Origin of the sequence: Undibacterium hunanense (genome assembly GCF_014284335.1) — a bacterium.
GTDB classification, from domain to species: Bacteria; Pseudomonadota; Gammaproteobacteria; order Burkholderiales; family Burkholderiaceae_D; genus Undibacterium; species Undibacterium hunanense.
Window position 1 is genome coordinate 461372 of record NZ_JACOGF010000001.1, and the last position, 57671, is coordinate 519042.

Annotated in this window: 54 protein-coding genes (2 of these 54 running past the window's edge); 23 read left to right on the forward strand and 31 right to left on the reverse strand. The window is 50.5% G+C overall.

Annotated elements, in window-relative coordinates:
- The 7 genes from H8L32_RS02020 to H8L32_RS02050 form a co-directional block, all read left to right on the forward strand.
- A protein-coding gene (locus H8L32_RS02020) for a protein phosphatase CheZ (RefSeq protein ID WP_186945484.1) crosses the window boundary here: on the forward strand, nucleotides 1-275 show its 3' end. The gene continues 490 nt to the left of window position 1, outside the view; the window shows 275 of its 765 coding nt (coding positions 491-765); the start codon falls outside the window, past its left edge; the stop codon is at nucleotides 273-275.
- Complete coding sequence (locus H8L32_RS02025) at nucleotides 275-2125, forward strand: chemotaxis protein CheA (RefSeq protein WP_186945485.1); 1851 nt, start codon at nucleotides 275-277, stop codon at nucleotides 2123-2125. The genes H8L32_RS02020 and H8L32_RS02025 overlap by 1 nt, the downstream gene beginning before the upstream one ends.
- A 152-nt stretch (nucleotides 2126-2277) precedes the next feature.
- Nucleotides 2278-3762 (forward strand): protein adenylyltransferase SelO, encoded by a 1485-nt coding sequence (locus H8L32_RS02030; RefSeq protein WP_186945486.1) that lies wholly within the window; start codon nucleotides 2278-2280, stop codon nucleotides 3760-3762.
- 12 nt (nucleotides 3763-3774) lie between these two features.
- A complete protein-coding gene (gene msrB / locus H8L32_RS02035) occupies nucleotides 3775-4173 on the forward strand; it encodes a peptide-methionine (R)-S-oxide reductase MsrB (protein ID WP_186945732.1) in 399 nt (132 codons plus the stop codon).
- An 11-nt stretch (nucleotides 4174-4184) separates the two neighbouring features.
- Nucleotides 4185-4808, forward strand: a complete 624-nt coding sequence (locus tag H8L32_RS02040) for a septation protein A (protein WP_186945487.1) — start codon at nucleotides 4185-4187, stop codon at nucleotides 4806-4808.
- Nucleotides 4805-5077 carry a BolA family protein gene (locus H8L32_RS02045; RefSeq protein WP_186945488.1) on the forward strand — a complete coding sequence of 91 codons (273 nt, stop codon included), beginning with the start codon at nucleotides 4805-4807 and terminating at the stop codon, nucleotides 5075-5077. The genes H8L32_RS02040 and H8L32_RS02045 overlap by 4 nt, the downstream gene beginning before the upstream one ends.
- Before the next feature lie 51 nt (nucleotides 5078-5128).
- Nucleotides 5129-5902: a peptidylprolyl isomerase gene (locus H8L32_RS02050; protein WP_186945489.1), complete on the forward strand. Its 774-nt coding sequence runs from the start codon at nucleotides 5129-5131 to the stop codon at nucleotides 5900-5902.
- Between the two features lie 119 nt (nucleotides 5903-6021).
- Here the strand turns inward: H8L32_RS02050 and H8L32_RS02055 are convergent, their stop codons facing one another.
- The 22 genes from H8L32_RS02055 to H8L32_RS02160 form a co-directional block, all read right to left on the reverse strand.
- Nucleotides 6022-6762, reverse strand: coding sequence for a substrate-binding periplasmic protein (locus tag H8L32_RS02055; RefSeq protein ID WP_186945490.1), 741 nt, complete (start codon nucleotides 6760-6762; stop codon nucleotides 6022-6024).
- A gap of 269 nt (nucleotides 6763-7031) precedes the next feature.
- Nucleotides 7032-11027 carry a phosphoribosylformylglycinamidine synthase gene (purL, locus tag H8L32_RS02060; protein ID WP_186945491.1) on the reverse strand — a complete coding sequence of 1332 codons (3996 nt, stop codon included), beginning with the start codon at nucleotides 11025-11027 and terminating at the stop codon, nucleotides 7032-7034.
- A 161-nt stretch (nucleotides 11028-11188) separates the two neighbouring features.
- Complete coding sequence (locus tag H8L32_RS02065) at nucleotides 11189-12874, reverse strand: ArnT family glycosyltransferase (protein ID WP_186945492.1); 1686 nt, start codon at nucleotides 12872-12874, stop codon at nucleotides 11189-11191.
- A gap of 149 nt (nucleotides 12875-13023) precedes the next feature.
- The gene (locus tag H8L32_RS02070) at nucleotides 13024-14241 is read right to left on the reverse strand and encodes an EAL and HDOD domain-containing protein (protein WP_186945493.1); all 1218 of its coding nucleotides are present in this window, start codon (nucleotides 14239-14241) and stop codon (nucleotides 13024-13026) included.
- Nucleotides 14242-14281: 40 nt separating this feature from the next.
- A complete protein-coding gene (cheZ, locus tag H8L32_RS02075) occupies nucleotides 14282-14914 on the reverse strand; it encodes a protein phosphatase CheZ (protein ID WP_186945494.1) in 633 nt (210 codons plus the stop codon).
- Between the two features lie 30 nt (nucleotides 14915-14944).
- Complete coding sequence (gene cheY / locus H8L32_RS02080) at nucleotides 14945-15334, reverse strand: chemotaxis response regulator CheY (RefSeq protein ID WP_110253727.1); 390 nt, start codon at nucleotides 15332-15334, stop codon at nucleotides 14945-14947.
- A gap of 105 nt (nucleotides 15335-15439) precedes the next feature.
- Nucleotides 15440-16516 carry a protein-glutamate methylesterase/protein-glutamine glutaminase gene (locus tag H8L32_RS02085; protein WP_186945495.1) on the reverse strand — a complete coding sequence of 359 codons (1077 nt, stop codon included), beginning with the start codon at nucleotides 16514-16516 and terminating at the stop codon, nucleotides 15440-15442.
- 59 nt (nucleotides 16517-16575) lie between these two features.
- Nucleotides 16576-17181 carry a chemoreceptor glutamine deamidase CheD gene (gene cheD, locus H8L32_RS02090; RefSeq protein WP_186945496.1) on the reverse strand — a complete coding sequence of 202 codons (606 nt, stop codon included), beginning with the start codon at nucleotides 17179-17181 and terminating at the stop codon, nucleotides 16576-16578.
- Nucleotides 17178-18077, reverse strand: coding sequence for a CheR family methyltransferase (locus tag H8L32_RS02095; protein ID WP_186945497.1), 900 nt, complete (start codon nucleotides 18075-18077; stop codon nucleotides 17178-17180). The genes cheD and H8L32_RS02095 overlap by 4 nt, the downstream gene beginning before the upstream one ends.
- A 220-nt stretch (nucleotides 18078-18297) precedes the next feature.
- Entirely contained in the window at nucleotides 18298-20046 is a 1749-nt protein-coding gene (locus H8L32_RS02100; protein ID WP_186945498.1) for a methyl-accepting chemotaxis protein, read from the reverse strand.
- An 82-nt stretch (nucleotides 20047-20128) separates the two neighbouring features.
- Nucleotides 20129-20647 carry a chemotaxis protein CheW gene (locus tag H8L32_RS02105; protein WP_186945499.1) on the reverse strand — a complete coding sequence of 173 codons (519 nt, stop codon included), beginning with the start codon at nucleotides 20645-20647 and terminating at the stop codon, nucleotides 20129-20131.
- Nucleotides 20648-20682: 35 nt separating this feature from the next.
- Nucleotides 20683-22737 carry a chemotaxis protein CheA gene (cheA, locus tag H8L32_RS02110; RefSeq protein WP_186945500.1) on the reverse strand — a complete coding sequence of 685 codons (2055 nt, stop codon included), beginning with the start codon at nucleotides 22735-22737 and terminating at the stop codon, nucleotides 20683-20685.
- 51 nt (nucleotides 22738-22788) lie between these two features.
- A complete protein-coding gene (locus H8L32_RS02115; protein ID WP_186945501.1) occupies nucleotides 22789-23154 on the reverse strand; it encodes a response regulator in 366 nt (121 codons plus the stop codon).
- Between the two features lie 51 nt (nucleotides 23155-23205).
- Nucleotides 23206-23754 (reverse strand): chemotaxis protein, encoded by a 549-nt coding sequence (locus H8L32_RS02120; RefSeq protein ID WP_186945502.1) that lies wholly within the window; start codon nucleotides 23752-23754, stop codon nucleotides 23206-23208.
- 54 nt (nucleotides 23755-23808) lie between these two features.
- Entirely contained in the window at nucleotides 23809-24732 is a 924-nt protein-coding gene (gene motB, locus H8L32_RS02125) for a flagellar motor protein MotB (protein WP_186945503.1), read from the reverse strand.
- A 17-nt stretch (nucleotides 24733-24749) separates the two neighbouring features.
- Nucleotides 24750-25610 (reverse strand): flagellar motor stator protein MotA, encoded by an 861-nt coding sequence (gene motA, locus H8L32_RS02130; protein ID WP_186945504.1) that lies wholly within the window; start codon nucleotides 25608-25610, stop codon nucleotides 24750-24752.
- A gap of 117 nt (nucleotides 25611-25727) precedes the next feature.
- On the reverse strand, nucleotides 25728-26534 hold the full coding sequence (locus tag H8L32_RS02135; protein WP_186945505.1) for a class I SAM-dependent methyltransferase: 807 nt from the start codon (nucleotides 26532-26534) through the stop codon (nucleotides 25728-25730).
- 15 nt (nucleotides 26535-26549) lie between these two features.
- Nucleotides 26550-27104, reverse strand: coding sequence for a flagellar transcriptional regulator FlhC (gene flhC / locus H8L32_RS02140; protein ID WP_186945506.1), 555 nt, complete (start codon nucleotides 27102-27104; stop codon nucleotides 26550-26552).
- Nucleotides 27105-27142: 38 nt separating this feature from the next.
- Nucleotides 27143-27460 carry a flagellar transcriptional regulator FlhD gene (gene flhD / locus H8L32_RS02145; protein ID WP_186945507.1) on the reverse strand — a complete coding sequence of 106 codons (318 nt, stop codon included), beginning with the start codon at nucleotides 27458-27460 and terminating at the stop codon, nucleotides 27143-27145.
- Between the two features lie 546 nt (nucleotides 27461-28006).
- A complete protein-coding gene (dnaQ, locus tag H8L32_RS02150; protein WP_186945508.1) occupies nucleotides 28007-28714 on the reverse strand; it encodes a DNA polymerase III subunit epsilon in 708 nt (235 codons plus the stop codon).
- 26 nt (nucleotides 28715-28740) lie between these two features.
- Nucleotides 28741-30141: a tRNA lysidine(34) synthetase TilS gene (tilS, locus tag H8L32_RS02155; RefSeq protein WP_186945509.1), complete on the reverse strand. Its 1401-nt coding sequence runs from the start codon at nucleotides 30139-30141 to the stop codon at nucleotides 28741-28743.
- On the reverse strand, nucleotides 30138-31112 hold the full coding sequence (locus H8L32_RS02160; protein ID WP_186945510.1) for an acetyl-CoA carboxylase carboxyltransferase subunit alpha: 975 nt from the start codon (nucleotides 31110-31112) through the stop codon (nucleotides 30138-30140). Before H8L32_RS02160 ends, tilS begins: the two co-directional genes overlap by 4 nt.
- Nucleotides 31113-31673: 561 nt before the next feature.
- Between H8L32_RS02160 and H8L32_RS02165 the strand changes: the two genes are divergently transcribed.
- The 5 genes from H8L32_RS02165 to H8L32_RS02185 all read left to right on the forward strand — a co-directional run bounded on the left by H8L32_RS02165 (nucleotide 31674) and on the right by H8L32_RS02185 (nucleotide 36091).
- Nucleotides 31674-32687 (forward strand): nuclear transport factor 2 family protein, encoded by a 1014-nt coding sequence (locus H8L32_RS02165; protein WP_186945511.1) that lies wholly within the window; start codon nucleotides 31674-31676, stop codon nucleotides 32685-32687.
- A gap of 59 nt (nucleotides 32688-32746) precedes the next feature.
- Nucleotides 32747-33955: a L,D-transpeptidase family protein gene (locus tag H8L32_RS02170; RefSeq protein ID WP_230412023.1), complete on the forward strand. Its 1209-nt coding sequence runs from the start codon at nucleotides 32747-32749 to the stop codon at nucleotides 33953-33955.
- A 95-nt stretch (nucleotides 33956-34050) separates the two neighbouring features.
- A complete protein-coding gene (locus tag H8L32_RS02175) occupies nucleotides 34051-34713 on the forward strand; it encodes a peptidylprolyl isomerase (protein ID WP_329605148.1) in 663 nt (220 codons plus the stop codon).
- 55 nt (nucleotides 34714-34768) lie between these two features.
- Nucleotides 34769-35257 carry a peptidylprolyl isomerase gene (locus H8L32_RS02180; RefSeq protein ID WP_186945513.1) on the forward strand — a complete coding sequence of 163 codons (489 nt, stop codon included), beginning with the start codon at nucleotides 34769-34771 and terminating at the stop codon, nucleotides 35255-35257.
- A gap of 27 nt (nucleotides 35258-35284) precedes the next feature.
- The gene (locus tag H8L32_RS02185) at nucleotides 35285-36091 is read left to right on the forward strand and encodes a UDP-2,3-diacylglucosamine diphosphatase (RefSeq protein ID WP_186945514.1); all 807 of its coding nucleotides are present in this window, start codon (nucleotides 35285-35287) and stop codon (nucleotides 36089-36091) included.
- On the opposite strand, the gene H8L32_RS02190 is transcribed toward H8L32_RS02185, so the two are convergent.
- Nucleotides 36081-36773: an ABC transporter ATP-binding protein gene (locus tag H8L32_RS02190; protein ID WP_186945515.1), complete on the reverse strand. Its 693-nt coding sequence runs from the start codon at nucleotides 36771-36773 to the stop codon at nucleotides 36081-36083. The two genes, H8L32_RS02185 and H8L32_RS02190, sit on opposite strands and share 11 nt — an antisense overlap.
- Nucleotides 36774-36787: 14 nt before the next feature.
- Here H8L32_RS02190 and H8L32_RS02195 point away from each other — a divergent pair, with 14 nt between their 5' ends.
- Nucleotides 36788-37441, forward strand: a complete 654-nt coding sequence (locus H8L32_RS02195) for an arylesterase (protein ID WP_186945516.1) — start codon at nucleotides 36788-36790, stop codon at nucleotides 37439-37441.
- A 3-nt stretch (nucleotides 37442-37444) separates the two neighbouring features.
- Nucleotides 37445-38509, forward strand: a complete 1065-nt coding sequence (gene mnmH / locus H8L32_RS02200) for a tRNA 2-selenouridine(34) synthase MnmH (protein ID WP_186945517.1) — start codon at nucleotides 37445-37447, stop codon at nucleotides 38507-38509.
- Between the two features lie 28 nt (nucleotides 38510-38537).
- Here the strand turns inward: mnmH and ccoS are convergent, their stop codons facing one another.
- The 7 genes from ccoS to H8L32_RS02235 all read right to left on the reverse strand — a co-directional run bounded on the left by ccoS (nucleotide 38538) and on the right by H8L32_RS02235 (nucleotide 44869).
- Nucleotides 38538-38681, reverse strand: coding sequence for a cbb3-type cytochrome oxidase assembly protein CcoS (ccoS, locus tag H8L32_RS02205; protein WP_186945518.1), 144 nt, complete (start codon nucleotides 38679-38681; stop codon nucleotides 38538-38540).
- Between the two features lie 3 nt (nucleotides 38682-38684).
- The gene (locus H8L32_RS02210) at nucleotides 38685-40979 is read right to left on the reverse strand and encodes a heavy metal translocating P-type ATPase (RefSeq protein ID WP_186945519.1); all 2295 of its coding nucleotides are present in this window, start codon (nucleotides 40977-40979) and stop codon (nucleotides 38685-38687) included.
- A gap of 5 nt (nucleotides 40980-40984) precedes the next feature.
- Entirely contained in the window at nucleotides 40985-41227 is a 243-nt protein-coding gene (locus tag H8L32_RS02215) for a heavy metal translocating P-type ATPase metal-binding domain-containing protein (protein WP_186945520.1), read from the reverse strand.
- A gap of 500 nt (nucleotides 41228-41727) precedes the next feature.
- Entirely contained in the window at nucleotides 41728-42711 is a 984-nt protein-coding gene (locus tag H8L32_RS02220) for a S49 family peptidase (protein ID WP_186945521.1), read from the reverse strand.
- 14 nt (nucleotides 42712-42725) lie between these two features.
- Nucleotides 42726-43091 (reverse strand): Rieske (2Fe-2S) protein, encoded by a 366-nt coding sequence (locus H8L32_RS02225; protein WP_186945522.1) that lies wholly within the window; start codon nucleotides 43089-43091, stop codon nucleotides 42726-42728.
- Between the two features lie 16 nt (nucleotides 43092-43107).
- Nucleotides 43108-43767, reverse strand: a complete 660-nt coding sequence (locus H8L32_RS02230; RefSeq protein WP_186945523.1) for an HAD-IA family hydrolase — start codon at nucleotides 43765-43767, stop codon at nucleotides 43108-43110.
- Between the two features lie 88 nt (nucleotides 43768-43855).
- Nucleotides 43856-44869, reverse strand: coding sequence for an RluA family pseudouridine synthase (locus tag H8L32_RS02235; RefSeq protein WP_186945524.1), 1014 nt, complete (start codon nucleotides 44867-44869; stop codon nucleotides 43856-43858).
- A 628-nt stretch (nucleotides 44870-45497) separates the two neighbouring features.
- Here H8L32_RS02235 and H8L32_RS02240 point away from each other — a divergent pair.
- The 9 genes from H8L32_RS02240 to H8L32_RS02280 all read left to right on the forward strand — a co-directional run bounded on the left by H8L32_RS02240 (nucleotide 45498) and on the right by H8L32_RS02280 (nucleotide 56940).
- The gene (locus tag H8L32_RS02240; protein WP_186945525.1) at nucleotides 45498-48602 is read left to right on the forward strand and encodes an Rne/Rng family ribonuclease; all 3105 of its coding nucleotides are present in this window, start codon (nucleotides 45498-45500) and stop codon (nucleotides 48600-48602) included.
- A gap of 206 nt (nucleotides 48603-48808) precedes the next feature.
- Entirely contained in the window at nucleotides 48809-49957 is a 1149-nt protein-coding gene (gene moaA / locus H8L32_RS02245; RefSeq protein ID WP_186945526.1) for a GTP 3',8-cyclase MoaA, read from the forward strand.
- Nucleotides 49958-50089: 132 nt separating this feature from the next.
- Complete coding sequence (gene mobA, locus H8L32_RS02250) at nucleotides 50090-50701, forward strand: molybdenum cofactor guanylyltransferase MobA (protein WP_186945734.1); 612 nt, start codon at nucleotides 50090-50092, stop codon at nucleotides 50699-50701.
- A gap of 1 nt (nucleotide 50702) precedes the next feature.
- A complete protein-coding gene (moeA, locus tag H8L32_RS02255; protein ID WP_186945527.1) occupies nucleotides 50703-52004 on the forward strand; it encodes a molybdopterin molybdotransferase MoeA in 1302 nt (433 codons plus the stop codon).
- A 157-nt stretch (nucleotides 52005-52161) separates the two neighbouring features.
- Complete coding sequence (locus H8L32_RS28470; RefSeq protein WP_230412025.1) at nucleotides 52162-53031, forward strand: peptidylprolyl isomerase; 870 nt, start codon at nucleotides 52162-52164, stop codon at nucleotides 53029-53031.
- Nucleotides 53032-53121: 90 nt separating this feature from the next.
- A complete protein-coding gene (locus H8L32_RS02265) occupies nucleotides 53122-53472 on the forward strand; it encodes a ComEA family DNA-binding protein (protein WP_186945528.1) in 351 nt (116 codons plus the stop codon).
- 122 nt (nucleotides 53473-53594) lie between these two features.
- Nucleotides 53595-54842 (forward strand): hypothetical protein, encoded by a 1248-nt coding sequence (locus H8L32_RS02270; RefSeq protein WP_186945529.1) that lies wholly within the window; start codon nucleotides 53595-53597, stop codon nucleotides 54840-54842.
- A gap of 9 nt (nucleotides 54843-54851) precedes the next feature.
- The gene (locus H8L32_RS02275) at nucleotides 54852-55286 is read left to right on the forward strand and encodes a type 2 periplasmic-binding domain-containing protein (RefSeq protein WP_186945530.1); all 435 of its coding nucleotides are present in this window, start codon (nucleotides 54852-54854) and stop codon (nucleotides 55284-55286) included.
- 7 nt (nucleotides 55287-55293) lie between these two features.
- Nucleotides 55294-56940, forward strand: a complete 1647-nt coding sequence (locus tag H8L32_RS02280) for a sensor domain-containing diguanylate cyclase (RefSeq protein WP_186945531.1) — start codon at nucleotides 55294-55296, stop codon at nucleotides 56938-56940.
- Here H8L32_RS02280 and H8L32_RS02285 read toward each other — a convergent pair.
- Nucleotides 56933-57671: the 3' portion of a questin oxidase family protein gene (locus H8L32_RS02285; protein ID WP_186945532.1), read on the reverse strand. It continues 329 nt past the right edge of the window; only the last 739 of its 1068 coding nucleotides appear in the window; its start codon lies off the right edge, out of view; its stop codon occupies nucleotides 56933-56935. The two genes, H8L32_RS02280 and H8L32_RS02285, sit on opposite strands and share 8 nt — an antisense overlap.

Here is a 57671-nt window from a genome sequence, read left to right on the forward strand (position 1 = left end):
TTGCCAATGCCGTGCTGACGGCAACCGATGCTGAAAAAGCACGTTTGCTCGACATCATGATGGCGCAGGACTTCCAGGATCTGACCGGTCAGTTGATTAAAAAAGTGGTTGCAATCAACAAGACAGTGGAACATGAACTGGCGCAGATATTGCTGGACAATGCGCCTTCTGACCTGAAAGAAAAGGCTGTGGTATTGATGGAAGGCCCATCTGTCCCGAACGCAGCACTGGAACAGGACGATGTAGATAATCTACTTGATAGTCTGGGTTTCTAATGGATGACATGCTCAAAGAATTTGTCGTCGAAGCGCTCGATCTGGCGACAAATGTAGAAGAACACCTGCTCTCGCTCGAGCGCAATCCAGGTGACATGAACACGCTGAATGCAGTGTTCAGGTCTTTCCATACGATTAAAGGTGGCGCCGGCTTCATGAATTTGAGCGCCATGGTATCGGCCTGCCATCTGACAGAAAACCTGTTCGATGCGCTGCGTACGGGCCAGGTACCGGTCACACCGGAAGCCATCGAGGCAGCACTGGAAGCCAGCGGCTTTGTGGCAGATCAGTTGACTGCACTGAACAATGGTACCGAGCCAGACAGTCTTTCGACGATGCCGAAGTCGCTCGAAAAGATGCTGACAGACGCCATCGAAATGAAGGGCGCGAGTAAAAAAGCCCCTGCTGCTGCCAAACCCAAGGCGGAAGCTGCACCCAAGCCTGTCGAGAAAAAAGTCGAAGCCGTCAGCAAGGTAAGCAATGGCGAACTTGACTGGGAAGCTTATTTCCGCGCAGTGACGCCACCCGGTACTTTGCCGGAAGCCGCTGAAACAGTTGCAGTGGCAGAAGCGGAAGAAGTCGAAGACAAAGCCGGCACGCAAAAAGAAGAACACGAAGCAGTCAAATCCTCACTGTCGAATGCAGAAATCAAGCAAAACGCGCCAGCCAAGGAAGAAAGCATCCGTATCGATGCGGTCAAGCTGAATGTTTTGCTGGAAGTTGCCGGCGAATCCGTGCAGGCTGCCAATCAGGCTGCTGTTTTGTTGGAAAAATTATCGCAATTCAAATTTGATGGCCAGGCAGCACCGCTGATGTCGGCACTGACCGAAACCCTGACGCGGGCGTCGCGTTACTCTACCGAATTGCAGCGCGCCACCCTGGCCACCCGCATGCAGCCAGTTGGCCGCCTGTTCCAGAAATTCCCTCGTCTGGTTCGTGAACTGGCGCGCGATCTGGGCAAGGAAGTGGATCTGAACATTGCCGGCGCCGAAACCGAAGTCGATCGTGTTGTCGTCGACAGCCTGTATGACCCGCTGGTCCACATGCTGCGCAATGCGCTCGATCACGGCATAGAAACGTCCGAAGAACGCATCAACGCCAACAAGTCGCCACGTTCCACCATTTCCCTCAAAGCCTGGCAAGAAGCCAGCAGCGTCATGATAGAAGTGACCGATGACGGCAAGGGCATGGATGCGCAAAGACTGCGTGACAAGGCAATTTCCAAAGGCCTCATCAATGCACATGATGCCCGCACCGACGATGAAGCATTCCAGCTGGTTTTCCTGCCGGGCTTCTCTACCAAGGAAGTCGCATCCAGCGTTTCCGGGCGTGGTGTCGGTATGGACGTGGTGAAAACTGCAGTTGAACGTCATCGTGGCGCCATACGCATTGCTTCCCAGTTGGGTACAGGTACGACCTTCCTGATTCGTCTGCCGATTGAATTGTCCATTGTGCCAACAATGTTGGTACGTACGGATGGTGCTTCACTGGCCCTGCCAATGGCAACCGTACAACGCGTGGTTGAATTGCCCGAAACCTTTGAAAGTGTCGGTGGCCAGCCTGTATTGCGCGACCTGGGTCGCCCATTACCGGTAAAATCACTGGGCAAGATACTGGGCTATACCCCGGCATCAGAGCGTGTTGGTATTGTGATTGCAGCCCCAAGCCCTTATATCCTGTCTGTGGATGCAGTGGATGGCACAGCTGATCTGGTGATCAAACCACTGACCTGCATCAGCACACCAGGCATTACGGGTACGGCCCGCTCGGCGGAAGGTGAACTGGTACTGGTGATCAGTCTGTCTTTCCTGATTGATGGCTGCAAAACACGGGAACGTATTACTGCCTGAAATTCGGCACAATAACTGTTGATCTCTGTCGACTCCTGGCCAGATGTTGAATCTGGCCAGATTTCAGATACCTGCCTGCCCTACCCCGATAAACGCATTTTGACCAAATCTGTCAAAATGCGTTTATTCTTTTTACAGCCATCTGGCACCCCATGACATCTGCCACCGCACCTTTCACGCTACAAGATCTGGCGCTGGAAAATCAGTTTGCAAACCTGCCTGCGCATTTCTTTACCCATCTGTCTGCCAGCCCCATTAGCCAGCCGTATCTGGTCGCTGCCAGCAAGACGGCAGCAGACTACCTGCATCTGGATCAGGCTTGCCTGAACACGCCGGAATTTGTTTCCTATTTTTCAGGCAACCAGGGCATTCCTGGCAGCAAACCACTTGCCGCGGTCTATTCTGGCCATCAATTTGGTGTCTGGGCCGGGCAACTCGGCGATGGCCGGGCCCTGCTGCTGGGCGGATTAAGCCATGCAGGCCAGCATCTGGAAATCCAGCTCAAAGGTTCCGGCATGACGCCCTATTCCCGCATGGGTGATGGACGCGCCGTATTGCGCTCGTCGATACGGGAATTTTTATGTTCTGAAGCCATGGCCGGCCTTGGCATACCGACTTCACGTGCTCTATGCGTCATCGGCTCGGACCAGATGGTATTTCGCGAAACACCGGAAACCAGCGCCGTGGTAGCACGTATCGCCCCCAGCTTCGTGCGCTTTGGCTCATTTGAACACTGGTACTACAATGACAGGATGGATGACCTGCGACTGCTGGCCGATTTTGTCATTGAGCAATCCTTCCCTGAGCTACTGGATCACGCCAATAAATACCAGACCTTGCTGGCAGAAGTTACCAGACGTACTGCTGAACTGATGGCGCATTGGCAAGCAGTGGGCTTCATGCATGGCGTCATGAATACGGACAATATGTCGATACTCGGCCTTACACTCGATTATGGCCCGTTTGGCTTCATGGAAGCCTATGATGAAAAACACATCTGCAACCACACCGACCAGCAGGGGCGTTACTCATATCGCATGCAGCCAGCCATCGGCAACTGGAATTGCCAGGCCCTGGCACAGGCACTGTCTCCCCTGATCGGCAGCGTGGAAGACACCAATGCTGCATTGGCTTGTTACCCGACAAGCTACCGCAACAAATGGAGCGAGTTGATGCACAGAAAATTTGGGCTAAATACGGTGCAGGACAATGATCTGGATCTGTTTGCCGATTTTTTCAAACTGTTACAAAGTAATCAGGCCGACTTTACCCTGAGTTTCCGCAATTTAAGTAAGCTTTCGAACCAGATTTCGACCAAAGACGAAGCCCTGCGCGATTTATTTCTCGACAGACAAGGCCTGGATGACTGGCTGGTTCACTACCGGGCGCGGCTGGCCATGGAAGGCAGTAATGAAGCAGGACGCCACACCAGTATGCTGGCCAGTAATCCCAAGTACATACTAAGGAATTATCTGGCGCAAGTGGCGATAGAAAAGGCGCAAAACAAGGATTTTTCAGAGGTGGAGAAACTGCTGCAGATTCTGGAAAACCCGTATGACGAACAAGAGGAAAACGAAGACTACGCTGCCCTGCCACCTGATTGGGCCAGGCATATAGAAGTCAGTTGTTCTTCCTGAAAAAATGAGGAAATCATGAAAAAAGTTGTCAAATCCAATGCCGAATGGAGAGCTCAATTAGACTCCATGGAATATGAAGTCACGCGACATGCCGCCACCGAACGTGCGTTCACTGGCAAATTCTGGGATCACCATGAGGCTGGCACCTATACCTGCGTCTGCTGCAACACGCCCTTGTTTACGTCTGATGCCAAGTTTGATTCCGGCTGCGGCTGGCCCAGCTATTTCAAGGCACTGGACCCGGCCAACGTACGTGAAATAATTGATACATCTCATGGCATGACGCGAACCGAGATATTGTGTAATATCTGCGACGCTCACCTGGGACACGTATTTCCTGATGGGCCGCCACCTACCAGGTTGCGTTATTGCATCAATTCCGCATCCTTGAAATTTGAACCAGAAACTTAAGCTGTCCGCACATGAAATTTCTTTTTGATTTATTCCCGGTTCTATTGTTTTTTGGCGCTTTCAAATGGGGTGAAGGAAACGCAGAGAAGGCACAGTCACTGGTCACGGAATACCTTTCGGGCATCATCTCGGGTGGCACTACCACTACCGAACTGGCCCCGATCATGCTGGCAACAGCAGTTGCCCTGATAGCGTCCATTATCCAGATCGGCTATTTGCTGGTGCGCAGGAAAAAAGTGGATGCGATGCTGCTGATTTCCTTCATCATCATCATGATTTTTGGCGGCGCAACCATGTACTTCCAGAGCGAAGCCTTCATTAAATGGAAGCCTACGGTTCTGTATTGGTGTTATGGCGGCGCATTTGCCTTGGGGCAATTCGTCTTCAAATCCAACCTGATCCAGGTAGCCATGGGCTCGCAAATCAAATTGCCGGATACGGTCTGGGCACGTCTGAGTGTGGCGTGGATACTGTATTTCACGTTGATGGGCATCATCAATCTCTACGTTGCCTATAATTTTTCCACAGATACCTGGGCAAATTTCAAGTTAATTGCAGTTGTTGCAATAATGCCTGCATTTGTCGTGGTACAAAGCCTGTTTTTGGCAAAATACTTGGAAGAACCAGCGCAATGACACGCGACGAGAAAATATTGCAGCGACTTTCGGAAACCTTGCAGCCTTCCGATTGTCAATTGACAGACGATTCGGCAGCACATCGGGGGCATGCTGGCGCAGCTGGTGGTGCTGGTCATTACCGTGTAAGAATAGTTTGTCAGCAATTTGAGGGCTTAAACCGTATTACTCGCCATCGACTGGTGTATGATGCCGTTGGCGATATGATGCAAACGGAAATTCATGCACTGAATATAGTGGCATTAAGTCCGTCAGAGATACCGACCTAGGCAGTTTACTTATAATCCGTTTTATTTAATTTTGTTATTTAGGAACAGACAATGACTTTTAAACCTGCTCATTTGCTGGTAGTACTTCTTGCAACTGCCCTGCCTGCTCTGGCACAGAACCTGGCTGTTGTTAACGGCAAAGCCATCCCATCCAGCCGTGTTGAGGCAATGGTCAAGCAATTGACTGCACAAGGACAGCAAGACAGCCCGCAATTGCGCGCGATGGTAAAGCAAGAACTGATCAATCGTGAAGTATTGATGCAGGAAGCTGAGAAATCCGGAGTAGCCGCAAACCCAGAGGTCAAGAACCAGCTGGAAATAGCACGCCAATCTTTGTTGATTCGCGCCCTGATGATTGAACATGTCAAGAAAAACCCTGTTACTGATGCAGAAATACAGGCTGAGTACGACAAGGCAAAAGCACAGGCAGGCGACAAGGAATACCATGCTTACCATATCCTGGTTGACAAGGAAGATGAAGCCAAAGCCATCATCTCAAAACTGAAGGCCGGTGCCAAGTTTGAAGAACTGGCAAAACAGTCTAAAGATGCCGGCTCTGCTTCCAAAGGCGGCGATCTGGACTGGGCATCTCCTGCAGCCTGGGATCCAGCTTTCTCTCAAGCCATGACTGCCCTGCAAAAAGGCCAGTTCACAGAAACACCGGTGAAGACACAATTTGGCTTCCACATCATCAAACTGGATGATGTACGTGCAGCAAAATTCCCTACACTGGAAGAAGTGAAACCACAAATTGTTGATGGTCTGCAGCAACAACGTGTACAGGCTTATCAGCAAACGCTGGTTAAAAAGGCAAAAGTTCAGTAATTTTGTCTGAATCAGATCCAAACCAAGTCTGAATAAGAAAAGAGGTGCACTGCACCTCTTTTTTTTCGTCCGCATTTTGGCTTGCAGGCCACGCTTTCCAGCATCCTGCCATTCGAGATCTACTGATACTTGCTGATGATGCCAGCCAGTCTGCCACTACGCTGCAATTCGGCCAACCCTTTGTCCAGTTGATCGATCAACAGCAAAGCCTGCGGATGTGACCTGCTGACACCAAAATGCAGCGCATACTTTTCTGTCTGCGGCAAATTCACTATCCTGTAGGCATTCATATCCAGCGGCAGCAAACCCAGCCTGGCAAAACCCCACAATACTTCCTGCATATCGACCACGATATCGCAATGACCGCGCTCTATCTTGCGCAACAGGCTGACATAGCTGGTGGCCCCACTTTCAATCGCCGACGCCGGCAATTTTGTATAAAACGTGGACGAACCATGCAGGGAACAAATCTTGAACTTTTCGAGGTCACTCAACAACTGTAGTGGTGGCGTCTGAAAACGTGTGGCAGCGTATAGATAGGAAGGCGTCAGACTGTGATAACTGCGTGAGAACAGGAAGATTTTTTCGCGTTCAGGCGTCCTGAACACGGACATGACGATATCGAAGCCCTCACGCGCCTGCACTTCCAGCAAACAACGCGCCCAGGGGCGCAGTTCAATCTTGGGATCGTTCAAAATGGAACGCAAGACATCTGCAGACAAACCCTCAACCATGGCACCTGGTGTTTTTACATACGACATCGGTGGCCAATTACTCTCACCACCACAGGCACGCACACGCTCAGCAGCACCAGCCGCACTCAGCACAAAAACCAGAACAAGAAAAAGTAAGAGTCGCATCAATTGAAAGAAGCAGGCAAGGACGTTTCATTATAAGGAAACCCCTGTCTGGCACAACATGAATCGTGCCATCAACTGTTGCAACTTGTGTCTGACGGCAAGATTCAAATACCAATACGGCTTGATTTGCCATACTGGTGATGATTTTGACCACGCCAGCCCGATACGTCACCCAGAATGACATCCGTTCCGCGACTACAGCCCCATCTTGAGTCTGACGACTCAGGACAGGGCCGGTCCAGGAGAGTATGGGTTGATCAGACTTGCTATCAACCCACCCAGACACGCGCATTGCGGAACATGCGCATCCATGGAGAATCTTCACCCCAAGCATCTGGATGCCACGAATGCAGGACTGAGCGGAATACGCGCTCAGCATGCGGCATCAATACCGTAAAGCGTCCATCGTCATTGGTGACCGAGGTAATCCCCTGTGGCGAACCATTTGGATTGTATGGGTAAGCTTCTGTCGCCTGACCAGCATTGTTGACGAAGCGCATAGCCACCTGTGCCCTGGCGATATCACCAGTCGTTGAGAAGTCAGCAAAACCTTCACCATGCGCAATAGCGATAGGCGTTTGTGTGCCGGCCATGCCCTGGAAGAAAATGGAAGCTGAGTCAGCCACTTCCACCATGGCAAAACGGCCTTCAAATTGCTCGGATTTGTTTTTGGTAAATTTAGGCCAGGCCTGCGCACCAGGGATGATGGATTTCAGATTACTCATCATCTGGCAACCATTACAGATACCCAGACCAAAGGTGTCATCGCGATGGAAGAATTGCGAGAACTGCTCAGACATCATGCTGTTGAACAAAATGGTTTTGGCCCAGCCCTCACCTGCCCCCAGCACGTCACCATAAGAGAAACCGCCGACAGCGATCAGCCCCTTGAAGTCAGCCAGGTTTGCACGGCCAGCAATCAAGTCACTCATGTGCACGTCTACTGCTTCAAAACCGGATTTGTGCATGACATAAGCGGTTTCTATGTGCGAGTTCACACCCTGCTCACGCAAGATGGCGACCTTGGGACGCACGCCAGTCACAATGAACGGTGCTGCCACATCTTGCTGCGGATCGAAACTCAGCTTAGGCTGCATGCCTGGATCATTGGCATCCACGATGCGTGCATATTCGGCATCAGCACCAGCAGGATTATCGCGCAGACGGGCGATTTGCCAGCTGGTTTTGCTCCACAACTGATGCAATGCAGTTCTAGGCTGCGTATAGATTTGTTTGGCATCACGGGTAAATTCGATGATGCCGCTATTGTTTGGCTTGCCGATGATATGGCTGCAGGCACCCAGATTAAAACTGCGCAAGACATCCATGACTTCTGAACGCTGCTCAGTGCGGATCTGTATCACGGCACCCAGCTCTTCATTGAACAAGGCACGCAGTGTCATGTCATTGCGACGCTCGGACACCTGACTCGCCCAGTTCTTGGCATCACCCTGGTCTGCTGCATGCTCACTATCCATGGTTAGGATATCAAGATTGACGGACAAGCCCGCACGACCGGCGAAGGCCATTTCACACAGGCTGGCATACAGACCACCATCAGAGCGATCATGGTAAGCCAGCAATTTGTCTTCGCCATTCAACTGCTGGATAGCAGCGAAGAAAGCTTTCAGGTCTTCTGCACTATCGACGTCAGGCGCATCGTTACCCAACTGCTGCATGACTTGCGCGAAACAGGATGCGCCCAGGCGATTCTTACCACGCCCCAGGTCGATCAGAATCAGGCTGGTATCACCCTGGTCCAGACGTATTTGCGGGGTCAGTGATTTGCGTACGTCATACACCGGAGAAAAGGCAGAAATAATCAGCGATACCGGTGAAGTCACAGCCTTGCTTTGGCCTTCATCTTTCCAGGTAGTACGCATGGACAGAGAATCCTTACCGACCGGGATACTGATACCCAGTGCCGGGCACAATTCCATGCCGACTGCTTTTACCGTATCAAACAAAGCCGCATCCTGGCCAGGCTGGCCACAGGCTGCCATCCAGTTGGCTGACAGTTTGATATCCGAAATATCTTTAATCGGTGCAGCAGCGATGTTGGTGATAGCTTCACCAACCGCCATACGGCCAGATGCAGCTGCATCAATCACGGCCAACGGTGTACGTTCGCCCATGGACATGGCTTCGCCCAGATAGCCTTCCAGGCTCATGGTGGTCACGGCGCAATCAGCTACCGGTACCTGCCACGGGCCAACCATCTGGTCACGCACTGATGTAGCGCCAACCGTGCGGTCACCAATGGTGATCAGGAATGATTTGTCAGCAACCGTAGGCAGGCTCAATACGCGCTCAGCGGCAACCTGCAGATCGATGCCCGTCAAATCAATTTTTGGGAAGTCATTGCTGACATGGCTAACATCCCTGTGCATTTTTGGTGGCTTGCCCAGCAAGACATTCATGGGCATATCGACTGGTGAAGTGTCATTCAGCGGGTCGATCACGCGTAATTGACGTTCTTCAGTCGCGGTACCCACCACGGCAAACGGGCAGCGCTCACGTTCGCAGAAATGACGGAACAGTTCCAGGCTTTCTGGCGCAATGCCCAGGACATAACGCTCCTGCGATTCATTACTCCAGATTTCTTTCGGTGCCATGCCGCTTTCTTCCAGCGGCACTTTACGCAAATCAAACAGTGCACCACGCTTGGCATCATTCGTAATTTCGGGGAAGGCATTCGACAAACCACCGGCACCTACGTCATGAATGGACAGGACAGGATTATCGTCACCCAACTGCCAGCAGGAATTAATGACCTCTTGCGCACGACGCTCCATTTCAGGGTTGCCACGCTGTACAGAATCAAAATCCAGATCCGCCGTATTGGTACCTGTCGCCATGGAAGAAGCTGCACTGCCACCCATGCCTATACGCATACCTGGGCCACCGAGTTGTATCAACAACGTGCCTACCGGCAAATCATTCTTTTTGGTGTGTCTGTCTGAAATATTGCCGATACCACCGGCAATCATGATGGGCTTGTGATAGCCATATACCGTGCCACCGACATTTTGTTCGAAGGTACGGAAATAACCACCCAGAACAGGACGGCCAAATTCATTATTGAAAGCCGCACCACCCAAAGGGCCTTCTATCATGATCTGCAATGGTGAGGCGATGCGGTCTGGCTTGCCGTAGGCATTCGCATCGATTTTTGCAGTCAGACTGTCACCCGCATTTTCCCAGGCCTGACGCGCGCCCGGCAACATCAGGTTGGACACGGTAAAGCCGGTCAGGCCCGCTTTTGGACGGGCACCACGGCCGGTTGCGCCTTCATCACGGATTTCACCACCAGCGCCGGTAGAAGCGCCCGGGAATGGGGAAATGGCTGTCGGATGATTATGCGTTTCCACCTTCATCAGTGTATGCGTCAGCTCTTCCGTGACCTTGTACACCTGGTCTTTACCGGATGGGAAGAAACGATTGACGACCGCACCTTCCATGATGGAAGAATTATCGCTGTAGGCAACGATGGTGCCCTTGGGTTGCAGCTCGTGGGTATTCTTGATCATCTGGAACAGGGACTTGTCCTGTTTCAGACCATCAATAGTCCAGTCTGCATTGAAAATCTTGTGGCGGCAATGTTCGCTATTCGCCTGCGCAAACATCATCAGTTCGACGTCAGTCGGATTGCGTTTGGCCGTGGTAAAGGCATCTACCAGGTAATCTATCTCATCATCTGACAAAGCCAGACCCAGTTCGCTATTCGCCTGCAGCAGGGCTGCCTTGCCACCTTGCAGTACATCGACATGTTCCAGTTCTTTGGCAACCAGTTCAGAGAACAGTGCCTGGGCTTGCTGTGCATCGGCCAGTACCATTTCGGTCATGCGGTCATGCAGAAGAGCGGCTACCTGTTCACGGCTGCCATCAGCGAGTTTTCTGGCACCACCCAGCAGGCCAGTCTTGACCTGCACATAGTAAATAATGCCACGTTCCAGGCGATGGATATGCGTCATACCGCAATTATGGACAATATCTGTCGCCTTGCTGGCCCATGGTGAAATCGTGCCAAAACGCGGAATCACGACAAACACATCCCCTTCACTACTGGCGGCAAATGCATCGCCGTAGACCAGGAGAGCATTCAGGCGATCAGCGTCTTCCTTGTTCAGTTCAGATGCCGTATCGACAAAATGAACATAGCGACCGCTGACGCCGACAATATTGGCATCGACAGCTTGCAAACGAGAGAGAAGACCGGAGGTACGAAAAGCAGACAGGGCGTTGGAGCCTGGCAATATCAACATGGTGAGCGAGGTAGTTGAGGCAATGTACACAAAAGCTGCGGTGCACATATGCTGGTTGGATCAGAAAGCGAGATTATACCTTGATGCCCAAGCCGACTCCAAACGCAGGCTACAAGATTTCATCCTCAGTAGCCAACTCATTGCAAAACCCAAGACCGAACTCAATTCACAAACAAAGTGCTGCGACCGATTTTTTTACTGCTGACGAATTTGGATGCATATCTCTTGTCGCTAAAATGCGGCAAATCCTCATCCAGAACGATGATACTGACTTTTTTATCATCAGAAATCTTGTCAAACATGGTGTCTGTGACAACAATCTCATTTTTATGCAGCTTATTGCCCCAAAACAAATCACTGCTGCGGCTATCTATGATGCGTACAGGCTTCTTCAGATAAAACGGCAGGGACGACTGATTTTCAAAGACCCGGTATAAAAATACTTCACGCCCACTCTTGTTATTTTGCAATTCAACTGTCATGGGCAAGGTAGATGTCCAGCCGGCCGATGCCTGCAAAACACCAATTGCCGTAAACAATATCATTGCCGGCAATGCCACAAAAGGCAGCACGCCAGTACGCGGGTAACGCCAGACCAGCACACCAATGCCTGCGCTGAGTACAGCCATTGCCACCAGACACCAGTGCACAAAACGCATGCCGCCCAAGCCATAGATGCTCAGCGTTGCCAGCCAGGCACCCTTGCCACCGTCAGCCCACCAGGCCAGCGCAGCAAAAATCCCGGCAAGTACCAGGGCCACCAGGCCGCGCGTCCAGGCACTGACCATGGCCCTGTCTTCCAGTGCAATTGCCAGTTGCAGGGCCGCCAGCGGCATCACCACCACCAGGTAATAATTCGCCTTGGCACTGGAAAGGGAAAAAAACAATACCGGAATAATCCAGGCGCAACTCATGAAACTGCGCAAAGACCTGGGTGTCTGTTGCACAGCTTTCACGAACAGTAACAGCGGCAGGAAAAAGGACCAGGGGAACAGATAAATGATCATCCTGGGCAGGTAATACCACCACGCACCTGCATAGTAATCATGCGGCTCGCGCTTACCCAAAAACCGCAATACATGCTCATTGATGAAATAGAACCAGGCAAAGATAGGTTCGGCCATAATGGCAGCGATATGCCAGGGAGCCGCAATCAGGAAAAACAAGCCCAGTCCGCGCCAGTTCAGCCAGCCGGCTAGGCGGCTGAAAAAATCCCGCACCGAGCTTGCCAGCAAAATGGTATAGGTGAACGTTACTGCACCAAACAGAATAATCGCCACAAAGCCCTTGGCCAGCAAGGCCAGCGCAAGAAACGCCATGGACCAGTACAGGCGCTTTTTCTCACCCGAAATACTGTACAGATAGCCTGACATCAATGCCCCGGTCAGCATCACCGTCAGCAACATGTCAAACATCAGGGTACGGGACATGGCGATCACGCCCAGACCGCTGATAAACATCAGCGCAGCGAGTTTTGCAGCATTCGGGCGTGCGATCTGTCGCCCAAACCACATCATCAAACCGACGCAACCCAGCGCTGACAAGGCAGGCACCAGACGCGCCGCCCATTCATGTTCACCAAACAGGGCAAATGAGAAAGCCGTCAGCCAATACAGCAATGGCGGCTTTTCCATATAAGCCAGGCCATTCAGGTGCGGAATAATCCAGTTATGCCAATCACCAACTGCCAGCATTTCCCTGGGGATTTCGGCATACAGACCTTCGTTATTATCCAGAATCGGGTAAGCACCCAGGCCATAGGCAAGAAAGAAAAAGGCTAATAGCCATACCAGCCAGGCAGGAATATCCGGCAGTTGTACTTTCTGACTAGACTGAACAAAACTCATAAAGACAATAAACTCATTTATCGGTGCGAGCGTATTCTACGCATCTTCAAAATTGTTTTTTGGAAAAGTAACGATTATTCAAACACTTGAGTCAAAACAAAAAAAAGACAAGCAACACGCTTGTCTTTTTATTGCACTCAGAGAAATAATCAGGCTGCCGAAGCAACATTCTTCGCCCAAACCAGCGATGCCATGTGCGCAGCATTCAAATCTGCGGGGGTGATTTTCAGCGATTCGGCCAGCGAACCGACCAGCATGCTGTTGAGCTCACATGCTTCAGCCAGGGCCAGGAAAGGACCATAGGTTCCGCCACGAGAAATCAGTGCCTCGGTCACGACTTCCGGCAATTGCACGGTAGACAGCACTTCTTCCATCGAGATTCCCAGCAACCTGTCCAGCAGAGAAAACATGCCTGCAACGAACAGATTTTCTGCTTCACTCTTGGACATTTTGCCCTGCCCCAGCGCTTCTGCCAAACGGCCACGGATAATTGCTGTTTCCAGCAATACCGGCGAATAGCCACTGGAACTGGCTGTTGCCAGCAATACGGTCAGCCAGCGGTACAAGGGGCTGTATCCCAGCATTTGCACGGCGTGCTTCAACGACTGCACTTCCGAACGCAAGCCAAAACCTGCCGAGTTGATATAACGCAGCAGCTTATAGGCCAGTGTAGCATCACGCTTGACGACGGCTTCCAGTTGCTGAATGTCGGCGTTTTTCCTGACCATTTCCATCAATTGCAAAATGGTGGTCTGTGCCGTGTTCAATGTTTTTGGCGCACTGCTTGGACGTGGGGTCAAATGCAGTTTGCCGACAAAACTATCAAGGCCCAATGCAGAACAGGCATCAAAATCCTGCCATGTCATCACATTGCGGGCCACCATGCGCACTGTTGATTGCTTCAGTGCTGCATAGACTTTGGCCTGGGATGCAAAATTGGCTGCATTCAGTTGCACTTCAAGATGGGTGATCAGGGCAAAATAAGAACGCTCCAGCGTTGTTACTTCTGCACCGCGCAGGCAAACTCCATAACCCAGTTGACGCAATTCAGTGACTGCTGCCAGGGTTACAGGATCAGCGAAATACTTTTTATGCAAAATCAGGACAGTGTTTTCTGCTGGCAGCAACTTTAAACCAGGTGCGTGCAACAACTCTGGTACCGCTTCTAGGAACAGCAGACTGTCACCAAGCAAAAATCCCTTGTCATCATCATGCAGTTCCTCAGCGACAAACTCCATGAGTTCGCTCAGGCTTTCTGTGCTTGATTCAATATCCTGATTAGGCTGTTGCCAGGAGAATTGAAATCCGATTACTCGCTGTTTGGGATCAAGTAATGGTTCCCTGACAATGAAGCTTGCTTCGATCATGTTATCTAGTATGTATGTTAATTAGGTATGAATGAAACAGTCAGAACCCAAGGCTATCAAGCAAATCATCTACCTGCCCCTGATTTGCCACCACCTCGGCATTTCCTTCCGGATTGATTTGCGGACCATTCAACAGTCCATCTGAAATGTCACGCTTTACCTCATCAGGCGAATAGTCAATAAGCAACTGCACGAGTTGCTGTTCCAGACTCTGCGCCAGTTCAGTTACTTTCTTGATGACCTGACCAGTCAGATCCTGAAAATCCTGCGCCATCATGATATCCATCAGATGGGACTTGGTTTCCACGCTATTTTCACTGGCCATTTTCAGGTAAACCTGCATTTGCTGAGCCATATCCTGATACTGCTCAGGTGAGGCTGAACCAGACTGCAGCGCAGCCAAAGCCGCACTCAGCGTTTTGGCTTCTGAATCCAGTGTTTCTTGCAGGGGGATGGCAGCATCCGTTGCATTCAACACACGCTGCGCCGCTTTTTCAGACATTTTTGCAACATAGTCCAGCCGGTCACGTGCATCAGGAATACCTTCTGCTGCACGTTCCAACAATTTATCCAGGCCCAGACCACGCAAGCTATCATGCAACAACCTGGTCATGTGCCCTACTCTGTGCAGGAGGTCGTCTTGTTGAGTATTTTGACTTATGTTCTGACTCATGTTCCCCCCGGTTGAAAACTGATGGTCTGACTATTTCCCCAGTTTTTCAAAAATTTTGGTCAGCTTTTCGTCCAGGGTGGCAGCCGTGAATGGTTTCACGACATAACCATTGGCACCTGCCTGCGCAGCAGCGATGATGTTTTCTTTCTTCGCTTCTGCCGTTACCATCAGTACTGGCATTTTCGACAAGGCTGGGTCAGCACGAATATGCTGCAACATGGTCAAACCATCCATGTTGGGCATATTCCAGTCTGAGATAACGAAATCGAAATCACCATTCTTCAACTTTGCCAATCCCATTGCACCATCTTCTGCTTCATCGACATTGGAATATCCCAATTCTTTAAGCAAATTCCGCACAATGCGACGCATAGTAGAAAAGTCGTCAACTACTAAAAATTTGAGATTTTGATCGGCCATGAATTACTCCACTATTTCTTTAAGGACAGTTATTAGCATTATCGGACAAATTTACATAAAACGGTGCTGAAATTGCAGTAAAGCATTAAATTCTATCTTAATGCATCAAACCCTCAAGGCTCTGCTGCCATGAGTTGCCAGGTAATGCAGGACCTTGGTGGGCAATTCATTCAAGGGACCAACCTCATGCGTGGCCCCAATTGCGATTGCTTCACGCGGCATACCAAATACTACACAACTTGCTTCATCTTGGGCAAAATTGTACGCACCGGCATTTTTCATCTCCAGCATACCAAGCGCGCCATCCTTGCCCATGCCAGTCAAAATAACGCCTACCGCATTTTTACCGGCATAGGTAGCAGCAGATTTAAACAACACATCGACAGAAGGCCTATGCCGGTTCACTGGCGGCCCCTGATCGAGCTGGGTGACATAATTGGCACCACTGCGCCCCAGCAACAGATGCGAATGGCCAGGCGCGATATAAGCATGCCCTGGCAATACCCGCTCACCACCACTGGCTTCGGAAACCGAAATTTTGCACAAGCCGTCAAGACGCTTGGCAAATGAACGGGTAAAACCTTCCGGCATATGCTGGGTAATCAAAATACCCGGACAATCTGACGGCATTTGCACCAGGAAGTTCTTGATCGCTTCAGTCCCGCCCGTTGAGGCACCGATAATAATCAGCTTTTCACTACTTGTCAGCGGATTTTTAACCGGCGGCAACACACCGCCCGTCGCTTGCGTGCCACTTACGGGTGGCAGACTGCGCGGACGGATTCTGGCCTTGGACGCAATCCGGATTTTATCGGTGATCAGCTCGGTGTATTCCAGCATACCGCTCTGGATGGACAACTTCGGCTTGGTAACAAAATCCACCGCCCCCAATTCCAGCGCCCGCATGGTAATTTCCGAGCCCCGTTCTGTCAGCGATGACACCATGATGACCGGCATGGGGCGCAGACGCATCAGTCGCTCCAGAAAATCCAGTCCATCCATTTTGGGCATTTCCACATCCAGCGTCAGCACATCCGGATTGGTCTGCTTGATCAACTCGCGCGCCACCAACGGATCAGGAGCCACGCCGACCACTTCCATGTCGGGCTGGCTGCCTATAATCTCGCTCATGACGCTACGTATCAGCGCCGAGTCGTCAACAATCAATACTTTTATTTTCATTACAAAATACTCCGCAATCAGAGGTGCCCGACAGCTCCAGCCAGGCGTCGATACAGTGACTAGAACAGGTCCACTTCACCACCAACCGCGGTGGTCTTGAGCCTGCTTGCATAATCCTGCTCACGCCTTCTGAGGGTATCGTTATGTTCTACTTTCAATTTCTTCACCAGAACCTTGCCTGTTTTTGGGAAAAAATAGACTTTACGCGGGTAAATATCATTGAGATCTTCAGCAATCACGCGCATTCTTTCGGCGCGCAGATAATCAAGCACAAACTTGGCATTGCGCTCACCAACATTGATGGCGGTAAAACCACGAAGGACATTGCCACCGCCAAATACCTTGGCTTCCATGTTTTCACGCTTCGCCCCGGCTTTCAGGAGTTCATTGATCAACACTTCCATCGCATAGGTGCCGTAACGCATGGATGCAGATACCGGATTATCGGCATCACCCCCGCTATCCGGCAACATGAAATGGTTCATGCCGCCAACGCCTGAAACGCGATCGCGTATGCACGCAGAAACGCAAGAACCCAACACCGTGACTATCAGCATGTCCTTGTTCGTGAAATAAAATTCACCGGGCAGGATTTTGGCGGCATCACAATCAAACGTCCTGTCGTAATAGACGTTCGTGGCAAAATGCTCTTCACTTAGGCTCATGGGTTACCCTTTTGCAGATGACGCGATGCCGTTCTGGTACCTGAAGCAAGGGATTTGGCCAACTCATACACCGTCTTGCCTCTGAGCTTGAAATCATCTGACACGTATAGAAAATTCTCCGAATGGCCGGCAAACAACAGTCCATCTGACTTCATCAAGGGAACAAATTTCTTCAAGATTTTGCTTTGGGTAGGTTTGTCAAAATAGATCATGACATTCCGGCAAAAAATTGCATCAAACTCGCCACTTAAAGGCCAACTGTCTTCCAATAAATTCAATTGTTTGAAAGTAATCAAATCTCGCAATTCAGGCCTGACGCGCACCAGCCCCTCCTGCGCACCTTTGCCTTTTAAAAAAAACTTCCTGGTTCTTTCTGCCGACAGTTTTTCTATACGGTCCAGGTTATAAACCCCGCGCGAAGCTGTTTCCAGGACATTGGTATCAATATCGGTGGCAATGATATGTGCTGGCGGCCGTAGCGTGCCAAATGCTTCGCACAAGGTCATGGCGATGGAATAAGGCTCTTCGCCAGTGGAACTGGCCGAACACCAGATACTGACCGGGTCTTTTTTCCCGGCAACATGTTCGGCAAGTATGGGGAAATGATGCTCCTCCCTGAAAAACGAGGTCAGATTGGTGGTGAGCGCATTGGTAAAGGCTTCCCACTCCGAATCGATCTCCTGATTTTCGAGACTATCCAGATACTCTGAAAATGAATGGATTCCTGTTGCGCGCAAACGACGCGCCAGGCGGCTATACACCATTTCCTGTTTGCTGTCAGCCAAAGAAATACCGGCTCTTTTGTATATCAGGTCTCTGACACGATCAAAATCACGTGCATTGAAAGAAAATTCTTTTGAACTGTCAGACCTGTTTTTGTCGATGGATTTCGTCATTCAATACCTTCCCTAACTTTCACCATCATCTTCAGAAACGTATACCCATTTCTGCACGAAATCTAATTAACACAATACACCATGAAGAATTAATTCCGGGCTAAAAACAGGCCGTGACATCAAAAATTATGTGTCTTTTGTCTGCTTCAGCCACACTGAAGCAGATCTACGCTTCCTTCAATCTAGAACCAGCTGCATTTCAAAACCTAAAACCTGTATTTTAAAATTCTTCCCAGTCATCTTCACTGCGTTTGCTGGCCTCTGCCGCCTGGCGACCCGGCCCGGATGTCGGCCTGTCTGAATCGCTGGCAGCACGCGTGGCAGCCCGTGGCAATGCCTTGACTTCCTGACGGGTTGCAGGCGCAGCTTTGGCTGGCGGCACCTTGCGCACATTGGAATTAGGTTTAACCGTCTGACTGGCCGTCGCCTGCAATTTGAAGACACTGACTGCTTCAGCCAGTGCCACTGCCTGCTCTTCCATGCTTTCTGCCGCAGCCGCTGCCTGTTCTACCAGGGCCGCATTCTGTTGCGTCATTTCATCCATCTGCGTAATCGCCAGGTTCACCTGTTCTATGCCTGAACTTTGTTCCTGGCTGGCCGCCGTGATCTCGCTCATGATGTCGGCCACATGCTGAACGCTGGTGACAATTTCATCCATGGTCTTGCCGGCTTCATCCACCAGCTTGCTACCCTGATCAACCTTGTCCACCGAATCACTGATGAGCGACTTGATTTCTTTGGCTGCACTGGCACTGCGCTGCGCCAGATTGCGCACTTCGGCTGCCACCACAGCAAAACCACGGCCCTGCTCACCTGCCCTGGCGGCTTCCACCGCTGCATTCAGGGCCAGGATATTGGTCTGGAAGGCAATCCCGTCAATCACGCCGATAATATCGACAATCTTGCGTGAACTTTCCTTGATCGAACCCATGGTGCTGACCACCTGCCCCACCACGGCACCACCTTTGACCGCGACACCTGATGCCGATACCACCAGTTGATTGGCCTGGCGCGCATTGTCCGCATTTTGCCGGACGGTGCTGGTCAGTTCTTCCATGGAACTGGCAGTTTCTTCCAGCGAACTGGCTTGCGATTCGGTACGGCTGGACAGGTCTGCATTGCCAGACGCAATTTCTTGCGAGGCGACGGTGATGGTTTCTGTGCCTATCCTGACCTGGCCTACTGTTGCCGCCAGATTGTCGTTCATGTTTTTGAGGGCCTGCAATAGCAAAGCCACTTCATCCGTGCCGGACACAACGACCTGGCTGCGCAAATCACCTTCAGCAACGGTTTCGGCCAAGCCCAGGGCTTCCTGCAAAGGCTGGGTAATACTGCGTGTGATTGCCCAGGCGAACAAGGCACCGACTGCCAGCGCAGACAGCAGGATAAGATACAGCCACATCGTCAGTCTGGCGCCAGCGGCAGCAGAAGTTTCCAATACCTGTTTGGTGGCGACGTCCTGCAAATCGACCAGCTTGTTCATCTCAACAATGGATTTGGAACTCAGGGGATCAATCACAGAAGAAATGATTTTCACTGCGCCTTCTGCATTGAAAGCCAGGGCCTGACCAACGGCATCTTTAAAAGGCTTTTCTATGTCCTTATCGACTTTTGCAATGTCACCAACGATTTTCTTTTCTTCTTCATTCAAGCCAAGAGACAACAGCTTTTCTTTCGAATCGTCATATTTTTTACGTTGCGACTTGACCTTGGCTTCTTCTTTCTGCATTTCACCGACATCTGACTGAATACCGATATTACGCATCGCAATACCGCCTTCCAGCAAGGCGCTTTTCATATTATTTGCCAAAACCTGCTTTTGGCTGGCGAGATTCAAGCCGTCCACCATCGCCTTGCGGTTATTTCCGCTGAGGACATTGACGATTAAGATAACGGTAATCAAACCCGCTAAAATAAAGGCAAAACCGATCCCCAGTCGAGTTCCGATCTTAAAATTCCTAAGGTTCATAGTGTCTCCTCTTCCTTCTTCATTGGCTTCTATATTGTTATTTCTCTACCCGATGCCATCACAGAAAACGACTACCGGCACATCATGCTACAGCCGTATCCACCAGGCCCATCTCCGGACTGGACATGAGCTTGTCAATATCAACCAATATCAACATCCTGTCATCCAGGGTGCCTAGCCCGATCAGGAAATCGGTGCTGAACGTAGTTCCCATTTCAGGCGCCGGTCTTACCTGTTCTGGCAGCAAGGTCGTCACGTCAGACACGCTGTCGACCACCATACCGACAATACGGCCTTCGATATTCAGGATAATGACGACGGTGAACTGATCATAGGTAGGCGTACCCAGATTGAACTTGATGCGCATGTCAACAACGGGAACAATAATGCCGCGCAAATTGATTACACCCTTTAAAAATTCAGGTGCATTCGCGATGCGTGTTACGGCTTCATAACCGCGGATTTCCTGAACCTTGAGGATGTCAATGCCGTATTCCTCATTACCCAAGGTAAAAGCAAGGAATTCATGTCCGGCAATGTCGGATTTATTACCGTCATTATGTGAACTGCCATCACTGCCTGCTTGCGAAAATTGCGTCATTTCTTTTTCCTCGTCTTAAATTTACAACTTATTGGTTATCGCGCCGTGCGCAAAACAGCGGCAACATCAAGAATGAGTGCCACGCCGCCATCACCAAGAATAGTCGCACCGGAAATTCCCGGGACCTTCTTGTAATTTGATTCGATATTCTTCACCACCACCTGCTGCTGTCCAACCAGATCATCAACAAACAAGGCTGCTTTTTTTCCGTCCACTTCAACGATGACGACTATGCCATCCGATGGATCTGTATATTTAGGTTCAATATCAAAGAATTGATACAAGGGTACCAGCGGCAAATACTCGTCGCGTACCTTGACCACACGCCCCTTGCCATTGACTTCCTTGATATCCGCCTTGGCAGGTTGCAGCGATTCCATTACGAAGCCCAAAGGCAGAATATAAATCTCGTTACCGAACTTGATCGACATGCCATCCAGAATCGCCAGCGTCAACGGCAATGAAATCGTGATCGTCGTACCATATCCTTTGGCAGAACGGATATCCACCACACCGCCCATGGCAGCAATATTGCGCTTGACGACATCCATGCCAACACCACGGCCAGACACATCGGTGACTGTCTCTGCGGTAGAAAAACCAGGCGCAAAAATCAGTTGCCAGACTTCCGGATCGCTCATGGAATCTGATACGGTCAAGCCATTTTGCCTGGCCTTGGCCAGAATTCTGTCCCTGTGCAAACCGCCGCCATCATCGCTGACTTCAATCACGATGTTGCCACCCTGATGAACCGCCGACAGTGACAATTTACCAGTTTCGTTTTTACCTGTCTGTGCCCTGGTCGCCGGCATTTCTATGCCGTGGTCAATACTGTTCCTGACCAGATGCGTGAGAGGATCAACGATGCGCTCTATCAGCCCTTTGTCGAGCTCAGTTGACGCACCGTAAGTAATCAGTTCCACTTTTTTGCCCAGCTTGGTGGCCAGGTCACGCACCATGCGCGGGAAACGTGAAAACACATAATCCATAGGCATCATGCGGATAGACATGACAGCCTCTTGCAGATCCCTGGTATTCCTCGTCAAATGTGCAACGCTGCTCAGCAGGCGCTCATTAGCAATGGGGTCCAGGTCCTGGGTGCGCTGTTCCAGCATGGCCTGGGTAATGACCAGTTCACCGATGAGGTTGATCAACTGATCAACCTTTTCTATACCCACACGTATGGTGGATGATTCCTGTGAATTGGCGACTTTCTCTGTTTCTTTTTTTGCTGCCGGTTTTTTATCGTTTGCAACAACAGCCTTGCTCTGCAGCACAGGCTCAGGACTGACATGCTCAGCCTGAGCATCGGCCTTGGGATCTTCTGGCGGGAACATCGCGTCCAGCGGCTCAAAAAAACCATAGCCCAGATCATCATCCGAAGGCGCTGTTTTGGCAACAGGCGCATTGCTCATAGCCTGTTCGGAAATGTTCAGGCTGTCAGGATTCAGGATGAAAGAACAAATGGAAATAATATCGTCCTTGCCTTCATTCGTACGCAGGCTCAGGACTACCTTGTCACCGGCATCTTCGTCACGCGATATGGCACCCAGCAAACCCAGCTCAGACATCAAGGCGGCGGCATCTTCCGGTGTCACTTTTGGCAACTCAATACGGAAGCAGGTTTGATACACCACATTCTGCATGTCGCTATCTGCATTTTTACTGGCAAAGCTGGCCACAGGCGCAGACACCGGTACCACGTCCTGCGACAGGGATTGCAGCAACATTCTGACATCAGCAACCGCATCCTGGTCCACCGGGGTTCCCAGCTTGTGACCATCCAGCTGCATTTTCAGAATATCTTTTGCAATCAGAAAAGCGTCAACATGCTCCGCCGTCAACGCCATCTCACCCTTGCGGATTTTATCCAGCAAAGATTCGAGTATGTGCGTCACCTCGGTCATATCGGTCAGACCAAAGGTGGAAGCACCACCCTTGATGGAATGGGCAGCCCTGAATATAGCGTTCAGATCTTCAGGATCTGGGGAAGCGATATCGACGGCAAGTAACAATTTTTCCTTCTCGGCAAGAAGCTCTTCTGCCTCGTCGAAAAAAACTTGGAAAAACTGACTCATGTCAATCGTCATTATTTCACTCCGTGATTTACATTTGTTTGCCCGGGGAACAGGGACATTTTTTTAGCCAATCACTTTTTTAACTACTTCAGTCAGCTTGTGCGGATCAAATGGCTTTACCAGCCAGCCATTTGCGCCGGCAGCACGACCTTTAGCTTTCATGTCGTCACTGGACTCTGTCGTCAGCATCAGGATAGGCACGCGCTGATAGGCAGGCAATCCGCGCAGTGACTTGATCAGGGTCAGGCCATCCATCCTTGGCATATTCTGGTCAGTCAGCACCAGGTCAACTACCTGACTGCGTGCCTTTTCAAGACCATCCTGACCATCCACGGCTTCAACTACCAGATATCCTGCTGCTCTCAAGCTAAACGCCACCATCTGCCTCAAAGAGCCAGAATCGTCTACAGCTAAAATTGTCTTGGCCATATTTACTCCAATATACGAATTGTAAGCAGCTTAAATGCACTGCCTCTTGATTTAAAATAACTCTATGTCACCGCTATCCAGATGCTTTTGATGCACGGCTTTTCGCAGCAAATTCTTCAGGTCCACACTTTGCTTTTCCAGGCGCATTGTGGTTTCCCGCAACAAAGCAGGCAAATCATCGGTCTCACCATCGTGTTCAAGATCATTGCCCACAACACCGAGCGTACCCAACACTTCCCGCAGACCTTCGCAACGCTGCAAAGTTCTTGAAATCAACTGACTGGTCAAATCCTGAAACTGCAGGCTGGTCACGGCTGCATTGATATGCGTGGAGATATCGCCCTGGATTGCTTTCAGGCGGTTGATACTGTCATCTGTCACAGTACCGGAACCGATGATCAGGTTGATTTCTTCCTGCTCGCTCGAAATCGCTGCGTGCAAGGCCATGAAGCTGAAACCCAGTTTTTCTATCGCTTCACCCAGGAGTATGGCTGTCTGCGCGAGGTCCGTTTCCACTTCCAGCAAATGGGCGTTGCCATGATCAGACACGCCAGACAAAAGTTGCTTGACCTCGGAACCCAACATTTTCTTTTTGGACATCATAAGTATCCTATCTTTACATTTTGACTTAATGATGCTGCGCCAGTACTGCCCTCAAGGCTTCACGGATATTTCAGCGCTTGAGTCGGATTGATTTGCAACTTCAATAGAACCACCATCCTGAGAAGCAGACTGCTCGGCTTTCTTGTTCATGACGATAATACTGATACGGCGATTAATAGGATTCAAAGGATCATCTTTATCAAACAAAACGGATGAGGACAGACCTACTACCCGCAATACCTTGGTCTCATCCATGCCACCATAAATCAACTCCCTTCTCGACGCATTGGCGCGGTCAGCCGACAGTTCCCAGTTGCTATATCCCTTTTCGCCACTACCGTAAGCTGCGGCGTCAGTATGTCCGGACAGACTGATGCGGTTAGGCACGTCATTCAGTGCCTTGCCGATTTCATGCAATATTTCACGGGTATAAGGCTGCAAATCCGCTTTCGCCAGCGCAAACATGGGCCGGTTTTGCTCGTCCACCATCTGTATGCGCAGACCTTCCGTCGTAATATCGAGCAGCAACTGTTTCTTGTATTGTTTCAGCGTTGGATTCGACTCGATGGCTGCCTCGATCTTGCTCTTGAGCCCTTTCAACCTGTCGGCTTCCACTTTCGCCAGAGCGGCTTCGGCAGCTTGCAGATTGTAGGTTTTTTTTTGCGAATCTATCTCACCTTTACGATTTTGCCCTTCACGTGCACTGAGGTCCTTGCCACCGCCCTTGATGACACTGGAACTATCGCCACTACCATCACCACCGGCCATCGCCACTTTCAGCGGCGTTTGAAAATACTCGGCAATGCCGTTCAAATTACCTTTGGCGGTAGAACCAAGCAACCACATCAACAGGAAAAACGCCATCATGGCCGTCACAAAGTCGGCGTATGCAATTTTCCACGCGCCGCCATGGTGACCACCGGCCACCTTTTTAATGCGCTTGACGATAATCGGTCGTAATTCTTCGCTTGCCATCACCAATCCAGTTATTGTTATTTAGACTTTGATTGCTTGATATGATCTTCCAACTCGCTGAACGTTGGCCTTTCGGTGGAATACAGGACCTTCCTGCCAAATTCAACAGCCAGTGCCGGCGCATAACCATTCAGACTGGCCAGCAAAGTCACTTTGATACATTGGAAAGTCTTAGATGATTCATCCAGTTGCTGCTCCATCAGGCTGGACAGAGGGCCGACAAAACCATATGCAAGCAAAATACCAAGGAAGGTACCGACCAGCGCATGCGCAATCAGAATACCCAGTTCAGCCGGGGGAATACCCACTGATTCCATGGTATGCACCACCCCCATCACCGCCGCCACGATACCAAATGCCGGCAAACCATCGCCCAGTTTGGCAATGAAATGTGCGGGCACGGCACCTTCGTGGTGATGCGTTTCCAGTTCATTGTCCATCAAATTCTCAATCTGAAAGGCATCCATATTTCCGGACACCATCAGGCGCAGATAGTCACCAATGAATTCCATCATGTGATGGTCATGCACGATGGAGGGATATTTACTGAAGAGCGGGCTTTCTTCCGGCTTTTCGATATCACCTTCAATCGACATCAGACCTTCTTTGCGGACCTTGGTCAGGACATCAAACAACATGGTCATCAATTCCATGTACAGCGCCTTGGTGTATTTAGAGCCTTTCAATACACTCGGCAGCGCTTTCAGTGTGGCCTTCAGTGTTTTCGCATTATTGCCAACCAGCGAAGCACCAACAGCAGCACCGCCAATCATCAGCAGTTCCAATGGCTGGAACAATACGGCAAGGTGCCCGCCAGACATGACGAAACCGCCAAACACGGAGCCTAATACGACAATATAGCCGACTATAACTAACACGAGCGCTTACTCCTAACAGATGGAATTCACAATATAGCCTACACTAACCTAGTCCAGCCCCGAAAAACCAGAAACGAAAGTTAAATATTGCTTCAGGAATACATTTCAATATGAACATTATATGCGCCAGACATATAGAACGGGGTCATTCGCACCGCTTTTTATAAGCAAATCCGCCTCGACGCCCGGGATCGGGAACTCATAACTCATCAGCAAAGTACCCTTCTTCATTTCGGCCTGCGCTTTTTCCCACAGGGCAGGCATGACTGCCGGTGACAGATAGGCAAAAATCAAATCAAATTCGGCAAAGTCCAGCGCCAGGTAATTACGCAGGAAAAATTGGGCATTGCCACTGGAAAATCGCGCCCTGATCCAGCTGACCAGCCATGGAAATGGCGCGATCTCCACCCCATAAAATTGCTGGTCTGGGCGGGCTCGCGACAAATTCAGAGACAAGCCACCAAAGCCGCTACCGATATCAATGAAACGCAGCGCAGATGCTGTTGGCATTTGCTCAAGAATACACGGCAACAAACTGGATTTGGAAGGGAAATATGGTACCTGGGTGCGGTAGGTAGACCAAAACAACAATACCATGAGCACAAAGATCAACAGGCTGTAGCCCGGGCTTAACTGATAGACCAGCGAAGCCACGACCGCATAGGGGAAAATGAATTCGATCAGCCACCACCACCACTTCAGGCGAAGCATGATGCTGATCAGGACAGCAAACAGGGAATGCGCAACCAGGATAAGGTAAGGCGAAAGCCTGGCCGCAGAAAACCGCTGATCCAGGCTATACAGGAGATAAGACAGCAAGAGCGCAATACACTGGACGCATAATGCGCGCATCGCTGGAGATGACAGGATACTGCCATCAGGAGAAATTTTGCCTTTGGGACTTTTCGATGATGCTAGTTCCAAGGCTCCTCCTATTTTTTATGCAACCAGCTCCATTGCGGTTTCTGCATCTTTTGCTTTTTTTGTTTTTCCCGCCCTTGATGGAACATGGCAGAGCCCACATGCATAATCATCATGCAAATCCAGGCTATGTGCAACAAAATGCCCACTGCATTTGCAACATTTTGCAAAACTGAGCATTTTTCCTTCAAAAAATCGCACCAGCGTCCATGCACGTGTCAAAGACAGTACAGGTTCTTCACCAACCGGCACGGCAATCTGTTCCAGGTACAGCTTGTACGCCTTGATCACAGCATCAATGCCATCTACCCCGGCATGCTCACGCAGATATTTATGAATATTCATAAACAGGGAAGAATGGATATTCGGCTGCCAGGTCGTAAACCAGTCGGTGGAAAATGGCAGCATGCCCTTAGGTGGAGACACACCCTTCAATTCTTTGTAAATCTTCAGCAGACGCTCACGTGACAAAGAGGTTTCGGATTCCAGCAATTGCAGCCGGGCACCCAGGTTAACCAGTTCAATCGCCAATTGAATTTCGTGGGCTTCGTTCACTACGCTTTTGCCTGCCATGATTCTCTCCATTTACCGGGATGATTACTATTGACGAATTAATGGATTTCTTCCACAGCCTGACCAGCCATCAGAATCGCAGCATGCGAATGGGCCAGAGCTCTTTCCTTGTTGTAATTTGTCAACATGCACAGTATGGAACTGTCTTCAAACCTGAAACGTGCCAGCATCATATTGGAACCAGCCAGTTTCAATATCTGCGCATTATTCAAACCCTCGATCAGGTCTGCAATTTCCTTGCCTATGCCCAAACGGAAAATGGCAGTTGCCTTGTCAGCACGGATCATTTGTTGCGCCAGCATCAAGTAGCTTAAATTAGCGTCCCGAATTTCGGCCATCATATCGTTCTGAGTCATTGTCCTACCCTCCAGTTTGTAATCAGCGGCATCAATTGCGTTGCCAGTGAGATACATTGTGCAGGCAAGGAAATAGACGCTGTATCAGCGAGAGTATGTATTTAAATGCAGAAAAAAACGAAGACATGCCGTAGGAAAATATCCTACAGGCACATTATGGCATTCGTAAAATAAAAATTTTACGAAAAAGCAGATTTTATTTTTTTAGATCTCAAAAAACACTGATCTAAAAATTGCCATTAAAAACAATGACTTAAGAAAGAAAAGCCTTTTTCACTCATCCTCTTATAATCATTAACGGCAGCAAATTCAGAAACTTTAGGGAATATTTAAAAATATTTTTAAATTCTTTCCATGCACTTTTAACGGCCTCCAACAGCAAAAACTTTAGGATTTTTAATAAATTTTTTCGAAAAAAAATCACCTGCTTACAACAGGTGATTCATTTTTCACTACAAATTGACTGAAACCGCGTTTATTTAATGGTCAAAAAAGAAATTAAATTTCTCATTAAAAATAGTTGAGCCCATAAAAATACCGTTTCACCTACGCCGTGGTGTGCCAGATGCATTTGTCGCGTATCTGCTTGTCCAGTCCATTCAACAAGGTTTCATGTTCATTGAGTTCATCATCCACCGCTGCCAATACAGTAATTTCGCCCACTGGCTGATCTGAAGCGACAAATTCTTGCACCTTGGGTGCATCATCGTCCGCCATATCGATTTCAAAACTGTTTTGACCACGCGACATGGCCAAAAAAACATCCGCCAGCAATTCGGCATCCAGCAAGGCGCCATGCAATTTACGATGAGAATTAGATATTTCATAACGACCGCACAGCGCATCCAGCGAATTTCGCTTCCCCGGATGCAATTCCTTCGCCAACACCAGGGTATCGGTAATTGCCGGGCACTGATCAGAAAATGACGGTAAATTCATTCTCGCCAGTTCGGCATTCAGGAAGCCGACGTCAAAGGGGGCGTTATGTATGATGATTTCTGCATCTTTGACATAAGTACAAAAAGCCTCTGCGATTTCAGCAAACTTCGGCTTGTCACTCAGGAACTCGGTTGTCAATCCATGCACAGCCAAAGCGCCTTCTTCAGAATCGCGCTCAGGATTGATGTACATATGGAAATTATTTCCGGTCAATTTGCGATTAAGCAACTCTACCGCGCCAATTTCAATGATTCGGTCACCGTTTCGTGCATTCAAGCCCGTTGTTTCGGTATCCAAGACGATCTGTCGTCGCATTTTTACATCCTATCAATCGAAATAAGTTATTTGCCTGTGTCAAATGACCAAGTCAAACGTATGCACTGCCCCACTTCACTGGTGCAAAACCTGCTTTGCATGCCGACCCCGGCAGCAAACACCAAATCCTTGCCCACTGACAGATACGGCAGTTTTTCGCGCTGCCAGAATGGAATGCGCAAAGACTGGAAATGACTCTTCATATCACGGGTAGGACGGTTCTCTGCCAGTTTAAGGCGCTCTCCTCCGCGCCGCAAATGCAATGACAATACTTGCTGCTGTAGCCATGTGGCTGCAATGCCTTCATCACCGGGTTCAAAATACAGGGTACCGCCAAACTCAGGAAAATGCATGGCTGCCTGGCCATGCCACTCAACACGCAGCTCCAGGTCTTGCACGGCATCCTTGTCGTACACATGCTCCAGATATACGCCATCGCTATAACGATGAATAGCCCGGTTGTCATGATGCACGGTAATTTTTGCATCATCACGACCATCGAATAACTGGCTTTGCATTTCTTTCAGCCGGGATGTGGTCGGCATGCGTATGCCCGCCTGGGCAAACCAATGGCGGAACAGGTTGTCGCGGCGCGCCTCGCTTAAAGCTTGCATGGCAGACAGGCTCAGGCCATCGTCTATGGAACATGCGGCCAGATCCTGTGCCGCCACCTCGATCAATACTTCCTGGGCAGACTGAAAATGAATCGCCGACCTGGCCAGCCGTTCGGAATAACCGGCAGACAGTTTTTCAAGGACAGGCATCACCTGATGGCGGATTGCATTGCGCAAGTAGCGAGGATCGGTGTTCGACTCGTCTTCTATATGGGACAGGTTTCTGGCGTAGGCATATTCATCCAGTGCCTTCCTTTTTTCAGCGAGCAAGGGACGCGCCAGCAATAGTTCGTCGATGCCAAACAGACTTTGCGCGCGATGACATTCATCCATGCCGGACATACCAGCAACGCCACTACCTCGCAGCAGTTGCAATAACAAGGTTTCTGCCTGGTCATCCTGGTGATGTGCTGACAGGATCAGATCAACCCGCACTCTTTGTGTGAGTTGACCCAGAGCGCGATAACGCCCTGCCCTGGCAGATGCTTCCACACCTTCGCCGCCAGTCATCGAAACCGTAATTTTTTCTGCCAGCAAACTCACGCCATAGCCATCACAGATCAACTGGCAATGCTGCAGCCAGGCATCTGCATTCGGGCTTAAGCCGTGATGTATATGGAAGGCAAAAAGAGGATGCCCGGACTGGCGGCAATACCGCACCGCCAGATCAAGCAATACGGTGGAATCCAGTCCACCGCTGAACGCAACTGCAAGACCGTTTGCTACGCCGTCCTGGCAATTGCCTGTGATGATACGACCAAGCTTCTCGACAAATCGCTGTTCAAGGGCGAGGCTACTGTGTTCCGCCTTCATTCAGCCGGTTTCGTTTCCTTAAACTTGCCATAGCTCATGAGTTTTTCATGGCGGGCAGCGAGCAGATCCTTGGTTTTTACGCCCTGGAACTGACGCAAGGTATCGGCCAGTGCACGCTTCACCAGGGCACACATCTGTTTGGGATCGCGATGCGCGCCACCCAATGGTTCATTGACGATCTTGTCGATCAGACCCATGGCCTTGAGTCTGTGTGCCGTCAGGCCCAGCGCTTCTGCCGCATCAGAGGCACGGTCAGATGTTTTCCACAGAATAGATGCACAACCTTCTGGTGAAATCACGGAATATGTCGCATATTGCAACATCAATACGGCATCACCTACGGCCAGCGCCAGGGCACCGCCCGAACCACCCTCACCAATGATGGTGGTGATCAGAGGTACTTTCAGTTCAGCCATGACATACAGGTTATGGCCTATGGCCTCGGACTGACCGCGTTCTTCAGCGTCGATACCAGGCCATGCACCGGTGGTATCCACAAAAGTGAATACCGGAATATCAAATTTTTCTGCCAGCTTCATCAGGCGCATGGCCTTGCGATAACCTTCGGGTCTTGGCATACCGAAGTTGCGCAAGGCACGTTCTTTAGTGTCACGGCCTTTTTGATGCCCCATGACCATACACGCCTGGCCATTGAACCTTGCTAGTCCGCCAACGATGGATAAATCATCAGAAAAACTGCGGTCTCCATGCAGCTCATGGAAATCCGTAAACATCTGATTAATATAATCGAGGGTATAGGGGCGCTGTGGATGACGGGAAATCTGGGAAACCTGCCATGGAGTCAACTTGGCATAGATATCCTTAGTCAACATCTGGCTTTTTTTGGACAGGCGATCAATTTCTTCCGAAATATCAACAGCCGAGTCGTCCTGAACAAAACGCAGTTCTTCTATTTTTGTTTCCAGTTCAGCAATAGATTGCTCAAAATTCAAAAATGTTGTCTTAGTCATCGTGCCTCCTTAACATCACACGAGTTTATAAAATTATCCAGAGTTGCGTCTGCCCCATCTGCGCCTGATTTATGGCGCCTATGGCAGAGCAATGGTCTGGATGATAGATAGCGCTATTGCCTGCGCGCCCTGTGGCGCACACAAATCATTGATATAAAAATATCTTTTTATCAATGCAATTTTGACCAATTGGTGACATATTATTCCGACGGATCAGATTAGATATCAAAAACCGCTTCGCTGTCCAGCATTGCGATGGAATTACGGCGGAAGAAACCGGGCCGTCATCGGGCAGATCAGGTATTTCCAGCAGTCGTTTTGCCTCTGCAGGCAAGTCAGTTTCACTTTTTTCTAATGGTCAAACTCTGGGTCAGACTCTGCAATACAGGTCGCAGTGTAGTCAAAATTAAAATAAAGTAACTTGCACCATGCTGTTTAAGCCTCAAACGAAGTCTCAAACGCACAAGTACAGCACTTATTTGATAAGATGGCGCATTTGCTCAGTATATCATTGCTGCTTACATGTTCTGCCAAACTCCTATAAATCCAAGACCGAACACCATGCGCCACATTTTGAAAAATGTCCTTACTTTATCCACTCTGACATTGCTGTTGATGTCTGCCACTGTATATGCCGATGATGCAGCTGATGTTGGCAAATTACTCAGAGCAGGGCAAATCAATGAAGCCATGCAAAAAGTGGATGCCGCACTGGCGCAACGCCCCAAGGATGCGCAAATGCGCTTTCTGAAAGGTCTGATACTGACAGAGCAAGGCAAATCGGCAGAAGCCATTACTGTATTTACAAAACTGACGGATGATTATCCGGAGTTGCCGGAACCGTACAACAATCTGGCTGTTTTATATGCATCTTCAGGTCAGTATGACAAGGCGCGCGCTGCACTGGAAATGGCGATACGCACCAACCCAACTTATGGCACCGCGCATGAAAACCTGGGTGACGTGTATGCCAAATTGGCTAGTCAGGCCTACGACAAGGCATTGCAACTGGATTCTGGCAATAGCACAGCCAAATTGAAACTGACACTGGTACGTAACCTGGTTGGCAATACGACTGGCGGCACCAATCCAAAGATTGCGGCGGCACCGGCCACTGCGCCCCCACAGGCAGCCGCGACAAAACCGGCGACTGTAGCGGCAGCAAAACCTGAAGCAGAAACACCAAAGGCTGAAAAACCGGCAGCCAAAGCAGCGCCAGTACAAGTAGCTGACCGTGATGAAGAAGAAGTTCTGAAAGCAGTCGAAAACTGGGCCAAAGCCTGGAGCAACAAAGACACCAGCGCCTATCTAGGTTATTACGCCAAAGATTTCCAGACACCAAAAGGCGAAAGCCATAAAGCCTGGGCAGAAGAACGCCGCCTGCGGATTGAAGGCAAAGGTCGCATCAATGTCAAAATTGAAGCTGCCAAGATCAATGTTGATGGCAATACAGCAACAGCAAAATTCCGTCAGATCTATACCTCTGATCAGTTGACCGCCAATAGCCGCAAGACCCTGAATATGATCAAGCAGGACGGCAAATGGCAGATCAAACAGGAGCGTGCGGGTAGCTAATGTTTTTCGCTGTCACCTCTGATGCTCCGACTACAGGCAGACTCGGAAAGCTTCTCATTTTGGCAATTTTTGCAATGGCAACGGTGGCGAACATTGTTTCGCCTGCCACTGCCATGGCAAAATCACGCCCCACCAAAGTAGCACCCGCCGAGATCAATCCCAATGCACCAGACCCGGATGGATTGCTGATTGATGTATACAAAAGCCTGGCTGCCAACAATCTGCAGAAAGCGCAAAGCAAGATTGATGCACTGGTAGAGGCTTATCCGCATTTCCAGCTGGCACACCTGATACAGGGTGATCTATTGCTCATGCACACCCGGCCAGTGGCCAGTTTTGGTGCCGGAGCAGCCGCCCAACCCGACAAACTGAAAGACCTCAGGGATGAAGCCGCCGCGAGAATACGCTCCTACCGCGAACGTCCCGACCCGAACCTCGTACCACGGGTGATATTGCAGTTACGCGACGACCAGAAGCAGGCCATCGTCGTGGACGCCCAGAAATCGCGTCTGTATGTGTATGAAAACAATGCAGGCCAGCCCAAACTGACCGGGGATTTTTATATCAGCCAGGGTAAATTCGGCATCAATAAACTCAAGGAAGGCGATCAAAAGACGCCTATCGGTGTGTATTACATCACCAGCCGGCTGGCCGGCTCCAAATTACCCAGCTTTTATGGCCCCGGTGCCCTGCCTCTGAATTACCCGAATGAATGGGACAAGATCAATGGCCGCAATGGTTCTGGCATCTGGCTACACGGCATGCCGCCAGAAAGCTTCAGCCGTCCGCCTATGGCATCAGATGGCTGTGTGGTACTGACCAATCCGGATTTCCTGAAAATTGCCGCCATGGTGGATATAGGCAAAACACCGGTCATCATCAGTGAGCATGTGGAGTTCGTCAATCGCACGAAATGGCTGGCGGACCGGAATTTTGCAATAAAATTACTGGAAGACTGGCGCCAGGACATGGAAAGCGTGAATGCCAACCGCATACTGGGCAATTATTCACGCAACTTCAAGACGATGCAGGGCGACAATCTGAATACCTGGTTTCCGAAACAGCAGCAAAGCTGGGATAACTGGCATAATCCCAGCATACGCCTGAAAGATGTCACACACTTTCGCTACCCGGGCAAAGACGAGCTGATCGTCAGCACCTTTACCCAGGAAACCAGTAACGGGAAAAGCCGTAGCGCCATACGCAAACGTCAATACTGGCTGAAAGAAGCAGCAAGATGGCGCATCGTGTATGAAACAACTGTCTGACAACAGGTGGACAGGAACACAGGCCAGGATTTTAAATAGCTGCTGCCGGGTTTAACCTGCCCTCGCTTAAAATTTTATTCTTATCCGGATTGAATATGAAAATGCCAGTAACGCGATTCGCCAGTGTAATCTTGAGTGGCTGCCTGATGATGGCAGCAGGTACAGTCTTAGCCCAGGATCATCCCAAAGTATCGTTAAAAACGACCATGGGTGAAATTGTGATTGAGCTTTACCCCGAGGCAGCACCCAAAACGGTGGAAAACTTCATCAAGTATGTCAAGAATGGTCATTACAAAGGTACCGTCTTTCATCGCGTGATCAATAATTTCATGATACAGGCCGGTGGCTACGACAAGGATCTGAAAGAAAAATCAACCAGCAAAACCGTGCCCAATGAAGCCCGCCAGGCGCTTGATCACAACCTGAAAAATGACCTTGGCACTATCGCCATGGCGCGCACCGAAGATCCCAACTCGGCGACTGCCCAGTTTTTTATCAATACCAGAAACAACGATGCCTTGAACCACCAGATTCTGCCTGAAGGTAATCCGGTTGAATTCCAGCTTCGTGGCCAGAACATGACAGAGCCCCGTGCCAAAGCATTGCGAATGACCGCAGGCTATACCCCGTTTGGCAAGGTCATCCAGGGCATGGATGTCGTCGAAAAAATTCAAGCCGTAGAGACAGGCGAAGCGAAGATGATGCAGGACGTACCAAATAAACCAGTTATCATTCAAGCCGCGACCTTGTTAAAATAAGCAAAACTTCAGGCTATTTACCTATATTTCCAACCTTTTGAAATGAAAGACTATCATGGCTGTTATTCTGACCACTAACTTCGGCGCTATCAAGATTGACCTGAACGAAGAAAAAGCACCAAAAACCGTTGCCAACTTTCTGGCCTATGTGGAATCTGGTCACTATAGCGGCACCATTTTCCATCGCGTGATTGATGGCTTCATGATCCAGGGTGGTGGTTTTGAGCCCGGCATGAATCAGAAATCCACCAATGCGCCTATCGAAAATGAAGCTAAAAACGGCTTGAAAAACGAGCGTTATACACTGGCCATGGCACGTACTGGCGACCCGCACTCTGCGTCCGCTCAATTCTTCATCAACACGGCAAACAACAGCTTCCTCGACTTTCCTGGTCAGGATGGCTGGGGCTACTGCGTCTTTGGCAAAGTGGTTGAAGGCACTGACATCGTCGACAAAATCAAAGGCGTAAAAACGACACGTACAGGCATGTTCCAGGACGTACCGGTTGAAAATGTCATCATCGAAAAAGCTGAAATCGTTTAAGACCAGCATTTTCCTGCATTTCTTCTCATGATCGCTGACACCACCGCGCATCAGCAAAAAGCGCAACCAGAACTGGTTGCGCTTTTTGCTTCCGATACACATTTGAATCCGGCCTTACCCAAAACCACAGAAATTTTCCTGGATTTTCTACAGCAACACGCTCGTCACGCACCCGCCCTGTACCTGCTGGGAGATCTGTTTGAGTACTGGGTCGGTGACGACAATATTGCCGATTCCTATAACCAGATGATCGTACAGGCTCTGCACGCACTGCAAGAGCATGGGGTAAAACTGTACTGGATAGGTGGAAACCGCGATTTCCTCATAGGCGAAGGTTTTGCCAGGGCTACCGGTGCAGTGTTGTTAGACGATCCACATGTGATCGAGGTCGCAGGTCAGCGTATAGCCATTACCCATGGCGACGCGCAATGTACGGATGACCTTGGCTATATGGAGTTCCGGCAAAAAGTCAGGCAACCTGAATGGCAACAGGCTTTTCTTGCCATGCCGCTGGCACAGCGCAAAAGTATCATCGAAGGCTTTCGCACAGAAAGCAAGATGGAGCAGAAGCAAAAATCCGCAGAAATCATGGATGTCAATAACACGGCCATCACAGCCCTGTTTGCGCAAACCCGGGCCACGACCCTGATACATGGGCACACCCACAGACCCGCCATCCACATCCATGATGGCCATGCACGACATGTGCTGGCAGACTGGGACTGCGATACCACGCCCACCCGTGGTGGCTGGCTGGCACTATACAGCGACGCCAGCATCCAGGCTTACCACCATGATGGCAAACTCGTTACTGAAACCACCATCAGTGATTGATTTCATCCCCGCGCAAATGACCGGCACTGATCGTCAGCACCCGGCCACAACGCGCCGCAATCGACAAATCATGCGTCACCAGCACCAGGGTTGAGCCGCGTTCACGATTCAATTTGAACATCAGATTGATAATGGCATCACCGGTGGCCGCATCCAGGCTGCCGGTTGGCTCATCTGCAAACAGCAGTGGCGGCTCAGTCACAAAAGCCCTGGCCAGCGCCACCCTCTGTTGCTCACCACCGGACAAAAACTTGGGGTAATGCCGCAGGCGTGATGCCAATCCAACCTGTTCCAGCATTTCTTCCGCCTTGGCACGGGCCTGTTTTTCACCGCGCAATTCCAGCGGCAGCATGACATTTTCCAGGGCGTTAAGATGCATCAGCAACTGAAATGATTGAAAAACAAAACCCAGTTTTTCTTTGCGAAACTGCGCCCTGCCGTCTTCATCCAAAGCAAAAATATCTACTCCATCAAGCACGACACGACCTTCTGTCGGCGTATCCAGGCCAGCCAGTATGCCCAGCAGCGTGGATTTACCGGAACCCGAAGCGCCAACAATTGCAAGCGTTTGTCCAGCTTGCGCGGTAAAATCAATACCATTGAGTATGCTTAGTTCGCCCGTTGCATCAGCTACGCGCTTGACTAAATGCTTCACTTCGATTGCCGCTTTATTTGATTCCATAAGGTTTTCTTTGTATGCTACTTTTACGGTTCTTATTACGTCATGCGACAAGACATGTACAACAAGTCATTGTGCTCCTGGCTTTTGCAGTTTCAGCCTTGCCTGCTTATTCTGCATCAAAAACAGTTGTTGTGCTCGGTGACAGCCTGTCCGCAGAGTATGGACTGACGCGCGGCAAGGGCTGGGTTGCCCTGCTGGAGCAAAGATTACAGCAAAAAAACATAGCGGCCACCGTCATCAATGCCAGCATCAGCGGTGACACCACCAGCGGTGGCAAGGCCAGGCTGGGGCAACTGCTGGACAAATACCATCCCGACATCGTCATCATAGAACTGGGTGGCAATGATGCCCTGCGTGGTCTATCACTTAATGCCTCTGAAGCGAATTTCAAGAGCATGATAGACATGGCCCAGGCCACCCGCGCCAAAGTCCTGCTGGTCGGTATGCGTATACCTCCCAATTATGGACCAGATTATTCCGAACGCTTCTTTTCACTGTATGCAAAACTGGCGAAAAGCATGAAGCTGGCCCTGGTTCCTTTTCTGCTCGAAGGCGTAGCCGAAAAAAATGAATTATTCCAGGCCGACAGAATCCATCCAGTGGCCGAAGCACACCCCCAGATATTGAACAATGTCTGGCCACATCTGCTGCCTTTACTGGGCAAATGACGCATGAAATATCCTGAGATAGTCGAATTTGCCGATGTCTTGCAGCGTCGCAGCGAATTCGACACCATCATCGATGTGCGCAGCGAAGCAGAATTTGCAGAAGACCATATTGCAGGTGCCATCAACTGCCCGGTGCTGGACAACCAGCAACGCATCGTCGTTGGCACCATGTACAAGCAAACCGGCTCATTTGAAGCCAAGCGCCTGGGGGCCGCTCTGGTGGCCAAAAATATTGCGCAGCACATAGAAACACACTTTCATGACAAGCCACGTGACTGGAAACCCCTGATCTATTGTTGGCGTGGTGGCAATCGCAGTGGTGCCATGGCGCATATCTTTGCCAGGATAGGCTGGCCGGTAGCGCAGCTGAACGGCGGCTATAAAGCCTACCGGCAGCACGTCAACCACAGTCTGATAAACGAGATTGCACATTTCCAGTGGCGCGTCTTGTGTGGCCCTACCGGCAGCGGCAAAAGCCATCTGTTACGCAGCCTGGCCGCAGCTGGTGCGCAAGTGCTGGACCTGGAAGACATGGCAGCCCATCGCGGCTCTGTGCTCGGTAGCATCCCGGATTGCCCACAACCTGCACAAAAACAGTTTGAAAGCCGGATTTTCTGGCAACTACAAGGTTTCAATCACCAGCAAGTGATTTATGTGGAAGCAGAAAGCAAAAAAATCGGCAACATCAGAGTGCCCGAAGTATTGATGGATACCATACGCAAAGCACCATGCATCGCTGTGCAAATGACGATAGAAAAACGCGTGGATTTACTGATGCAGGAATACGCACACTTCATCCTGTCGCCCACCAGCCTGAATAAGCAACTGGACTTTCTGGTTAGCCTGTATGGCAAAGAAAAAATCGCTGCCTGGCGTCAATTGGCCAATAATGGTGAACTTGGCTTGCTGGTAAAAAACCTGCTGGAACAGCATTATGACCCGGCATATAAAAAATCAGTCGACCGTAATTTTGCCGGTGCTGCCACGGCAAAGGTGATACAGCAGGACAACATCGCAGAATCGGATTTCAGCCACTCAGCGCAACAGATACTGCATGGCATTGCATGAACATGCGCTGCAATATCAGCTATCCACATCAGCCATCTACATCATCGACGATGCGCTGACCTTCCTGCTCAAGTTCATCAAACTGATTGTGACTGATTGCCCACCAGAACACGGCCCCTATCGCAAAGACAAGCACCAGGCTAAGAGGAACCAGCAAATATAAAATATCCATACATCAAGCCTGTTCCTGCAATACATGCAGGGGTTGTGGCAAACGATAAAGCCGCAAAGCATTCAACACCACAATCAGGGAACTCAGGGACATGCCCAAAGCAGCATGCCAGGGCTCCAGCAAACCGCTGATTGCGGCGGGAATCGCAATCAAATTATAAAACACTGCCCATGCCAGGTTTTCACGTATCAGCGCATACGCCTTGGCCGCCAGCGTCAAACCAAAATCCAGGTCCAGCAAACGATTCGACATCAATAGCATGTCACTGCGCGATTGTGAAATGGCAGCGCCCTGCCCCATGGCAACCGAAACATCTGCCAACCCCAGTACCGGGCCATCATTCATGCCATCCCCCACCATGACGACAACATGGCCTGCAGCCTGCAATTGCCGCACGGCTTCATATTTTCCAGCCGGACTCAGGCCAGCACGGGCATTCTGGATATCGCATTGGGCAGCGACCCGGGCCACGACTTCTGCCCGGTCACCCGACAGCAGCAATATTTTTTTACCCTTGCTTTTCAATTGGCGGATAGCTGCGACAGCATCATCACGCAAGACATCGTCAAGGGCAAACAGGAATAGCGCCTCCTGTTCCGTCGCCAGCACTGCCAGTGTTTGCTGTTTCAATACATCAGGGATATCCAGGTGTATGCCAGCAAGTGCAAAACCGGGATTACCCAGACGGTATCGCACACCGCCTACGACAGCCTCCAGCCCGGCCCCTGGCACTTCATGCAGGCTGAGTAAATCGTCAGCTTGTACCGCAGATGTTTTGCCTGCCTTGTGTAAGGCTATATAAGGTGTCAAATAATCGGCTATAGCCCGGGATACCGGATGACTGGAACGGGAGGCCAGTGCAAAGGCAATCTGTCTGGCACGCTCATATTCATGTTCGTTTCCATCCCGCTGTTGCAGTAGCAGCATCTGGTCAACCTGTAATTTACCCAAAGTCAGTGTGCCGGTTTTATCAAATACGATATGCGTGGCAGATGCCATTGCCTGTATCGCACGCGATTTGGTCAGCAGCACACCATTTTTTGCCAGTATGCCGATAGCAGCGGACATGACGCCTGGCGTTGCCAGCGACAAGGCACAAGGACAGGTGACGACAACAATGCTGATGGCAATCCAGAACGCGCGCGCACTGTCGATATGCCACCAGACTACTCCGCTGATAATTGACAGCAGCAAAATGATCAACAGGAAACGGCTGGCGTGTTTGTCTGCCAGTAAAACCAGCGGCGGCTTCTCTGATGCAGCCGCCTCCATCATCGCAATCAGTTGGGACAATTGTGTTGCGCCCCCCACTTCTTGCGTCTGCATGACCAGCGCACCACTGATATTGATGGCGCCGGCAATCAGCTTGCTGCCTGCGGTTTTGGGCACAGGTAATGATTCGCCCGTCATCAAAGCTTCGTCACAGGCGCTGTCACCAGCAATCACGATGCCGTCAGCAGGAATATGTTCGCCAGCAGCCACCAGTACCATATCACCAACACGCAAAGCACTGATATCGATCTGTTCTGTTTGTGCTTGTTGCGGATAATCGACGAAACGCTGGGCCATACCAGGCGTCAATTGCGTCAGTATGCGCAGCGCCGCACTGGTTTTTTTCTGCACCCTGGATTCGATCAGACGCGCGCCCAGCAATAGAAACACAAACATGATGGCCGAATCAAAATACACCGCACCACCGGCAAATGTCGCCCACACGCTGGCCAGGAAAGTACACAAGATCCCCAGCGACACTGGCACATCCATGCCTACATGCCGGTTTTTAAGGTCACGCCAGGCCGAACGGAAAAATGGCATTGCAGAAAAACCGATAACCGGTATGGTGATGATCATGCTGGCGATTTTTAACAGACGATCCAGATCCGGCGTCAAATCACCATCGATCTGCGGCACCGGTACCAGGTAGGCAGGAAAGGCATACATCATCACTTGCATCATGGCGAAACCGGCAACAAACAGCCGCCACAATGCCAGCCTGCCTTCCTTTTTTTCCATCGCATCGGGCGACTGGCTCGCAGGCAAGGCCCCGTAACCCAGATCCATGATGGCTGACAAAATACGCTTCAGCGAAACCAGATCAGGATTCCAGACTACATCTGCCCGATGGCTGGCAGAATTGATTTTGAAGGAAGAAACGCCAGCCAGCTGACGCACGCGAAATTCGATCAGTTGCACGCAGGCGGCACAGCGCATACCAGACAAATTCAGCTTTTCATTCTCAAGTGCAAGTTTCACATCGCTGACACTTGCCGTGGTCATGGTATTTACCAAAGTGCTCATGTCGGTTAGCCGGCGCTGCTCAGGCGGGCCTTATTTTTCAGGTAGGCAGCGACCAGGTGATTTTGTTCTATGGTCCGTAGTATTGCCAGGCACCCGTGGCAACACACCTGTTGCGGGCTGCCATTGAAGGTGACCGTCAGGGCATTGCGCTCACGCATGGTTTCATCGCAATGAAAACAGTTCAGCCTGCCACCCGTCCGCAAGGACAAAAAGCCGGTCTCCAGTCGAGATAAAAAAGCAAATGCCATGATTCCCTGAAAGGTGGGAGAGGTGGGACAGAATGAATGAAATTCTATAAGGAAATAAAATCGGGAACTTGATCTGGATCAAGCAGGAGAACTGCTTAGTCACAGATGCAGCATAGGTGCATCAGGTACAGATCAGATGCTGATCAAATAAAGCAGGCATAAAAAAACGGCAGCGTTGCACTGCCGTCCTTTTTACATCATGGATGCTACATAGCGAGGAGTCCGAGAAACCTCTGGTCCGTCAACTACACGGATATGCGCTGCACAAATTGTATGTCATTCCACTTCATTAATAACCGGCACACCAGACATTACCGGAGCTCAAATTTAATCCGCCCAGGATACAAAAAAGATTTTTGTATATCGACCTCCTTCTTTTGAACCAGTTACGCCCCTACTATAGGCCAAGCCAGAAACAAGAGAAAGAAAAAAATAACTATGCAAGCAGCGTCGGGGATTAAAGAAATCAACCAAACTAAATAGCTGATTTCATTATGCCATTAGCGTATATTGGGAACATTTCCCTTCAGAATCGTGGTCGCAGCGCTGGAGCCTATCGAAGCGCCAAATTTTTTCAACACACGTTCAGGCAAGCCTTCTTTTTGCGTGTAGTCAACGATATTTTCGACCTTGATCACATCACGCGCAACGGAATCCACTGACCCAAAATCATCTGCCAGGCCCATTTGCACCGCCTTGGTACCGATCCAGAACAAGCCAGAAAACATTTCTGGCGTTTCTTTCAAACGTTGACCACGACCAGTACGCACGGCATCAATAAACTGTTGATGGATTTCATTCAGCATCCCCTGGGAAAAGGCTTTCTGTTTTTCTGTCTGCGGTGAAAACGGATCCATGAAACCCTTGTTTTCACCGGCAGTCATCAGGCGACGTTCCACGCCCAGTTTATCCATGATGCCGGTAAAACCAAAACCATCCATCAACACACCGATAGAACCGACAATACTGGCTTTGTTCACGTAGATTTTATCTGCGGCCACAGCGATGTAATAACCACCAGACGCACAGATTTCATCGACCACGACATACAGCTTTTTCTCGGGATATTCTTTGCGCAAACGACCCATTTCATCATTGATCATGCCAGCCTGCACCGGGCTGCCACCAGGGCTGTTGATACGCACCACCACCGCAACCGAACCAGGGTCAGCAAAGGCCCTATTCAATGCCGGAATGACGGTCTGGGCGCTGCCGCTGCCCTCTGACTCTATGCTGCCATCAATTTCTATCAGGGCAGTATGATGGCCGAGGTTTTCCATTTCCCCCGTCGCATAATCACTGAAATAATAAAAACCGAACATCACCACAAACAGCAGCACGAATTTGAAGAAAATGCCCCAGCGCCGGCGCAGTCTCTGTTCACGCAAGGCGTCTGTTGCCAGCTTTTCCAGCAATTCCCGTTCCCAGTTCGGGTTTTTCTTGTCAGCCTCGGCGCTGGATGGGTTCAATATTTGATCATTCATATGTATTTCCAGTTTCAGGCAATGACAGGCTGAATATAGTCATCCGGGTGCCAATAGATTTGCCCATCCACTTCAGTGACATGGATTTTTCGCAGACGTCCTCCGCGACAGGGGCCGCCGGTACAATAACCGGTATCCGGCTGATAAATTGCGCCGTGGGTGGCACACATGATGTAAAGGCCGCTCGACTCCAGGAATTCACCCGGATTCCAGTCCAGCTCTACCGGCACATGGGCGCAACGGTTCAGGTAAGCATGTACCGTACCGCCATAGCGAATGACAAAACCAACTGCATCATCACTACCCGCAGTCAGGGGAAAGCGCACGCCTTTGCCGCCTTCGATCAAATCACCAGATACACAAATAGATATCGCTGTCATCTGACTTTTACCTCACTCATGCATTGTCGCGTAACCAGTCACGCAATTGCGTCACGTTTTTCGCCGAGAACAGCGGATTCATGTCCAGCAAAGCGGCTGGATCATGGGCACCGTACTCCACGGCAATCGCTGCTGCGCCAGCATTGCTGGCCATCTGCAGATCATGCGTGGTATCACCTATCATGACAGTGCGGCGCATATCCTGCCCCAGTTCACGGGTCAATTCTTGCAACATGGCAGGATGGGGCTTGGAAAATGTCTCGTCAGAACAACGTGTGGCATCAAATACAGATGTCAACTTCGCCGTGTGCAGAGCGCGGCTCAAGCCGACCCGGCTGGCACCGGTAGCCACCGCCAGAAAATAGCCATCCTGCGAAAGTTCGGCCAACATTTCCCTGACGCCATCAAACAAGGGCAGTTCATGGTCTTTGGCCAGGAAATGGTAACGGAAACGTTCCACCGCCCGGGGATAGAATTTCGGATCAATATCCGGCATGGCAACCTGTATGGCCTGCGGCAAAGCAAGGCCAATCACAAATGATGCGACATCTTCCTTGGGTATTGGCAATCCTAAATCACGTGCTGCTGCCTGTATGCATTTGACGATGACGGCAGTGCTGTCCATCAAGGTACCGTCCCAGTCAAATACAATTAAATCGAATTGCTTTTTTGCCATATTTTCAATAAAACGAATTCATTGCTGAATCCGTAACATGTTTCTCATCAATAACGGCATATTACCATTATTAAACCATTAATACTTTTCAAGCCAGGGCCAGCGTTTTCAGGAAATTAAGGCATTCAGGAGGCAAAGGCGCATTCACCGTCTGGGTCTTTCCCGATTCTGGATGGACAAAACTGATCTGATGCGCATGCAGGAACATCCTCTTCAAAGCACCTCGCCCTTCGCCAGCCTTGAGCAAGGCGCGGTTGAGGGCAAAATCCCCGTATTTATCATCCCCGGCAATGGCAAAGCCACTGGCAGACAGATGCACACGGATCTGATGGGTACGCCCGGTCTTCAATTCGGCTTCCAGCAACGCAAAATCGCGATATTTTTTCTGCAAGGAAAACACCGTGTGTGAAGGCATGCCATCGGCCTGCACCCGCACGCGGCGTTCACCATCGGCGGTCGTATACTTGTACAATGCCAGTTTGACATGCTGACGCGCATTCTTCCAGTCTCCACTGACCAGGGTCAGGTAACGCTTGTCGGTCACACCATCACGCATTTGTTCATGCAAATTTGTCAATGCAGTGCGTTTTTTTGCCAGCAAGAGTATGCCCGAGGTTTCTCTGTCCAGCCTATGGACCAGTTCCAGAAACTTGGCATCTGGCCTGGAAGCACGCAATTGTTCAATCACGCCATAGCTGACGCCAGAGCCGCCATGTACGGCCACACCGGCCGGTTTGTCGATAATGAGCAAATAATTATCTTCAAACAGAATAGGAAATTCCTGTTTGGGCGCTGTCTGCTCGGTGGCTTCTGCCATACGTATAGGCGGAATACGGACAACATCCCCCTCTACCAGCCGGTAGAGCTGGTCGATACGCCCTTTGTTGACACGCACTTCACCTGATCGCAATACACGATAAACATGGCTTTTTGGCACGCCTTTGCAGATGCGCAATAAGAAATTGTCTATACGCTGCCCCGCCTCTTCTTCAGAGATCGTGAGCAACTGTACTTTGGGTTGGGATACCGAAGGCTGCTGAGAGGAAGGCTTTTCCATCTGAATTTGATGTGCTCCCCTATTAATTGTCGCTAAGTCCTTCATTTTGAATATATAATTGTTTTCGCTTCAGCATTTATGCTTTTAGCAGTGTAAGAGGAATAAACGACTATTTTACACAGGGGCATGTCCTTCGGCCTCGCCTGTTTGCAAATTTGATGGAAAAGATGTGTATGCAGCGTCGTTTGCCTGTCAGGGTAACAGCCAATTGTTGTTATCGGGCATGGACCAACGAGGTTGGATCAGAGAGTTTGAATTGTAAGGATAAGTCTGGCAAGAGATGCTGGTTTAATTATGAAACAGCATGCTTGCCAGTTGACAGTGATGGTAATCGGGGCGATTCCGTCAGACACAACAAAATAAGATGGTCTGACATCAAAGTTGCTCATCGCCTGGCGTTGTCACTGGTTGCTGTACACAGCGACCAAGTCATACAACGCGGGGGACATGTGCACTCGTGCTTTTTTACCCTGACTGTCCGCGCCCAGCGCAAAACAGATGCCCGGTTTTATTCAGCATGGCAATAATCTTGCCGTAGCTGGTTCCGCCCTGCTTTGCCTCAGGCATTTCCCGCCCCCTCAAACACTCCGTTCCCGCGTACATCCCGTATCAGTACAGTTGTCATCTTTAAAAGATGGCAGCACAAGATGACCACCAGGTCACGGAGTAAAACATGAAACGTATGCTGTTCAATGCGACGCAGCAAGAAGAGTTGCGCGTTGCCATTGTCAATGGGCAAAAGCTCATCGACATTGATATCGAGACTGCCGGTCGCGAACTGCGCAAGTCCAATATCTACAAAGGCGTGATCACTCGTATCGAGCCTTCCCTTGAAGCCTGTTTCGTCAACTATGGCGAAGAACGTCACGGCTTCCTCCCTTTCAAAGAAGTTGCCCGCACCTATTTTAAAGAAGGCGTGGACGTACGCAATGCTTCCATTAAAGAAGCGCTGCGCGAAGGCCAGGAAATCATGGTCCAGGTCGAAAAAGAAGAACGTGGCAACAAGGGCGCAGCCCTGACCTCGTTCATCTCACTGGCTGGCCGTTATCTGGTTTTGATGCCGAACAATCCGCGTGGTGGTGGTGTTTCCCGTCGCGTCGAAGGTGAAGATCGCCAGGAATTGCGCGAAACCATGGACAAACTGGACTTGCCTGGCGGCATGTCTGTGATTGCCCGCACAGCCGGTATAGGCCGCAATGTTGACGAATTGCAATGGGATTTGAATTACCTGATGCAACTCTGGCGCGCGATTGAAGGCGCAGGCAAATCCTCTCCAGGCGCTTTCCTGATTTATCAGGAATCTTCACTGGTGATCCGCGCTATCCGCGATTATTTCCAGCCAGACATCGGTGAAATCCTCATCGATACCGATGAAATTTACGAACAGGCTCAGCAGTTCATGAGCCATGTGATGCCCGACATGGTGCATCGCGTCAAACGCTATAGCGATGATGTACCGCTGTTCTCGCGTTTCCAGATCGAACACCAGATCGAAACTGCCTATTCCCGTACCGTACCATTGCCTTCCGGCGGCGCGATCGTTATTGATCATACTGAAGCTTTGGTGTCAGTTGACGTTAACTCGGCGCGCTCCACCCGTGGTGGTGATATCGAGACAACAGCGTTCAATACCAATCTGGAAGCCGCTGAAGAAGTAGCCCGTCAATTGCGTCTGCGTGATCTGGGTGGTTTGATCGTGATCGATTTTATCGACATGGAAAACGCCAAAAACCAGCGCGAAGTTGAAACACGCCTGAAAGATGCCCTGCGCTATGACCGCGCACGTGTACAAATGGGCAAGATTTCCCGCTTTGGCCTGATGGAACTGTCACGCCAGCGTCTGCGCCCTTCCCTGTCCGAAGGCAGCCATGTGACTTGCCCGCGTTGTAACGGCACTGGCCACATCCGTGATACTGAATCTTCTGCCCTGCAAGTCCTGCGCATCATCCAGGAAGAGGCCATGAAGGAAAACTCGGCAGCGATCCACGTCCAGGTACCTGTCGACGTCGCTGCTTTCCTGCTGAATGAAAAGCGTGGTGAAATCCTGAAGATAGAAACGCGTCACCGCGTGACCGTCATCCTGATCCCGAACAAGCATCTGGAAACCCCGCATTACAAGCTTGATCGCCTGAAAAATGACGATCCACGCCTTGAAGATCATCATGCCAGCTATGCCATGGCAGAGCAGGCTGATACCGATATCGGCTACAGCAAGCGTCAAAAAGAAGACGTGAAGCCACGCCAGGAAGCAATGGTCAAGAGCATCACTCCTGACACAGCGCCTATCGTCGAACGCAAGGAAGTACCGGTCCCTGTACCTGCCGCACCGGTCAGCGCACCAGCTACGCCTGGTTTCTTCAGCAAGCTGTTTGGCTTCTTCTTTGGCAAATCCGAAGCACCTGCCGCAGTAGAAGCGCCAGAACAGGCTGAAGACAAAACCAATGGCCGCGACCGCAATGCCCGCAACCCGCGCAATAACCAGCGCAACCGCAATAGCCGTCGCAACCGTGATCGTGAAGAACGCGAAGACCGTCCGGCACGCGCTGAAAAGCCTGAGCAAGAAGCAGCCAAACCGGCCGCAGTTGAAAATGCACGTCCACCTAAAGCCGCCAAGCCACCACGTGAAGAACGTGAACCGCAAGAAAGCCGCCGTGAACGTCAGCAACGTCAGCGCGACGAACGCAAGGAAAGCCAGCCACAGGAAGCCAAGGCCGAAGAAGCCATCCAGAAACATGCTGATCCGATTCCTGTCGACGTCATGCCTGCCAATGCGCAGCTGGAAGCTCTGGAATCAGGTGCTGAAAATGAAACCAGCGAGCAAGGCGAAGAACGCCGTCGCCGTCGTCGTCGTGGTGGCCGCAACCGCAATCGCCGCGACCGTGATGGCAATGAGCAAGTCAATGAACAAGGCGAATTGCTGATTGATGCAACAGGTGAAACAGCAGAAGCCAATATACAAGCAGCCAAAGCAATGGAAGCAGTGGAATCTACAGTGCCTGCCGAACCAGTGGCAGCACCCGTTGCGACTCCTGTACACGCTGCGGCCCAAGCCCCGGTAGTTGCAGACATTGCACCAGTTGTTGCGCCAGCAGTTGTTGCTGACGTTGCTGACATTGCCACAGTTACTACTATTGACACACCTGCACCAGCCCAAGCAGTCGCCGCCCCTGCCCAGGTAGCAGATAACGCTGTTCCAACAGCCACTATCAGCACGCCTGAACCTGTAGTCGCCGCCGATACAGTTACCTCTGGTGCAAGCGTAGTTAGCTCAGGCGTCAGCAATGACACTCTGGATGCAGCGCCAGTAGTGGTGGCCACAGCCGTTGTCGCTACAGAACCAGTACCGGCAGCACCTGTCGCCGCAGTGGAAGTTATCGAAGCAGCACCAGTTGCAGCTCCGGCACCGGTCGTCACAGTTGCACCGACTGCACCTGCCGCACCTGCTGCACCTACTACAACTGAGACACCTGCCACGCCTGCTATCGCTGTAGCAGCAACCGCGGTTGCACCAGTCGCTGCGACAGTAGTCGCCAGTGAAGCTCCAGTACCTGCCAGCTACGTCAGCAAGGCACCAGTTGCCGCAACCATGCCTTTGGAAAGCCTGCATTCCATGCTGAAAGAGGCTGGCCTGGAACTGGCAAGTACTGACCCGGTCAAACTGCAGGCAGCGCAGGAAAGTGCACAGAATTTTGTGCCACCTGCACGCGTTCCACGCGAACGCAAGCCCCTGCCAGTCAGCAATGATGAGCCATTGGTCATGGTGGAAACACGTCACTAGACTTGAGCAATAGCGCTGGAAATAAAAACCGGCAATGCCATGCATTGCCGGTTTTTTTATTAGCGCCCGGATCAAGACCCTACCCCAGCCATCCTCTCATCCATAGCAAAACGCAAGACTTAGCCAGTCGTGCTATTGTTAAGGGCTACGCTTGTTTATGTTAAGGCGTGTTGACTTGGCAATACTTCATACCAGATACCACCACCATGACGGAAAAATTCATTCCGCTGACAGATTTCAGGCAATTTGCATCCAGTCTGGCGATACCCGATCAATTGCAGGCACCAGATGGCCAGTTGCAGGATACGCTTGCCCGGCCCCTGCATGATTTACGTATTTCCGTAACAGACCGCTGCAATTTCCGTTGCGTGTATTGCATGCCCAAAGCGGTATTTGATAAAGATTACCAGTATCTGCCCCATCAGGATTTATTGAGCTTTGAAGAAATTCATCGCCTCGCCAGCATTTTTGTCGCTCATGGTGTCAACAAAATCCGCCTGACAGGTGGTGAGCCGTTATTACGCAAAAATATAGAAAAACTGATTGCGCTGCTGGCCGGTTTGCGCACACCCGATGGCAAGCAGCTTGACCTGACCCTGACTACCAATGGTTCTTTACTTGCGCGCAAGGCTCAGAGCCTGAAAGATGCCGGCCTGACCAGAGTCAGCGTGTCACTGGATGCGCTGAATGACAATGTTTTCAGGCATATGAATGACGTCGATTTTTCTGTATCCGAAGTGCTGGAAGGCATCGCCGTTGCAGAAAAAGTGGGATTGGGTCCGGTCAAAGTCAATATGGTGGTCAAAGCCGGTGTCAATGATCAGGAAATTGTACCCATGGCCCGCTATTTCCAGCGCAACGGGCAAATTTTACGCTTCATCGAATACATGGATGTGGGAGCATCGAATGGCTGGCAAATGGAGGAAGTCATTCCTTCCGCCGAAATCATCAGGCGCATCCAGGCTGCCGGCATGCCGCTCACGCCGATAGAGGCCAATTACAAAAGCGAAACCGCGAAGCGCTGGCGTCACACCGATGGCGGTGCTGAACTTGGCTTGATTTCCAGCGTTACCCAGGCATTTTGCAGCGATTGTACGCGCGCCCGGCTATCGACAGAGGGCAAGCTCTATACCTGCCTGTTTGCGACCCGGGGACATGATCTGCGGGCCTTGCTGCGCGCGTCTGATCAGCATTCCGACCTGGCAATTACGAATGTCATCGCCGGCATCTGGCGCAAGCGCGACGACCGTTACTCGGAACTACGCAGCCAGCAAACCGGCGCTGATAGCGGGACTGGCAAAGAAACTGGTAGCACCACTCGCAAGAAGATCGAGATGTCTTATATTGGTGGCTGAAATACTGCATCGCTGAAATCATCCCTAGTCTTCAAAAATCGCAAGCAATTGAAATAGCTGGCTAAAAGCACCGGTTGATAGTGGATAATATCGGCAAGAAGACTTTGCCATACTCGTTCTGCCATGCCCGAAATGACAACCATAGACAAAAACCTGATTACCGGACTGATACTTGCCGGTGGTCGTGGTACGCGTATGGGTACGGTGGACAAAGGCTTGCAGGATTTTCGCGGACAACCACTGATACGGCATGTATTAAGCGCACTGTCAGCACAGACCGGTACGGTCATCATCAACGCCAATCAGAATCTGGCTGTATATCAAAGCTTGGGCATGCCAGTGGTATCGGACTTGCTGGCAGGCTTTGCCGGGCCGCTGGCCGGTTTACAGGCAGGCTTGCTGGCATGTACCACCCCCTATCTCGTTTGCGCCCCCTGCGACTCTCCGTTATTGCCTGCTGACCTGGTCAAACGTCTTGCCAGGGCATTACATAATGATGGCAGTGACGTCGCGGTAGCGTTCACCATGGAGAACCTGGACGGCGGCTCTGTCAAGCAGGTCCACCCTGTATTTGCCCTGATGAAAACCGGCGTATCAGCGCAATTGACTGCTTATCTGCAAGATGGTGGTCGTCGCGTCAATGACTGGCATGCCAGCCTGCTTGCGAGTGAGGTCTTGTTTGAAGACAGTGCAGCCTTCCGCAATATCAATACGCGCAAAGAATTACAGGAATTGGAACACTGACATGTCTCCCGCCAACACCATACATTCCAGGCTGCAAGACATTTTTGCTGCCATGCCAGACTATGACCCGCATGCAGTCACCGTAGAACAGGCGCAAGAAATTATCGGCCAATTTATCCAGCCCCTGCATATCACCGAGCAACTGCCCCTGCGCCAGGCCCTGGGGCGTGTACTGGCAGAAGATATCGTCTCTGCCATGAACGTACCGGCCCACGACAATTCTGCCATGGATGGTTTTGCCTTTCGCGGCGACGATTTACCTGCCGGGCAAAACAAGCAGTTGCGTATCGTCGGTACCGCCCTGGCTGGCCGTGCCTATCCGGGTCAGACCGCCAGGGATGAATGCATACGCATCACCACGGGCGCCGTCATGCCTGCCGGTTGTGATACGGTCATTCCGCAGGAGTTGATTATTGCCGGTAGCGATACCCATATCACCATCCCGCATGGCAAACTGCGGGCCGGTGACAACCGTCGCCTGAAGGGAGAAGATCTGGCCATGGGCAAAACCGTGATCAGTAAAGGCCGGATACTGAAACCGGCTGATCTCGGTCTGCTGGCGTCACTGGCCATTGCCGAAGTAAGCGTTCAGAGACGCCTGCGGGTTGCATTTTTCTCCACTGGCGATGAATTACGTTCGCTGGGCGAACCGCTGGATGAAGGCTGCGTCTACGACAGCAATCGCTATACCCTGTTTGGCATGCTGACCAGCCTTGGGTGCGAAGTAATCGACATGGGTGTCGTCAAAGACCGTGCAGACGCACTAGAAACTGCCTTGTGCCAGGCTTGCGAAGTGGCAGATGCAATCATTACCTCTGGCGGTGTTTCGGTTGGTGCGGCTGACTACACCAGAGACATCATGGCCAAACTGGGCCAGATTGCCTTTTGGAGCGTCGCCATGCGACCTGGCCGCCCCCTGGCGTTCGGGCAAATAGCAGTCAATGGCAAAAGCGCCTACCTGTTTGGCCTACCGGGCAATCCAGTGGCTGTGATGGTGAGTTTTTATTTTTTTGCCCGCCAGGCCTTATATCGCCTGATGGGTGCAACAGCCCCCTCCCTGCCACTGATACCAGCCATTGCGACAGAAACAATACGCAAGCGCTCCGGTCGTACAGAATTTCAGCGCGGCATCCTGAGCAATTCAAAAAACGGCGACCTGCATGTCAGCGTGACTGGCTCGCAAGGTTCAGGTATATTGCGTTCGATGTCGGAAGCCAATTGCATAATTGTCTTGCAACACGACCAAGACACAGTTTTATCTGGTGAAAAAGTACATGTTCTATTGTTTGACGGATTACTTTAGCTAATTTGGGTTGTTTTAGTAGTTTGGCGTCCATAGCACCGCTTCAACACCGGAAGATGTAAATGGCAAGTATAAAAACGTAACAGACGCTTACATTCTGGCGACATTGCTCGCCAGCAAAGTACAATTATTGGTTTAAACATTACTGGAGAACAGTTTGAAAGCTTTATCATGGATCATGGGTGCATGCGCATCCCTCGCATTGCTTGCGGGCTGTGGCGGTGGTGGCTCTTCCAGCCCAACAACGACTACCCCTACTACACCAACGTCAACTGCCGTCAGTGTCAGTAAAGTCAGTACAGACCAGTTGGTGTATCGCAAAATTACCAATTTCACGATTACCGGACAAAATCTGGACAAGGGCATCAATGCAACCATCACTGGCTGCCTGAAGCCGACAGAACTGGCTGGCAGCAGCGCCACTCAAAAAGTCTTGTCATGCAAGATCATCGCGGCAGGTGCATTCAACATTACCATCACTGCAGCCGATGGTTCTTCCCTGTATACCGGCTCGGTCACAGTCCCACTGGCGTTGCAACCACAAGTCACCATGGTAACCAACCTGGGTACGATGGTCATTGAACTGAATCCGGCCAAAGCCCCGATTACCGTGGACAACTTCCTCCAGTATGTGGAAAACGGTTTTTACGTGAACAAAATTTTCCACCGCGTCATCAGCAATTTCGTGATCCAGGGTGGTGGTTTTACAACTGATCTGCAACAGCCAACAACCCTGGCTGCGATCAAGCTGGAAACACCAAATGGCCTCAGCAATCTGCGCGGCACCATCGCCATGGCACGCACCAATGTGGCTGATTCTGCAACCTCACAATTCTTTATCAACGTGGTGGACAACACCAGCCTTGACGGCCTGGTAGCTGGTAATGGATATGCCGTATTCGGCAAGGTTGTTACCGGTCTGGATGTCATGGACAAAATCAAGGCAGTGGCAACTACCACAGTATCAGGCATGTCTGATGTACCGGTCACACCAGTGCTGATTAATTCAATGGTACAAACACAATAACATGCTATGCTGCATAGAGCAGCTCTCATGAATGTTGTATAAAACAGGAGCCGTTTGTGCTCCTGTTTTACTTTTACAGACGGGGTAAAAATGAAAAAACAGTGGCAATCAATATTGCTGGCAACAGCACTGGTATTTTTGACACAGTCCGGGGCATATGCCAAGGACGATGCAAAAAAAGCATCCGCTTCTGCCTCATCCAGCGCTTCAGCTTCGGCACCTGCCTCAGCAAAAGTAGAATTGCTGGATCTGAACAGCGCCAGCAAGAAAGAGCTGTCCAGTCTGCCCAAGATTGGCGACGTGCGTTCTGACGCCATCATCAAGGGACGCCCCTACAAAGGCAAGGATGAACTGCTGTCGAAAAAAATCATTCCTGAAGACGTATATAACGGCATCAAGGATCTGGTCATCGCCAAACAAAAACCCGCGGCAAAGAAATAATCGCAATACCCACGCAATACCCGCCCGGCCCCGGTGGCCTACTGGTAAGCTTTTACCGATGCCGGGCAAATTAGTTTGGCTTGTTTTGATTGTGTAGTGCTTTGCAATGACAGTGAGGTTTTATGTCAAGCAGGTTTTCACGCATCAGTCTGCTCGCCTGTTTTCTGGCACATGTGGCATTGGCACATGCAGCAGAAGAGGAAAAATCCTATTCCATCAGTGGCTTTGGCACTCTCGGTGTTGCGCACAGCAATACCAGAGATGTTGATATCGTCCGCGACCTGACCCAACCATACGGCGTCGGTTATACACGTCAGACAGACTTCGGCCTTGATTCCAATCTCGGCCTGCAAATCAATTACCGCGCCAATGAAAATTTTGATACGGCCCTGCAATTTGTCAGCCACCGTTCTTCCGAAGGCTATCAGCCGCAATTGACCTGGGCATACGGACGTTACCTGCCCAATGACACGGTCCAGCTACGCGCAGGACGCCTGGGTTTTGATGTCTACATGCTGGCCGATTCACGCAATGTCGCGTATTCCTACCAATGGGTGCGCCCACCCATCGATTTCTTTGGCGGCCTGATCATTTCGTATTTCGACGGTGCCGACCTGGTCATCTCAAAACCTGTGGGTGCAGGTATCGTCCGTGCCAAGTTTTTTACCGGTCTGGCAAGAGAAAAAACATCTACCGGCAATATGGATGATTACCTTTCCCTGAATGGCTCACGCCTGGCCGGTGGCTACATAGAATACCAATCACAAAACTGGCTGTATCGCGCAGGTTATTCAGAATTAAAATTCAAAAATGAATTCCCGCCCTTGCAAGGCTTGCTGGACGGCTTTCGCTCACCGGCATTGAATGCCCTGTTTCCCTACGCTGCGGGCCTGGGCAATGCGCTGTCCATGGAAAATAAAAGATTCAAATACCTGTCAGCCGGCATTGCTTACGACGACGGCCCACTACAGGCACAATTGATGGTGAATCGGCTGAGTTCAGAATCCTTATTGTTTCCGGCCAACCGCGCTGCCTACCTGACACTGGGTTATCGCATCGACCACTGGACACCGTACATGACGGTGTCAGCTGCGAGGCCAGAAAATCGCAAAATACCAGCCAGCCTGCCGACCGGCGTCAGCCCCGGCATAGACATGCTGGTCGCGGGATTTAATCAGTCCATCAACAACCAGTTCAATCACCAGACGACCCTGTCCCTGGGTGTGCGGTATGACCTGACAGAAAAGTCCAACCTGAAACTGCAATTCGACCAGATACAGGCAGACGAGCTGTTTTTAGTGCGCAATAACCAGCCGGGATGGAATGGCAAAGCCAGACTGTTCAGCCTCGCCTTCAATTTTATTTTTTAGAGACGAGTGATGAAAATATTCCACTACCTGACTGTCTGCCTTGTGCTGGCGATCTGGCACGGGAATGCCATTGCCGATCTGGTCGTGATTGCCAATCCACAAAGCGGAATAGAAAAACTGAGCAAAGATGAAGTCATCAATCTGTACATGGGCAGAAACCGCAAACTGGCATCCGGCATCAATGCCTTGCCAGTGGATTTGGCAACATCGAATGTAGAAAAAGCCAGGTTTTACTCCATGCTGGTCAACAAGAATTTACCTGAAATTAATTCCTATTGGGCCAGACTGATGTTTTCCGGACAGGGTACACCGCCACATCAGGCCGATACGTCAGATGAAGTCATGGATATAGTCAGCAGCAACAAGGGAGCCATAGGCTATATAGAAAGAAAAAAACTCGATAAACGGGTGAAGCTGATTTATGACCCCAACATAAATAATTGACACAGGCATGTTCAGATTGCTACGCACCAGTATCGTCTACCGCAGCGCCTTCATTGTGCTGGGTATAGCACTGCTCGTGGGTAGTTTCTTTGCCCTGTTCAGCTATCAGTTTTCAGCACAATCCGAACAGGAACAAGCCAATCAGCGCATGAAAGGATCGCTGAGCACAGTTGAAAGCACTGCCAGTATCGCCTGCTTTTTGCTGGACCAGAATCTGGCTTCAGAACTGGCGCGAGGCTTGCTGAAGAATGGTGACATCAGTCGCGTACTGATTTTTTCTGACGACAAGATCCTGGCCGAGGCATCCAGGCAGCCGGCACAAAATCAGGCCAATGCCTCACTCACGATACTGCCCGACATCAAGACCCCCAATCAACTGGAGCAGGAAATATTCTCCCCCTTCAATGCCAAAGAAAAAGTCTGCAATATCAGGCTTGATCCAAATATGGATTTCATTCGCGAACAAAGTTCGTCGAAGGCTCGTTTCATTGTTTATTTATTGCTGGTGCAAGCCCTGGTCATGGCATCTGCAGTTGTGTATGTCGTACTGACCATGATCACCCGCCCCATCAAAAACATCTCTGACAGACTGCATACCCTGTCGCCTGAATCCGGTGACAAACTGAGCCTGCCAGACGGCAATGAAAAAGACGAAATCGGGCAACTGGTGCGTGATGTCAACATGCTCATCGCCAACCTGCTGAAAACACTGAATGAAGAGAGATCCCTGCGTATACGGCATTCCATAGGCGAAAAGAAATTCCAGACAATTTTTGAAAATGCAGAAACCGGCATTTTCCAACTGAATTTTTCTGCTGAATTATTATCTTACAACCCGGCCTTCCTGCGCATGTTCAACCTGACAGATGCACATCAGCGCGGCAATCTGTCCCATGTGCTAACCCTGATGCTGGAGGGCCAGGAACTACGCCTGCACCTGATGATAGATGCTGCCATCAATGAGAGCAAAGTCATGTCTGATGATTTTTATATACAACTTGGCAGCAGCTCACAAAAGAAATGGATCAACCTGGTCATCAGCCCTGCCGAGGATGGCATATTGCAGGGTCTGGCGAATGATATTACTGAACGCAAGCTGAAAGAAGAAAACGCCAATCAGCTTGCCGTCACCGACCACCTGACAGGGGTTAACAATCGACTAGGATTTGAAAAAGAAATCGCCCGCCTTTCCACGGAACATGCAAACGCTCATGCACAAGGTTTCTTCCTGCTCATGATCGATCTGGATAAATTCAAGCAGGTGAATGATACCCACGGGCACACCATCGGTGATCAGGTGTTATGCCATTTCGCCCATATCGTCACCAGTACGGTCAGAAAATCCGACTTTGTTGCCAGGCTGGGTGGCGACGAATTCATCATCCTGCTGCAAAACCTGACGCAACAGAGCAAGGCAGAAGAAATCGCGCAAAAAATCATTCACCAGACCAGTCAGGACATCGTGATTACTGATGGTGTCTCGGTACAGATAGGTGCCAGCATAGGCATCAGCTATACCGGCCCGCATGCATTTGACCCAAATGATTTATTGCGCCGTGCCGATACCGCCATGTATGACGTCAAACGCAGTGGCCGCAATGCCTATCGCGTAGTGAGCCTGGATGGAATTGATACCACCAGACATATTATTTAATGTCCAGCATGCGCATGGCCGCAGCCTGATACAAAGAATGAAAAGGGTGAGCATGCAAACCATATTCACGGGAACAGGTATAGGTAAATTTGATGGCATGATCATCATTGTTCAAAATCGCCTGATTGAACAAGTAGTCCCATGACTGCGCCCTGAAGTTGGCCTGTTTCAGATTATCCAGACATTCCTGTTCCGGGAGTAGTGCAGGTGCGCCGACTGAAGCATAAGCCACACACAGCGCCAGCCATGCATCGCTACATAAAGCCTGCCTGCGCAAAGGGTGCAGACAAGGAATCAACTGCCTGATCGCATGCACACCGGTCACCATATGCAAAATCGTAAAATCGCCGGTTTGCCAGTAGGCAGCGATTGCCCAGCGCGCCAGTTCATCCAGCAGTTGCGAAGTAACAGGCATGGCAGGCAACACCTGTATAAACCGGCGATCCCTAATGACGGCTGCCATCTTTTCGGTAATCATGCGTCCTTCAAATTTCTTGCCGCCCATGCCATCGGCAATCTGTCTGAAACCATCTGCAACGGAGCTTGCTGGCAAGCGATCAGATATTGCGGGCATTGCAGACGTTGCAAACATTGGTATGTCAATGGCGAAATTAGCGACCACCAATGCCGCCAACCCGGCAGCAATTTCAGCATCATGCCCGGACTGCAGACCATATGACAGACGTATCAGCGCATGAAATGCCGAAGTCGCCGGCGCTACCGGGATAGTC

Excerpts from the sequence above, each read along its gene's own strand:
- cheZ (WP_186945494.1), bottom strand. The coding sequence starts at position 14,914 with ATGAGTCAGAACATAAGTCAAAATACTCAACAAGACGACCTCCTGCAC.
- H8L32_RS02095 (WP_186945497.1), bottom strand. The coding sequence starts at position 18,077 with ATGACGAAATCCATCGACAAAAACAGGTCTGACAGTTCAAAAGAATTT.
- cheD (WP_186945496.1), bottom strand. The coding sequence starts at position 17,181 with ATGAGCCTAAGTGAAGAGCATTTTGCCACGAACGTCTATTACGACAGG.
- H8L32_RS02050 (WP_186945489.1), top strand. The coding sequence starts at position 5,129 with ATGACTTTTAAACCTGCTCATTTGCTGGTAGTACTTCTTGCAACTGCC.
- H8L32_RS02230 (WP_186945523.1), bottom strand. The coding sequence starts at position 43,767 with ATGGCAAAAAAGCAATTCGATTTAATTGTATTTGACTGGGACGGTACC.
- H8L32_RS02120 (WP_186945502.1), bottom strand. The coding sequence starts at position 23,754 with ATGTCCAAAAAGAAAATGTTGGGTTCCGAGGTCAAGCAACTTTTGTCT.
- H8L32_RS02100 (WP_186945498.1), bottom strand. The coding sequence starts at position 20,046 with ATGAACCTTAGGAATTTTAAGATCGGAACTCGACTGGGGATCGGTTTT.
- H8L32_RS02045 (WP_186945488.1), top strand. The coding sequence starts at position 4,805 with ATGACACGCGACGAGAAAATATTGCAGCGACTTTCGGAAACCTTGCAG.
- flhD (WP_186945507.1), bottom strand. The coding sequence starts at position 27,460 with ATGACTCAGAACGATATGATGGCCGAAATTCGGGACGCTAATTTAAGC.
- H8L32_RS02190 (WP_186945515.1), bottom strand. The coding sequence starts at position 36,773 with ATGGAATCAAATAAAGCGGCAATCGAAGTGAAGCATTTAGTCAAGCGC.
- H8L32_RS02225 (WP_186945522.1), bottom strand. The coding sequence starts at position 43,091 with ATGACAGCGATATCTATTTGTGTATCTGGTGATTTGATCGAAGGCGGC.
- motB (WP_186945503.1), bottom strand. The coding sequence starts at position 24,732 with ATGGCAAGCGAAGAATTACGACCGATTATCGTCAAGCGCATTAAAAAG.
- H8L32_RS02085 (WP_186945495.1), bottom strand. The coding sequence starts at position 16,516 with ATGAAAATAAAAGTATTGATTGTTGACGACTCGGCGCTGATACGTAGC.
- H8L32_RS02040 (WP_186945487.1), top strand. The coding sequence starts at position 4,185 with ATGAAATTTCTTTTTGATTTATTCCCGGTTCTATTGTTTTTTGGCGCT.
- H8L32_RS02160 (WP_186945510.1), bottom strand. The coding sequence starts at position 31,112 with ATGACTAAGACAACATTTTTGAATTTTGAGCAATCTATTGCTGAACTG.
- H8L32_RS02240 (WP_186945525.1), top strand. The coding sequence starts at position 45,498 with ATGAAACGTATGCTGTTCAATGCGACGCAGCAAGAAGAGTTGCGCGTT.
- H8L32_RS02115 (WP_186945501.1), bottom strand. The coding sequence starts at position 23,154 with ATGGCCAAGACAATTTTAGCTGTAGACGATTCTGGCTCTTTGAGGCAG.
- H8L32_RS02270 (WP_186945529.1), top strand. The coding sequence starts at position 53,595 with ATGTCAAGCAGGTTTTCACGCATCAGTCTGCTCGCCTGTTTTCTGGCA.
- H8L32_RS02235 (WP_186945524.1), bottom strand. The coding sequence starts at position 44,869 with ATGAAGGACTTAGCGACAATTAATAGGGGAGCACATCAAATTCAGATG.
- H8L32_RS02195 (WP_186945516.1), top strand. The coding sequence starts at position 36,788 with ATGCTACTTTTACGGTTCTTATTACGTCATGCGACAAGACATGTACAA.
- tilS (WP_186945509.1), bottom strand. The coding sequence starts at position 30,141 with ATGAAGGCGGAACACAGTAGCCTCGCCCTTGAACAGCGATTTGTCGAG.
- H8L32_RS02065 (WP_186945492.1), bottom strand. The coding sequence starts at position 12,874 with ATGAGTTTTGTTCAGTCTAGTCAGAAAGTACAACTGCCGGATATTCCT.
- H8L32_RS02055 (WP_186945490.1), bottom strand. The coding sequence starts at position 6,762 with ATGCGACTCTTACTTTTTCTTGTTCTGGTTTTTGTGCTGAGTGCGGCT.
- cheY (WP_110253727.1), bottom strand. The coding sequence starts at position 15,334 with ATGGCCGATCAAAATCTCAAATTTTTAGTAGTTGACGACTTTTCTACT.
- H8L32_RS02275 (WP_186945530.1), top strand. The coding sequence starts at position 54,852 with ATGAAAATATTCCACTACCTGACTGTCTGCCTTGTGCTGGCGATCTGG.
- purL (WP_186945491.1), bottom strand. The coding sequence starts at position 11,027 with ATGTTGATATTGCCAGGCTCCAACGCCCTGTCTGCTTTTCGTACCTCC.
- H8L32_RS02220 (WP_186945521.1), bottom strand. The coding sequence starts at position 42,711 with ATGAATGATCAAATATTGAACCCATCCAGCGCCGAGGCTGACAAGAAA.
- H8L32_RS02025 (WP_186945485.1), top strand. The coding sequence starts at position 275 with ATGGATGACATGCTCAAAGAATTTGTCGTCGAAGCGCTCGATCTGGCG.
- H8L32_RS02185 (WP_186945514.1), top strand. The coding sequence starts at position 35,285 with ATGATCGCTGACACCACCGCGCATCAGCAAAAAGCGCAACCAGAACTG.
- flhC (WP_186945506.1), bottom strand. The coding sequence starts at position 27,104 with ATGGCAGGCAAAAGCGTAGTGAACGAAGCCCACGAAATTCAATTGGCG.
- dnaQ (WP_186945508.1), bottom strand. The coding sequence starts at position 28,714 with ATGCGACGACAGATCGTCTTGGATACCGAAACAACGGGCTTGAATGCA.
- H8L32_RS02175 (WP_329605148.1), top strand. The coding sequence starts at position 34,051 with ATGAAAATGCCAGTAACGCGATTCGCCAGTGTAATCTTGAGTGGCTGC.
- cheA (WP_186945500.1), bottom strand. The coding sequence starts at position 22,737 with ATGACGATTGACATGAGTCAGTTTTTCCAAGTTTTTTTCGACGAGGCA.
- H8L32_RS02030 (WP_186945486.1), top strand. The coding sequence starts at position 2,278 with ATGACATCTGCCACCGCACCTTTCACGCTACAAGATCTGGCGCTGGAA.
- H8L32_RS02180 (WP_186945513.1), top strand. The coding sequence starts at position 34,769 with ATGGCTGTTATTCTGACCACTAACTTCGGCGCTATCAAGATTGACCTG.
- H8L32_RS02210 (WP_186945519.1), bottom strand. The coding sequence starts at position 40,979 with ATGAGCACTTTGGTAAATACCATGACCACGGCAAGTGTCAGCGATGTG.
- mobA (WP_186945734.1), top strand. The coding sequence starts at position 50,090 with ATGACAACCATAGACAAAAACCTGATTACCGGACTGATACTTGCCGGT.
- H8L32_RS02070 (WP_186945493.1), bottom strand. The coding sequence starts at position 14,241 with ATGATCGAAGCAAGCTTCATTGTCAGGGAACCATTACTTGATCCCAAA.
- H8L32_RS02280 (WP_186945531.1), top strand. The coding sequence starts at position 55,294 with ATGTTCAGATTGCTACGCACCAGTATCGTCTACCGCAGCGCCTTCATT.
- H8L32_RS02105 (WP_186945499.1), bottom strand. The coding sequence starts at position 20,647 with ATGACGCAATTTTCGCAAGCAGGCAGTGATGGCAGTTCACATAATGAC.
- moeA (WP_186945527.1), top strand. The coding sequence starts at position 50,703 with ATGTCTCCCGCCAACACCATACATTCCAGGCTGCAAGACATTTTTGCT.
- H8L32_RS02165 (WP_186945511.1), top strand. The coding sequence starts at position 31,674 with ATGCGCCACATTTTGAAAAATGTCCTTACTTTATCCACTCTGACATTG.
- mnmH (WP_186945517.1), top strand. The coding sequence starts at position 37,445 with ATGAAATATCCTGAGATAGTCGAATTTGCCGATGTCTTGCAGCGTCGC.
- ccoS (WP_186945518.1), bottom strand. The coding sequence starts at position 38,681 with ATGGATATTTTATATTTGCTGGTTCCTCTTAGCCTGGTGCTTGTCTTT.
- H8L32_RS02265 (WP_186945528.1), top strand. The coding sequence starts at position 53,122 with ATGAAAAAACAGTGGCAATCAATATTGCTGGCAACAGCACTGGTATTT.
- moaA (WP_186945526.1), top strand. The coding sequence starts at position 48,809 with ATGACGGAAAAATTCATTCCGCTGACAGATTTCAGGCAATTTGCATCC.
- H8L32_RS02215 (WP_186945520.1), bottom strand. The coding sequence starts at position 41,227 with ATGGCATTTGCTTTTTTATCTCGACTGGAGACCGGCTTTTTGTCCTTG.